The following is a 56778-nucleotide window of genomic DNA, read 5'->3' on the forward strand; positions in this document are numbered from 1 at the left end:
TGCTCCTAGAGTTTTTTTTTGGTTGGCACTACAACTTCTCAACCCTGTGCTCAGAGCAAGGGCCGTGCCATAGGTTTTGTCTTCCGGGAAAACACACTGCGCAGGTGCGCTGCAGGCGACCGACGGCCTTTTCTTTATTGAGCGTGCAACCGTCTGCTGCGCGGCAGGCGCCACCACACGTACAGACAAGGAGCAACCGCCATGTGCCATCATTGCAACCCTGGCAAGTGTTTACGTGCAACCGCCCTGTAACAGCGGACGTCACCGAAGTGCACACCGCTGGTGCGCGACTGCTACAGGCGGCACCGTTTGAAGGCTAGCCGGTGCACGGAAAAACACCTCTGTTTTGGCAGATACGCAGCCCTGTGGGAGCGGGTTCACCCGCGAAGAGGCCAGCCCAGACACAACAAGGCCCAAAAGGCTGGCACAATGTCGGCCATTCGCCGCTTCCGGAGCCCCCTTGATGAGCGAGAGCGCATTCGCCGAGCGCATCGTGCACAACCTGCTCGACACTGACTTCTACAAACTCACGATGATGCAGGGCGTGTTGCACAACTACCCGGACGCCGACGTCGAATGGGAATTCCGCTGCCGTAACGGCGAGGACCTGCGCCCATACCTGGGCGAGATCCGCCACCAGCTCGAACTGCTCAGCGACCTCACCCTGGATGATGGCCAGCTGGCCTTCCTCGAACGCATCAGCTTCCTCAAGCCCGACTTCCTGCGCTTTCTGCGCCTGTTCCGCTTCAACCTTCGCTACGTGCGTATCGGCATTGAAAACGACCAGCTGTTCCTGCGCCTGAAAGGCCCGTGGCTGCATGTGATCCTGTTCGAAGTGCCACTGCTGGCCATCATCAGCGAAGTGCGCAACCGCCATCTGCACCCGCACATGCGCCTGGCCGAGGCTCGCGACCAGCTGTACCGCAAGTTCGACTGGCTGCGCGCGCATGCCAGCGATGACGAACTGGCCAACCTGCAGGTAGCCGACTTCGGCACCCGCCGGCGCTTTTCCAGCCGGGTGCAGGAAGACGTGGTGCGGGTGCTGCGCGACGACTTCCCGGCCCGCTTCGTCGGCACCAGCAACGTCGACCTGGCATGGAAACTGGATATCAAGCCGCTGGGCACCATGGCCCATGAGTGGATCATGGCTCACCAGCAACTCGGCCCGCGCCTGATCGACAGCCAGATCGCCGCGCTGGACTGCTGGGTACGCGAGTACCGCGGCCTGCTCGGCATCGCCCTGACCGACTGCATCACCATGGATGCCTTCCTCGGCGATTTCGACCTGTACTTCGCCAAGCTGTTCGACGGCCTGCGCCACGACTCGGGCGAGCCGGTGGCCTGGGCGGAGAAGGCCATTGCCCATTACCAGAAACTGGGTATCGACCCGATGACCAAGACCCTGGTGTTTTCCGACGGCCTCAACCTGACCCGCTCACTGGAGATCTTCCGTGCCCTGCGCGGTCGCATCAACGTCAGCTTTGGCATCGGCACCAACCTGACCTGCGACATACCGGGTGTGGCGCCGATGAACATCGTGCTTAAAATGACCGACTGCAACGGCGCGCCAGTGGCCAAGATCTCGGATGAGGCCGCCAAGACCCAATGCCGTGACGAGAACTTCGTCGCCTACATGCGCCACGTATTCAAAGTCCCCAGCAAGGAGTAACCCATGCAAGCGGTTCAGCAAGAGATTGCCCAGGCGCTGAAGGTACAGCCGCCGTTCGCCGACGCTGCAGCGCTCGAGGCCGAAGTCGCCCGGCGTGTGGCGTTCATCAAGGATTGCCTGGCCAACGCCCGGCTCAAGACCCTGGTGCTGGGCATCAGCGGCGGTGTCGACTCGCTGACTGCCGCCTTGCTCGCCCAGCGCGCCGTGAATGAACTGCGGGCCGAAACCGGCGACAAGGCATACACCTTCATTGCCGTGCGCCTGCCCTACCAGGTGCAACATGACGAGCATGACGCCCAGGCCTGCCTGGACGTGATCAAGGCCGATGAAGTGCACACGGTGGATATCGCCCCGGCGGTGCGGGCATTGGCCGCTGAAGTGGTGGAATTGAAGAACGGCTCGCCAACGCTGGTGGACTTTGTGGTGGGCAACGTCAAGGCACGTACCCGCATGGTTGCCCAGTACACCATCGCCGGGGCCCGCGCGGGCCTGGTGATCGGTACCGACCACGCCGCCGAGGCGGTAATGGGCTTCTTTACCAAGTTTGGTGATGGTGCCTGCGACCTGGCGCCCCTGAGCGGGCTGGTGAAGAACCAGGTACGGGCGATTGCGCGCAGCTTTGGCGCACCGGAGTCACTGGTGGAGAAGGTGCCGACGGCGGACCTTGAAGACCTGGAGCCGGGCAAGCCGGACGAAGCATCCCATGGCGTGACCTACCAGCAGATCGACGCCTTCCTGCATGGGTTGCCGGTTGATCAGGCGGCGTTCGACATCATCGTCGCCACCTACCGCAAGACCCAGCACAAGCGCGAACTGCCGTTCGCCCCATAAAAGCTTCGCGGGCACGCCCGCTCCCACAGGATTTTCACTGCCCTTGAAAACAGTGCTTACCTGTGGGAGCGGACGTGCCCGCGAATAGGCCCGAGAGGCCTACACAGCTGTCATTACTTGACTACAACCTTGCCTTTCATCATCGAGATGTGGCCCGGGAAGGTGCAGAAGAAGCTGTAGTCACCACCGGCTTCCAGCTTGGAAGTGTCGAACTTCACTTCGGTCTCTTTTTCCGGTGCGCCGATCATCGCGGTGTGGGCGATGATGTTGGCGTTATCTTCCTTCAGGTAGCCCTTGTCGATGCCCTGGGTCATGCCTTCAGTGGCAATGCCCTGCATGTCGGCAGTCTTGCTGATCACCAGGTTGTGGCCCATGACGTTCTTCGGCAGGTTGCCGGAGTGGGTCAGTTTGACGGTGAATTCCTTGCAGCTCTTGTCGACGGTGAATTCTTTGGTGGTGTAGGACATCTGGTCCGTCGATTCAACAGTCACCGAGCATTCGGCTGCAAAGACAGAGGCGCTGGCGAGGGTCAGCAGGGATACCGCTACAGCTTTCGCAAACATCATGAATCTCCTTGGCAGGGTTTTATCAATTGCGAGACTGCCTGAAACCGTTCAGCCCCTTGCTGATATGGGTCAAGGGGGTGTCAACAGGCCAGCCAGTAGAATTGTTCAATGGATTGTATACAACCAATCTAAGAGCACATCATGCCCTTTTAATAGACGATGGGACAACCTCTCATTTAGGAGCAATACCAAATGCCCATCTCTGCATTTATCAACAGCCTGCTCGCCGCCTATGCCCACGGGGCAACGGGCGCCATCTGCGAATTCTCCCGCCCGGAATGAACGTGGCCTTGGAAGCGACGGGCATGCGCCGTACCCTGTCCACCTGAGTGACAGGAGATGAGCAATGCCCGTACGTTCCGTTTGTGTGTTCTGCGGCGCCAGCATCGGCGCCACCCCTGCCTACCGTGAAGCAGCCATCGCACTTGGCCAGGCCATTGCGCGCCGCGGTCTGACCCTGGTCTATGGCGGCGGCGCTGTCGGCCTGATGGGCACTGTTGCCGACGCGGCCATGGCGGCCGGTGGCGAAGTGATCGGGATCATTCCCGAAAGCCTGATGAACGCCGAAATCGGCCACAAGGGCCTCAGCCGCCTGGAAGTGGTCGACGGCATGCATGCCCGCAAGGCACGCATGGCCGAGCTTAGCGATGCCTTCATCGCCCTGCCGGGTGGGCTGGGTACGCTGGAAGAATTGTTCGAGGTATGGACCTGGGGGCAACTGGGCTATCACGCCAAGCCGCTGGGGCTGCTGGATGTGAGCGGCTTCTACGAGAAACTGGGCGGGTTCCTCGACCATATCGTCGAAGAAGGCTTTGTGCGGCCGCAACATCGGGCGATGTTGCTGCTGGGGCAGCAGCCGGACGCGCTGCTGGACGGGATGGACAGCTTTGTGGCGCCGGTGGTGCCGAAGTGGGTCGACAAGCAGCCTGACTAAATCCGATACGGAGGGCTGCTTTGCAGCCCAATCGCCGGCAAGCCAGCTCCCACAGAGATTGCACAAAGCCCAAAGCTTGCACTGTACCTGTGGGAGCTGGCTTGCCGGCGATTGGGCCGCAAAGCGGCCCCCCGACATTAGCGTGGGATAACTGGCTGGCGCGGCTTCTTGTTGCCCTTGCCGCCCTTGGCTGCTTCCTTGCGCTCCTTGGCCGCCTGCTGGTTACGCGCAAACGCCTCGGCCTTGGCCTTCTCACGCTTGTCCCACGGCTTGCTGCCATCGCTGCCACGCGGTGGCAGGCCGGTGTGCTGGGTCAGGATCTTCTGCTCCTTGCCCACCTTGTGGCTGCCCGCTGGCGTCGAGTTCTTGCGGCGCGCACTCTGGTACGTGTCGGATTGCGGCTGGTGCAGCGGGATCAGCTGGTGCTTGCCCGGCCCAATCAGGTCGGCGCGGCCCATACGCTCCAGCGCTTCACGCAGCATCGGCCAGCCCTTCGGGTCGTGGTAGCGCAAGAACGCCTTGTGCAGGCGGCGTTGCTCGTCGCTCTTGACGATCTCCACCCCTTCACTCTTGTAGGTCACTTTGCGCAGCGGGTTCTTGCCCGAGTGGTACATGGCCGTGGCCGAGGCCATCGGCGACGGGTAGAACGCCTGCACCTGGTCAGCGCGGAAGCCGTTACCCTTCAGCCACAGGGCCAGGTTCATCATGTCTTCGTCGGTGGTGCCCGGGTGCGCGGCGATGAAGTACGGGATCAGGTACTGCTCCTTGCCCGCCTCTTTCGAGTACTTCTCGAACATACGCTTGAAGCGGTCGTACGAGCCGATACCCGGCTTCATCATCTTGTCCAGCGGGCCACGCTCGGTGTGCTCCGGGGCAATCTTCAGGTAGCCGCCCACGTGGTGGGTAACCAGCTCCTTGACGTACTCCGGCGACTCCACGGCCAGGTCGTAGCGCAGGCCCGAGGCGATCAGGATCTTCTTCACACCTGGCAGGGCACGGGCCTTGCGGTACAGCTCGATCAGCGAGCTGTGGTCGGTGTTGAGGTTTTCGCAGATACCCGGGAACACGCACGACGGCTTGCGGCAGTGCTTCTCGATTTCATGGCTCTTGCAGGCGATGCGGTACATGTTGGCGGTCGGCCCGCCAAGGTCGGAGACCACGCCGGTGAAGCCCGGCACCTTGTCGCGCATCTCTTCGATCTCGTGCAGGATCGACTCGTGCGAGCGGTTCTGGATGATGCGGCCTTCGTGCTCGGTGATCGAGCAGAAGGTGCAGCCACCAAAGCAGCCACGCATGATGTTCACCGAGAAACGGATCATCTCGTAGGCCGGGATGCGCTCCTTGCCATAGGCCGGGTGTGGCACACGGGCGTAGGGCATGCCGAACACGTAGTCCATTTCTTCGGTGGTCATGGGGATGGGTGGCGGGTTGAACCACACATCCACTTCGCCATGCTTCTGCACCAGGGCGCGGGCGTTACCCGGATTGGTCTCCAGGTGCAGCACGCGGTTGGCGTGGGCATAGAGTACCGGGTCGTTACGTACTTTTTCGAACGACGGCAGGCGGATTACCGACTTTTCCCGGGTCACGCTCGGGCTGTCGAGAATCTGCACGACCTTGGCTTCGTTCGGGTCTTCCTGGTCGCCCTTGGCCTGCTCGATGGCGCAGGCCTGGGTGTCCTGGGTGTTTACGTACGGGTTGATGATCTTGTCGACGCGGCCCGGGCGGTCGATGCGGGTGGAGTCGATCTCGAACCAGCCCTGCGGGGTATCACGGCGCACGAACGCGGTGCCGCGGATGTCAGTGATGCTCTCGATCGTCTCGCCACTGGCCAGGCGCTGGGCCACTTCCACCACCGCACGCTCGGCGTTGCCGAACAGCAGGATGTCGGCGCTGGCGTCGATCAGGATCGAGTGACGCACCTTGTCCTGCCAGTAGTCGTAGTGGGCGATGCGGCGCAGCGAAGCCTCGATGCCGCCGAGTACGATCGGCACATGCTTGTAGGCTTCCTTGCAGCGCTGGCTGTACACCAGGCTGGCGCGGTCCGGACGGCTGCCGGCCAGGCCACCTGGGGTGTAGGCGTCGTCAGAACGGATCTTCTTGTCTGCGGTGTAGCGGTTGATCATCGAATCCATGTTGCCTGCGGCCACGCCGAAGAACAGGTTCGGCTCGCCAAGCTTCATGAAGTCGTCTTTCGACTGCCAGTTCGGCTGGGCGATGATGCCCACGCGGAAGCCCTGGGCTTCCAGGAGGCGGCCGATGATGGCCATGCCGAACGACGGATGGTCGACGTAGGCATCACCGGTCACGATGATGATGTCGCAGGAATCCCAGCCGAGCAGATCCATCTCCTGCCTGCTCATTGGCAGGAAAGGTGCTGGCCCGAAGCATTCGGCCCAGTACTTGGGATAGTCGTAGAGTGGTTTGGCTGCTTGCATGTCAGTGACCGGTTCTGGTGTGCAGGGAAATCGCGGGCGCGGAATATAGCACAAATTTTGACCAAATCCGACTGGATTCGTGGGGATTGGTGGGTGGGGCGACGGTTGGGTGGGCGGGGGTTCCGGATGGCTGGCTTGGGGGTTGTGGTGGTAGGGTTGTGGTGGGGTTGCCAGGTGTTCATGCATCCTGAAGCCAACACCTCACTGCTTCATCCCCAACTCAGCATCATCCATCAGCGCCTTGGCCATCGCACTCAGGTAATGGGCAGCCCAGATCATCATCGGCTTCTCATCCATCAACCCGGTGATGGTCAGTTCGCGCAAATACCCCATCAACTCCGAAGACTGCTCGCGGGCGTTTCGGCACGGGATACCCGGCTCAATGCGGAACAACGGGTGGGTGCCATTTTCGCCTTGATAGAACGTGGTCTTACCGACGGTGAATTGGGTGTCTTCTGTTGTCATTGTTCAATCCCCTCGGAATTCTCGACCGACTGGGCGGGCCTCTTCGCGGGCACGCCCGCTCCCACAAGGTCACCACAATCTTCGCGACGTGCACCGTACCTGTGGGAGCGGGCATGCCCGCGAAAGGGCACATCCAGGCGACAACCAGGTCAAGAATCGTAGCGCGCTCCGCAAGACTTTCGTCTTGAGGCCTGCCAAGAGCTGTCGGGCGTACGCCGGCAGGTTTGCTGCGCCTGTCAGATTGAGTGCCGCCTTTGCGGAGCTTCGCAAGCGGAGCTCTCTATTTATCGGCATTTACGACGACATGTCCCCTGAGCGCACATCCAGAATTGATAGACAATTCTGCCTAGCATTTTTGTCAGTACCGCGAAGCCAACTCAAGAAGTACAGTAAAATTTTAAAGCTACTAGCAGCGAGGATGAAATATGCGATACTTTTATTGTGAAGATACATTGTCACATATTGCGCATGCCTCCACGAGCGAATCATTTTTCAGGTACGGTAGATACAACCTCTCGCTTAAAGTTCAGCAGAACACCCAGCGACTTCTGAGCGTTGATCTTTTTAACACTCCACTCCTCGCCACCGCTCCAAACCAAGTTGTGTCTTACCGCTACAGCGCTTTTGGATTCAGCAGCCCCTCTAACAACGAATGGGGCTTCAAAGGTGAGCGAAAAGACCCTATCAGCAGCGGCTACCTACTCGGAAATGGTCGCAGACTCTACAACCCGTCCATCATGCGATTTACCAGCCCAGACCCCTTAAGCCCATTCTCCAAAGGTGGCCTTAACTACTACGCATTCACCCTGAACGACCCTATTAACGGCAGTGACCCCACCGGATTGGTTACTCAATCTATAATTAACTTTAATGCCAAGCTTCACCCGAAGAAAACGTATCGTGGCGATATACTGTGGCAACATGATGGGATAACTGCTTTCGCTGAAAAGCGTCGAACAGATGGCAATCTCGACACCCTTTACATCCTGAGTCACGGCGAAAAAGGTGTGTTATCGGGAAATGAACTCAACTATTCAGCTTTGGATATTTTCATCAGACTTAACCAAAAGGGTATTAAAATGCAGGGTAGACAAACACATTTTTTAGCTTGCTACTCTGCTACACCTGAGTATTACGGGGGCTATTCAGTCGCTGATGAAATGGCCAAACTAACCGGGGTACAATCCTCAGGTTACGATGGCCCCGTCTCCGTTGCCGATGAAATCGACAAGAGCGGAAAGTTTGTCGCTCACCGCATCAGCAATCCAATTAATAATTTTCTTTTCGGGTTTACCGCAACCAAAGTCAGGGGGGGCAACATTCGAAACCCCCACAAAACACAAAATACAGGGCCTGGCGGCAGACACTGGTAGCGGCAGACTCAGCACCTGTAATGTATTCGTAGTCTCCCACCAACTGGCCGACCACTTTGATTAACCTCAGCAGTCGTCACTCATCATCATCAAAGTTGTACATCCCCGGCGCCAAGTTTTCGAAGCGGGTGTACTTACCAATAAACGCCAGGCGTACAAAGCCGATGGGGCCGTTACGCTGTTTGCCGATGATGATTTCGGCAATGCCCTTGTGCTCGGTCTCCGGGTGATACACCTCGTCACGGTAGACGAACATGATCACGTCGGCGTCCTGCTCGATTGCACCGGACTCACGCAAGTCGGAGTTGATCGGGCGCTTGTTTGGCCGTTGCTCAAGGGAGCGGTTCAGCTGGGACAGTGCTACGACCGGGCAGTTGAACTCTTTGGCAAGGGCCTTGAGGGAGCGAGAAATCTCGGAAATTTCGTTGGTCCGATTATCACCACCGGAACCTGGAATCTGCATCAACTGCAGGTAGTCGACCATGATCAGGCCGATTTCGCCGTGCTCACGCGCCAGGCGGCGAGTCCGCGAACGCATTTCCGAAGGGCTGATGCCCGCTGTATCGTCGATGAACAGCTTGCGGTCGTTGAGCAGGTTGACTGCCGAAGTCAGGCGCGGCCAGTCGTCGTCGTCCAGCTGGCCAGAACGCACCTTGGTCTGGTCAATACGGCCCAAGGACGAGAGCATACGCATGATCAGCGATTCACCTGGCATCTCGAGGGAGAACACCAGCACAGCCTTGTCGCTGCGCAGCACGGCATTCTCGACCAGGTTCATGGCAAACGTGGTCTTACCCATCGAGGGTCGGCCGGCGACAATGATCAAGTCCGCCGGCTGCAGGCCGCTGGTCTTCTCGTCCAGGTCGGTGTAACCGGTGGAAACACCGGTAATTTCGCTGTCAGAGTTGAACAGCGTATCGATGCGGTCGATGGCCTTGGTCAACAGCTCGTTGACGCCTACCGGGCCGCCGGTCTTTGGCCGCGCCTCGGCAATCTGGAAAATCTGCCGTTCGGCGTCGTCGAGAATTTCCTCGGCGTTGCGACCTTGGGGGTTGAAGGCGTTGTCGGCAATATCGGTGCTGATGCTGATCAGCTGACGCAGCGTGGCGCGCTCGCGAATGATCGCGGCGTAGGCCTTGATGTTGGCCACCGATGGCGTGTTCTTGGCCAGCTCCGCCAAGTAAGCCAGGCCGCCGACCTGCGACGAAACGCCTTCCTTGTCCAACTGCTCGTGCAACGTGACCACGTCGAACGGGTGGTTAAGGTCCACCAGCTTATGGATGGCACGGTAGATCAGGCGATGGTCATGCCGGTAGAAATCGCCATCCGAAACCTGATCCAGCACCCGCTCCCAGGCGTTGTTGTCCAGCATCAGGCCACCGAGCACGGCCTGTTCGGCCTCGATGGAATGCGGCGGCACCTTCAGGGCGGCGGTTTGCAGGTCAAGCTGTTCGGAGGTTGTGATCTCGTTCATGGCCACGAAAGAATTCTGGAGGATGAAAAAGACAAAGGGCACGGCCTGTATAAAACAGGACCGTGCCCGATGTTAACCGCCTGACCCGCAAGGAGCCAGCCAGTTAGCGCAGCTTAGGCAGCTACGACAACCACGCGTACGGTGGCTTCAACGTCGCTGTGCAGGTGCACGGCTACGTCGTATTCGCCAACCTGACGGATGGTGCCGTTCGGCAGACGAACTTCAGCCTTGGCCACTTCAACGCCGGAGGCGGTCAGGGCGTCAGCGATGTCGTGGGTGCCGATCGAACCGAACAGCTTGCCTTCGTCGCCAGCGGTGGCAGTGATGGTCACTTCCAGCTCGGCCAGTTGGGCAGCGCGGCTTTCAGCCGACGATTTACGGTCAGCAGCTGCTTTTTCCAGCTCGGCGCGACGCTCTTCGAACGCAGCCAGGTTGGCGGCGTTGGCAACGGTGGCCTTGCCGAATGGCAGCAGGAAGTTACGGCCGTAACCAGCCTTAACTTTTACTTTGTCGCCCAGGTTGCCCAGGTTAGCGACTTTTTCCAGCAGGATCAGTTCCATTTGGTAAAACCTCTTAACTTTTAACCTTCACCGTTCGCGGAGTCATTCCCCTTGGGGGACTTGCGACCGCGAAAATCAATCAGGCTGTCGACAATGGCCAAAACCACCAGCAACGGATAAATCAGCTGCATGATCAGCGGTAGCGTCACGTACATGCCCACCAGCCAGAAACCGGCCAGTCGGCCCTGTGCCACCAGCCCATGCATCAAAGCGATGCCGGCCAGTACCAGTACCAGGCTCGAAGCCGATGCCAGGATGATGAACTGCGGTCCGATGAACGGAGCCACCACCATCACTGCCACCAAGACCGCCATGGTCTGTTTTGGCAACTTCAGGGCGCGAAACTCGCGACCGAAGCCTCCAGGGTTGTACAACGCTGCCTGCCAGTAGCGCGCCAGCACCAAGGCCAGCACACTGAACAATTGCACCGTCACTGCTGTGGAAGCGACCAGCACAGGGCGGATCAGCTCACCGGAGAGCACGGGTTGCCCCTCGATTTTCGGCATGGCTTCGGCAAACGCCTTGGCCAGCACATCGAAGGTTTGCGCCAGCGCCAGATCGAGCACGAGGCTGAAAGCCACGGCGAACACGGCACTGACCACCAACACCCGGCTCCAGGGATGCTCGGCTCGCAACAGGGCGGCCAGGCTCAGGGCTCCTGCAATCACCAGAAAGGTGATGGGATCGCCCATGACCCACACGGCCAACCCGGCCAGCAGGCCGCCGGCGATGACCGTTGTAGCATCCTTGAAACCACGCCGCAGCAGCACAAAGCTGCATGCAGCGGCACTCAACCAGAACAGCAGCGGCAGTACCGCGCTGATGACCACCACGAGGGTGGCCTGCACACGACCGCGCATGATGAAACTTGCTAACGCTCGCATGCTAATCCCTTACTGCTTGTCGACGACCCGGTCTCAGCGGCCGTGGCTGTCGGTGTAGGGCAGCAGGGCCAGGAAGCGGGCGCGCTTGATAGCGGTAGCCAGCTGACGCTGATAACGAGCTTTGGTACCGGTGATGCGGCTTGGAACGATCTTGCCGGTTTCGGATACGTAAGCTTTCAGGGTGTTGAGATCTTTGAAGTCGATCTCTTTCACGTCTTCAGCAGTGAAGCGGCAGAATTTACGACGACGGAAGAAACGTGCCATTTAATAGGCTCCTCTAAAGGTCCGTGGATTACTCGTCAGCGTTATCGCTGGAGTCGCTGTCATTGCTGTCGTCGCCTTCGGCGGAGTCAGCATGCTCAGGACGCTCACGACGCTCACGGCGCTCGCTGCGGTTTTCTTCAGCCTTCAGCATCTCGGACTGGCCGGTAACGGCTTCGTCGCGACGGATGACCAGGTTACGGATAACGGCATCGTTGTAGCGGAAGTTGTCTTCCAGCTCGGCCAGGGCCTTGCCGGTGCACTCAACGTTCAGCATCACGTAGTGAGCCTTGTGAACATTGTTGATTGCGTAGGCCAGTTGACGACGGCCCCAGTCTTCCAGGCGGTGGATTTTGCCACCGTCTTCTTCGATCAGCTTGGTGTAACGCTCAACCATGCCGCCGACTTGCTCGCTCTGGTCCGGGTGAACCAGGAAGATGATTTCGTAATGACGCATGAATGCTCCTTACGGGTTAGTAGTCTGCCAGCGTATCTGGTCAGACAAGGAGTGAATGACACTGTATGTCTTGCACGGAGGGGAGGCACATGAGCGCCTGCCAGCTCGGCAAGGGGCGCAATTGTAGAGAAGGCGTGGCGCACAAGCAAGGCAATTGGCGAATATTTGAACAGCCTGAAACATATTCACAGGCTACCGGCCCTTTCGCGGGCAAACCCGCTCCCACAGGGACCCCACTGCTTGAAAGCCAGTGAAAAACCTGTGGGAGCGGGCGCGCCCGCGAATGGGCCGGAACAGGCTGAAGATCAGCGCTTGGCCTGACGCTGGCGTACGGCTTCGAACAGGCAAACCCCGGTCGCCACCGAAACGTTCAGGCTGCTGACGCTACCGCCCATCGGCAACTTCACCAGGAAGTCGCAGTGCTCGCGGGTCAACCGGCGCATGCCTTTGCCTTCGGCGCCCATGATCATGACCAGAGGCCCGGTCAGGTCCTGTTGGTAAATCTCCTGCTCGGCCTCGCCGGCGGTACCAACCACCCACAAGCCACGCTGCTGCAGCTTCTCCAGCGTACGCGCCAGGTTGGTCACCGCTACCAGCGGAATCACCTCTGCCGCGCCGCATGCCACCTTGCGCACCACAGGCGTCAGGGTCGCCGACTTGTCCTTGGGCACCAGCACCGCCGTGGCACCGGCCGCATCGGCCGTGCGCAGGCATGCGCCGAGGTTGTGCGGGTCGGTAACACCGTCCAGCACCAGGATCAGCGGCGGCGTTTCGGTGCGCTCGAGCAACTCTTCGAGCATCAATTCGCCCCACACCTGGCTTGGGCTCACCTCGGCGACAACGCCCTGGTGCACACCTTCAACCCAGGCATCCATCTCACGGCGCTCGGCCTGGCCAACCTGCACGCGGTTTTCCGCAGCCAGCGCCAGCAGGGTCTGCAGGCGTGGCTCGCTGCGCCCTTCCGACAGCCAGATCTGCTTGACCCGCTTCGGATGGTGCTTCAGCAGCGCCTGCACGGCATGCACGCCGTAGATCTTTTCCAGCTGACTCATGACTTGCTCTTGCTCTTGCGTGGCGCGCCGGACTTCGGCGGGCCTTTACGGTGCTTGGTCGGTTTGCCGGCGGCCTTGCCGCCTTTGTCCGACTTGCTGCTGGACGAGCTGCCGGTGCGGGCATCGCTCATCAGCGCCTTTTTCATTTCACGGCTTTTGCGCACTTCGGCGTTACGCTGCACGGCGTCTTTCGGGAAATACGCCTCGGAGGTTTCGCTCTTGCGGCTGCGCGGCTTCGGCGTGGCCCTGGCCTCGACCGGTGCTGGCTCGGGCTTGTCGGCTTTGTCGGCAGCCGGCGCGGCGCCGCGCTGCTTGCGGCCAATCGGCGCAGCAAGCGTCTTGTCGGCCACTTCGAAGTCGATCTTGCGCTCGTCCAGGTCAACACGCATGACCTTGACTTCAATCGTGTCGCCCAGGCGGAAGCTGCGCCCGGTGCGCTCACCGGACAGGCGGTGGTGGACCGGGTCGAAGTGGTAATAGTCGCCCGGCAGCGCACTGACGTGCACCAGGCCTTCCACATAGATATCGGTCAGCTCGACGAACAGGCCGAAGCCGGTCACCGCGGTGATCACACCCGGGAAGGTTTCGCCCACGCGATCCTTCATGTACTCGCACTTGAGCCAGTTGACCACGTCACGGGTGGCTTCATCAGCCCGGCGCTCGGTCATCGAGCACTGCTCGCCAAGCTGCTCGAGGGTGTTTTCGTCGTACGGGTAGATGCGCGCCTTGGGGATGCTCATGGCGCCGGCACGCTTCACGTGCGGGGTGTCGACCTTGGAACGGATGATGCTGCGGATGGCGCGGTGCACCAGCAGGTCCGGGTAACGGCGGATCGGCGAGGTGAAGTGGGTGTACGCCTCGTAATTCAAGCCGAAGTGGCCGTTGTTTTCGGTGCTGTACACCGCCTGGCTCAGCGAGCGCAGCATTACAGTCTGGATCAGGTGGAAATCCGGGCGCCCGGCGATGCTCGCCAGCAGGGCCTGGTAGTCCTTCGGCGACGGGTCTTTGCCCTTGTGCAGGCTCAAGCCCAGCTCGCCGAGGAAGGCACGGAGTTTTTCCAGGCGCTCCGGCGGCGGGCCGTCGTGCACCCGGTAGAGTGCCGGCACGCCGTGCTTCTGCAGGAACTCGGCGGTGGCCACGTTGGCCGCCAGCATGCATTCCTCGATCAGCTTGTGTGCGTCGTTACGAACAGTTGGGCGAATTTCCGCGATCTTGCGCTGATCGCCGAAGATGATGCGGGTTTCCTGGGTCTCGAAATCGATGGCACCCCGGGCGTGACGGGCATCCAGCAGCACCTTGTACAGGTTGTACAGGTTCTTCAGGTCCGGCACGACTTCCTTGTACTCTTCGCGCAGCGCCTTGCCCTCACGGGTGCGGGCGTGCTCGAGCATGCTGCTGACCTTGTTGTAGGTCAGGCGGGCGTGGGAGTGGATGACGCCTTCGTAGAACTGGTAGTCGACCATCTGGCCGGCTTTGTTCATGGTCATTTCACAGACCATGGCCAAGCGGTCGACGTGCGGGTTCAGCGAGCACAGGCCGTTGGACAGCTCTTCGGGGAGCATCGGCACCACGCGCTCGGGGAAGTACACCGAGTTACCGCGTTGCTGGGCCTCGACGTCCAGGGCCGAGCCCAGGCGCACATAGCTGGACACGTCGGCGATGGCCACATACAGGCGCCAGCCACCGGAGAACAGGCGCAGCTTGCCCAGCGGTTCGCAATAGACAGCGTCATCGAAGTCGCGGGCGTCTTCACCGTCGATGGTGACGAACGGCAAATGACGCAGGTCGACGCGCTTCTCTTTGTCCTTCTCTTCGACTTCGGAGCGGAACTTGCGCGCTTCCTTGACCACATCTTCGGGCCAGACGTGCGGGATGTCGTAGCTGCGCAGGGCAACGTCGATTTCCATGCCCGGCGCCATGTAGTTGCCGATGACCTCTACCACATCGCCTTGCGGCTGGAAGCGCGGGGTTGGCCAGTGGGTGATCTTGATTTCGACAAACTGGCCGATCTTGGCACCACCATTACGCCCGGCGGTCACCAGCACTTCCTGCTGAATCTTCGGGTTGTCCGGGGTTACGTAGCCAATGCCGCCTTCCTCGAAGTAGCGGCCGACCACGCTTTCGTGGGCACGGGAGATGACCTCGACGATCACGCCTTCACGGCGCCCACGGCGGTCGGTACCGGACACCCGCGCCAATGCACGGTCGCCATCGAAGGCCAGGCGCATCTGCGACGGGCTGAGGAACAGGTCATCGCTGCCATCATCGGGGATGAGGAAACCAAACCCATCGCGGTGGCCGGAGATACGGCCGCAGATCAGGTCGAGCTTGTCCACCGGGGCATAAGTGCCGCGCCGGGTATAGATAAGCTGGCCGTCGCGCTCCATGGCACGCAGACGGCGGCGCAGGGCTTCGATCTGGTCTTCTTCATACAGACCAAACTCTTTCGCCAGCTCCTCGCGCGCAGCGGGCTCGCCACGGTCAGCAAGGCGCTGCAGGATCAGCTCACGGCTGGGAATGGGGTTGTCGTATTTTTCCGCTTCGCGAGCGGCCTCGGGATCGAGGGATTGCCAATCGGCCATCAGAAGGGGTTCACCTTGGGGTATATAGATAGGAATTCTGGCATAGGCCTATTGAAACCGGAAATGTCTGGCTTGGACAGCCCCCACTGCTGTGCTTCCAAAGCAGTAATAGGCCTGTGGAATCAACAAGTTGAATTTTTTGAAATTTTTTTTGTTTGGGGGGTTTACAGCCTTGGGGAGCGTCCGTATAGTGCGCACCACAACGACGGACAACCCCGACGTTGTAGTAGAGATGAACGGCGCTGTAAAGCATCTTGTAATCTCGAATGTGTGCCCAGGTGGCGGAATTGGTAGACGCGCTGGTTTCAGGTATCAGTGACCGCAAGGTCGTGGAAGTTCGAGTCTTCTCCTGGGCACCAAATATTTTCAAGTAATAGATGACCAAGGATCTGTTACTACTGTGTGAAAGCGAACAATAGTCGCCTTCATCAGATGATGCAAAGCTTTGCCCAGGTGGCGGAATTGGTAGACGCGCTGGTTTCAGGTATCAGTGACCGCAAGGTCGTGGAAGTTCGAGTCTTCTCCTGGGCACCATACAAAAACCCACTAGCTTGCTAGTGGGTTTTTTCTTGCCTGCGTTTTTTGCCCCCGCCCTTCCCGCGCGCTCCCAGTGCCTACACCATGGTCTGCCCATGAATTTCTCGTCATACGGCCACTTGAGAAACAATTTCGTTTACCATTGTTTCCAAATATGTAGCCGTAAGCGAGGAAGTACCCGCATGACGATCCGCCCGCAACCGCTGATGCGCACCTTGGCCGCCGCCGTGCTGAGCCTGGTCATCGGCGCTCCGGCCGCCATGGCAGACGCACCGGTCACCCTGACCATGTACAACGGTCAGCACAAGGAAATCGGCGAAGCCATCGCCAAGGCCTACGAGGCCAAGACCGGTATTCACATCGACATTCGCAAGGGCAGCAGCAACCAGCTGGCCAGCCAGATCATCGAAGAAGGCGACCGGTCGCCGGCCGACATCATCTACACCGAAGAGTCCCCGCCCCTGAACAACCTGGGCGAGCTGGGCCTGCTGGCGAAGATCGACGACGCCACCTCGAACATGGTGCCCAAGGAGTACGTTGGCGCCAACGGCACCTGGATGGGCATCACGGCCCGTACCCGCATCGTGGTGTACAACCCGAAAAAGGTCGACGAAAAAGACCTGCCAACCACGGTGATGGACTTCGCCAACCCCGAGTGGGAAGGCCGCGTCGGCTATGTACCCACCAGTGGTGCGTTCCAGGAGCAGGCCGTGGCCATCCTGAAAATGCACGGTCGAGAAGCCACCGAAGAATGGCTGACCGGCCTGAAAGCCTTCGGCAAGACCTACACCAACAACATGGTCGCCCTCAAAGCCGTGGAAAAAGGCGAAGTGGCTGCGGTACTGGTGAACAACTACTACTGGTACGCGCTTGAACGCGAACGCGGCAAGCTGGACACCAAACTGTACTACCTGGCCGACGGCGATGCCGGCAACCTGGTCACCATCTCCGGCGCAGCCGTGGTCAAGGCCAGCAAGCACCCGAAAGAAGCCCAGGCCCTGCTCAACTGGATGGCCAGCGAAGAAGGCCAGCGCGTGATCACCCAGACCACCGCCGAGTACCCGCTGCACAAGGGCATGGTTTCTGACCGTGGCCTGAAGCCGTTCGATGAGCTGCGCCCGCCGAAGATCTCGCCGGCCGACCTGGGTAACGCCGAAGAAGCCATCGAGCTTGAACGCGAGGTCGGTCTGCTCTGATGACTGCCGCCCTGTCCGCACCGGCGCCGGTGCGCTTCGTACCGCGCCGCAAGCGCCCCTCCATCTGGGTGGTGCTGCCTGTGCTGTTCCTGGTGGCGATGAGCCTGCTGCCACTGGCCTATGTCGCCATCAAAGCCTGGGAAGCCGGCTGGCGCGAGGCCTTGCACCTGCTGTGGCGTCCCTTTGTCTGGGGGCTGATGCGCAACACCCTGTTGCTGATGGTCGGGGTGACGCTGACGTGCATGGTGGTGGGCCTGGCGCTGGCCTGGCTGCTGGAGCGCAGCAACCTGGCCGGCCGCCGGCTGTGGGGCGTGGTGCTATGCCTGCCGTTCGCAGTGCCGTCGTTCGTCAGCAGCTTCACCTGGGTATCGTTGAGTTCGGACTTCGAAGGCCTCGGCGGGGCGATCATGGTCATGGCCCTGTCCAAATACCCCTTGGTGTTCCTGCCCGTTGCCGCAACCCTGCGCAACCTCGACACCTCGCTGGAGGAGTCGGCGCGCACCTTGGGGTGCAGCCGCTGGGGCGTGTTCAGCAAGGTCACCCTGCCGCTGCTGTGGCCATCGATGCTCGGCGGTGCGCTGCTGATTGCCCTGCACATGCTGGTGGAGTTCGGCGCCTTGTCGATCCTCGGCCTGCAAACCTTCACCACCGCCATCTACCAACAGTTCGAACTGGAGTTCAGCAACGCCAACGCGGCCATGCTGTCTGCCGTGTTGCTGGCGATGTGCCTGGTGATGCTGTGGCTGGAACTGCGCGTACGCGGCAAAGCCCGCCATGTGCGCATCGGCCAGGGCGTAGCCCGGCGTGCGCAACCGGTACGGCTGCGTGGCTGGTCGGCGCTGGCGCAGCTGTTCTGCGTGGGCCTGGCGGTGCTGGGCAGCGGTATTCCGCTGGCCATGCTCGGCTACTGGCTGAGCGTGGGTTCGTCGGCAGCGTTCCCGGTAGCGGCCATCTCCAAGGCGCTGTTCACCTCGCTGTCGGTGTCGCTTGGCGGTGCTGGCTTCTGCGTGTTGTTGGCCCTGCCGATCAGCTTCCTGGTGGTACGCTACAAGGGTCGCCTGGCGATCTGGGCCGAGCGCCTGCCTTACCTGCTACACGCCCTGCCCGGCCTGGTGATTGCCCTGACCCTGGTGTTCTTCGCCCTGCACTACGTGCCGGCGCTGTACCAGACCACGGCACTGCTGCTGCTGGCCTATGCGCTGCTGTTTTTGCCACTGGCGCAGTCGCCGGTGCGCACCGCACTGAACAAGGCCTCGCCAACGCTTGAGGAAGCTGCACGCACCCTGGGCGCGAGCAGCTTTACCGCGTTCTGCCGGGTGACCCTGCCGATCATCTTCCCGGCCATGGCGGCGGCTTTTGCGCTGGTGTTCCTGGATGCCATGAAGGAGCTGACTGCCACGCTACTGCTCAGCCCCACGGGCATGACCACACTGGCCACCGAGGTGTGGGCGCATACAGCCAACGTCGAGTTCGCGGCGGCGGCGCCTTATGCGGCCTTGTTGATCTTGGTTTCGGGGTTGCCGGTGTATTTGCTGACTACGCGGATGTATCTAAACAAGGCGTGAGAACCCGTCCAGGCTGCTGAGCAGCCTGGACCGTGAGTTGCACAACTTCCATGGGCACCCCGGCATTGGCGCTTTGGGTATAGTCGGCGATGATCACCTCCTCAAGCACGAGCTGACTGCCACCCTGCTACCCTGCTCCACGGGCATGACCACACTGGCCACCGAGGTGTGGGCGCACGCCGCCAAAGTCGAGTTCGCGGCAGCGGCACCTTATGCCGCCTTGTTGATCTTGGTTTCGGGATGCCGGTGTATCTGCTGACGACGCGGACGTATTTGAACAACGCTTAAAAGCTTGCCCAGGCCGCCATGTGGCCTGGGAACAAGCCTGAGTGCCTGAGACTTCACCACAAGTTCACTTTAAAACTTCCAGTAGCCAGTTGAAAGCAAAGAACAAGGTCGTCGACACTACAAGCCCCACCCAAGACGACAACACAACTCTTTTCATAGACCTTGGGAAACTCTCGAGATCTGAAATATCTGCCACACCTTTTCGAACAAACAACCCTGGAATCATGAGCATATTTGCCGCCAGGCAAGTGCGCATTAATTTTCCAACAAGACCAGCCGCTGAAAAGCTCTCCCTATTACTCTGAATATACTTGCATTTCGCTAAAGATTTTTCGATAGCCTCTATAAATCGACAAGCCAAGTAAATCATCACACACACGCTGATTGCCATACAAGCGAGCAGGATAGACGCGATTATCGTCAAAGCTTCGGTACTCACTCTCGCACTCTCTCATAAATCAACTCCCCCAGACCGCCACCCCACACCCCACCGTAGTCCCCTCCATATTTACCTCCCACCGCCGCACCAATAACGACGCATGAGATCCCTCCAAACCCCGCCGAAGGAACTCCAATCGCTACACACAGAGAGCTTAGCAACGCACCTCCCGCCACCCCACCACCGGCGCTACCAGACATCCTACCGGCCAAGGCGCTGGTCTCTACATATCTGGCTTTTCTGCAATCTTCCTCTCGACCTAAAGTGCAAGCCTTGTGGATGGCGAGACCTGTAGAAGCCACTTCCAATGCAGAGCCAAGATAAGTCCCTTTTTTTATAAAGTTCGCCGCACTCGCAACACCGGTCACTTTATCTGCATACCTAGCAACTTCCCCTGTATGCAGATAGCTTTTGGTGGATATTTCCAGCATCCTCTTGATCGAGCCCCTGTTACGCAAACCTGATCCGAACGCGGCCATTTTTTCGAGTTTGCCCTCCAGCGTCAGGAACAAGGCCGCTCGCTTTGCATAAAACTCATCACGCGCCCTGAGTGATCCTTCACCCAAATATGCTCTATGCAGTTCATCAATTTCCTCTAGCGTCTTCTTGATGGACTCCAGATGTTTGCTCCACCCATCAGTAGCAACCCCCACCCCAGTAGAAACATGCCCAATCAATGTCTGCAACATTTCATAGTTGTCTAGGAAGAAGTCATCCACCCCAGCGCCATTAATCTCAAGCTGCTGGTGAATCCCAAACGCCTTCGCCATCAAGAATGCTTCATGCCCCGTGCACATAGGCGTGCTGGGATCACCAACAATCACAAGCTCCCCGCCGACAACTACTCCATTGGCGATATGTGCATTTAGCACATCAAACTTGGCCCTCTGATTGGCCGACATGGGCGTGCCGGCCTTCAGCGACTCAAACGATTGCGCGTGGGGATTGATAAAGCTGCGTGCCTCGGACATGGTCGTACCTCACGCATACTTCTTGTTGTTGATGCGGTCCCATCCGCCCGTGACGTTGCCGCCAGCGCTGCCGTCGAGGCGTTTCTGCCGCGTGTAGGTTGTCTTGATGCGCCCGTAGTTCAGCTGCACGACTTCCACTGGCACCCCAGCGCTGGCGCTCTGGGCGTAATCGGCAATGATCACTTCTTCCAGGACGACTTCGTAGTACTTGAGCTTGTCGCCACCCGCACGACACAGCACGAGCTTCACTTCCTTCAGGTGCTGCCCGGCACAGCTCGCCTCCAGCAGCTTGCAGCTGGCACTGTCCAGGTACTTAGTGAAGGTGAAGTTGGTGAGTGTGGTGCGGCCTGATGATGCGCCGCCCGCGGAGCTTGCGGTGGCAGAGGTGCTCTGGTTGGCACCGAACTTGTAGCCGATGATTTCGATCCAGTTGGCGTACTGCTCATCCAGTGCTTCGCCAGTGATTTCCGCGATTTGAACATAAGCATCGAAAGCCATGCTTACCTCTCCTTGGTAAAGACTGGGCTGATAACGACGATGTTCGGACATCGTCATCCTGAAGCTGTTCCCGAAGTAAAACGGCGCCTGGCACCGACCGCCTTCAGGCTCACTACGACATTAACCCCTGTGTCAGCCACTGCAACAGCAAACGCCCTATCAAGGAATATTTGGGAAATCTCCTACAGATTCGACGATGATGACGATTTGATCAGTAAAAGAATGTTTCCTGGTCAGGTTCGATGCTGCTTAGAGCTTCTCCAGCATTTTCCTTACGATCAGGCCATGCACCATGCCGACCGGCAGCATGTACAACCGGCCAAAAGTATTGAGGCACAGCACCGATGTGGTCACGCTCAAGCTTTGCCCGTACACATCCATGCAGACCATCACCCCCAAGTGTGTGTCGCGCGAAGCCAGCACCAGTTGCTGGTCGCTGATGGTCTCGACAGTGAAGAAGTCCAGGCGCTCACCGACGGCTGGCACATGCGTTGGATCGGCGCGAGTGAAGCCGTGGATATCGGCGACATTGAAACGGCGTGAGATGAAGTCGCGAATGCGGAAGGCCCGTGCCAGCCAGGCGGGGACGTCCGAGGTCATAGCGCAGTAGGCTTGCAGGGCGGTCATCGGGTCAGTGAGCTGTACGCTGTCGCTGTGCAGGAAATTCAGGTCAGCCGGGGCGGCGATTAGTTGGGCGGGCATGAGCAAGTCCTTTTGTCATGTGTCGCCGACAGCATAGCAACATCGCTCAGGTGTGGGAGCGGCCTTGTGTCTTGCGGTGGGATTAGAATCTGGAGTGAGAGCGGTGAATGGCCAGCTGAATGCCGCAGGTGCCATGAGCACGAGTGGGAGCACAAGCTGCCATTCACCGTTCCACTTTGGCGAGAGCCCGAACAGTTGGATGCGGCTCTGATCTCGAATCACAAGCGTGGGCCAAGCCAAAGTCCTCTCACTGTGTTGAGTTTAGGAGGTTTTGGTGATGGCTTCCTTCTTGGGTATCGATGTTTCCAAACTTTCTCTGAATGGCTGGGTGCGGCCGCAGGGCGTCAAGATTGCTGTGAACAATGATCCGGCTGGATTGGAGGCGCTGGAAAAGATCCTGCGCAAGTTCAGTATCAAGCGCGTCTTGCTAGAAGCTACAGGTGGCTACGAGCGTGGTGTTCTGCGTTTTTTGCAGGACGCTGGCTACAAGGTCATACGCGTCAATCCCTTGCGAGCCAGGAAATTCGCTGACTCGATGGGCGTCAAGGCCAAGACCGATGCTCTCGACGCTGAAGTGCTGGCTCACTTCGCTGAGGTCATTAAGGACCAGCCTACCCTGCGAATCAGCCCTGACAGGGTGTTGTTACGAGAGCTGCTGCAGCAACGTGATCGTCTGGTTCAGCAGCGAGACGATGATCGGCGACGCCTGAAACAAGCCCAGTCCGTTGTCGTGGCTAATTTCCTGAAAACCAACCTTGAATATTTCCGGTCGCAGATCAGGTTGGTCGAGCAAGAAATCAAACAACAGGCCGCAAAACTGAACGATGAGCGGATTGCTCAACTGACCCGGGTCAAGGGCACTGGGATGGTGACAGCGGGCAAGCTTGTAACGTTGCTGCCGGAGCTAGGCCGTGTGGAGTCCAAGGAAATAGCGTCCCTGGTTGGTGTTGCGCCGTTTAACCACGACAGTGGAAAGTCGGTTGGCAAGCGTTCAATCTCAGGAGGCCGGTTTGAGATCAGACGGACGCTGTACATGGCGGTCCTTGTGGCTGTGAAGTACAACCCAGCGCTCAAGGCCCGGTATGAGGCGCTTCGCGATCAAGGCAAAGTAGCCAAAGTCGCGCTCGTGGCATGCATGAGGACCTTTATCGTACGGCTCAATGCGATGCTCAAAATGGGTACGCCATGGCGAGTTTTGATCCTGCCTCAGCCAGCAGATGCGATGTAGATCAGAAAGGCAGCGTTGGTGTGGGAGCGGGCATGCCCGCGAAGAACCCAGCGCGGTGGATGGCACCGGCTTCGCCGGTGTTCGCGGGCACGCCCGCTCCCACAGTGATCGCGCAATCTTTCAGGTTTTGAGCAAGACAGTTGCTCCCACAAGGGACCGCGCAGGATTCAGGCCCGGAACTGGCCCAGGCTGGCCCGCAGCTGAGCCGCCAGATCATCCAGCACCTTGCTGCTGGCCGTGGTCTGCATCACCACCTCAGCCGAGCGTTCGGCCTGGGCATGGATGTTCTCCACCCGCCCCCGCACCGCCTGTGCGCCATAGGCCTGTTGTTCGGCAGCGCGAGTCGCCAAACCAATGGCCGCGTGCACCTGCTCCACCGCAGCCTGCACCGACTGCTGGCGACGCTCGTTGTCACGCAGTACCAGCAGCCCTTCGCTGGCCTTGAGCCCGGCCTGACTGATGGTCGCCACGGCTTCCTTGGCACCCTTCTGCAGCGCCGCGATGTGTGACTGGATATCCCCCGTGGAGCTTTGCGTCTTGCTCGCCAGCGCCCGCACCTCATCGGCCACTACGGCAAACCCGCGCCCGGTCTCGCCTGCCCGGGCGGCTTCGATGGCCGCGTTCAGCGCCAGCAGGTTGGTCTGCTCGGCAATGCCATGGATGACGGTCAGCACCACTTCAATCTGTTCGCTCTGCTTGGCCAGGCGCTCGATCACCTGAGAGCCCGTTTCGACCTGCCCGGCAAGGTTCTCGATCAGGCTCGCCAGTTGCGTCGAGGAACGGCTGTTTTCGTCGGTAGCCTGGCGGATATCCACCACCTGCTTCAAGGCCGCCTGCATCGCATGGCTTTCGGCCTGGGCTTCGTCCGCCATGCTCGAAAGGTCGCGCAGGCTGGCTGCCACTTCATCGCGTTGCAATGCGGCAGCAGCATCCGCGCCGGCGTTGCGCTGGGCCATCGCGCCAATCTCGACACCGGTACGCTGTGCCACCTCGCCCGCCTCGCGCACGATCGGTTGCAGCTTGTCGACAAAGCGGTTCACCGCCGAAGCCATGTCGCCAATTTCGTCGCGGCTGTCGAGCGGCACGCGCTTGGTCAGGTCGCCTTCGCCCGCCGCCAGGTCGTCCAGGGCAGCAATCAGCAGGCGCAGCTTGCTCAGCACTCGGCGGCCAAGCACCACAGCCACCACCAGCAGCACACCCAGACCGACCAGCACCAGGCCCAGGCCAATGCGCCAGCGCAGTTCGGTAGCGGCCTCGCGCACAGTCTGTGCGGTATTGGCCTGCATCGCTGCAGCACTGCCCTGCGCCTTCTCCAGGCGCTGACGCAGGGTTTTGCCGCTGTCGGCTGCGGCACCCACCAGGCTGTCGCCAACCAGTTGCTCACCGCTGGCAATCAGCGCCGCGAAGCGCTGGTCCAGGGCCTTGAGCTCCTGGTCGATGCCCGCCGTGGAAACCCCCATCACCACCTTGCCGATTTCTGCGCCATTGGGGTTGATCGAAGCTTCGACAAAGTACACCGCCGGGTCGTGTCGGGCGGCATTGATCACCTTGTCCAGCGCACGCTCGCCCTGGCCCTTGTCCATCAACGCCTGGTTGATCGGGTTTTGCCGGTTCAGGTAACGGGTCAGGTGCTGGCCCTGTGCATCGTCGTAAACCACGAACAACACGTTGGGGTTGCGCTGGGCACGCCGGGCAAAGTCGGAGAGCACTGGCACATCGTTGTCCCAGATCGCCCGCGGGGCAACCGAAGCCAGCAGCTCGGCCATGTCGTTGGCGGAGTCCTTCAGGTTCTTTTCCAAGGTGCTGCGCAGTTGTTGCTGTTCGCTTTGCAGGCGCTCCGACAACCCGGCGCTCAGGCGCTGGCGGGTGCTGCTGGACAGGCCGTCGAGGCCCGAGCGCACATCTTGCCCGGCTTGCTCCAGGTCATTGGCCAGCTGGCGGCTGTCGTTACCCAGGCGTTCGCCAAGGTCGGCCTCCAGGGCGGTGACCGTGCTTCGGGTAAGCGCAACTGCAACCAGCACCTGCACCAAAAGAGCGATACCAAGGGCAACAAACACAGGCCGCAAAAGGCGGCTTCGTAACAGTGAGAGGATGGCAGACACGGTGTAACCCTCGTGTTTTCTGGCGCCACTATTTTGATGGCATCTTCAGAAACTTCTTACAGCAAGGGTTGTGCCGGAGGCAGCAGGGATATGCGCCAAGGTTCAGCAAGGGGGTTGCCTGCACCGGCCCTATCGCCGGCAAGCCAGCTCCCACAGGAGCTTCACACATCTCGAGATCCATGAAGATGCTGTGGGAGCTGGCTTGCCGGCGATAGGGCCAATGCAGGCATACCCCACAAATGAAAACGCCGCGGCCCTTTTCAGGGCCACGGCGTCAGATCAGCCTGGAGGGCGGATCAGGCGAACGGGTGACGCAGCACGATGGTCTCGTTGCGGTCCGGGCCGGTCGAAATGATGTCGATCGGCGCGCCGACCAGCTCTTCGATGCGCTTGATGTAGTCACGCGCAGCTTGCGGCAGCTCTTCCAGGGTTTTTGCACCCAGGGTCGACTCGCTCCAGCCTGGCATCTCTTCGTACACCGGCTCCAGGCCGATGTAGCTGTCGGCATCGGAAGGCGCGTCGATGACAGCACCGTTCTCGTTCTTGTAGCCAACGCAGATGTTGATGGTTTCCAGGCCGTCCAGCACGTCCAGCTTGGTCAGGCAGATGCCCGAGATGCTGTTGACGTCGATGGCGCGACGCAGGATGACGGCATCGAACCAGCCGCAACGACGGGCACGGCCAGTGGTGGAGCCGAACTCGTGGCCACGCTTGGCCAGGGTAGCGCCGGTCTCGTCGAACAGTTCGGTCGGGAACGGACCGGAACCCACGCGAGTGGTGTAGGCCTTGGTGATACCCAAGATGTAGTCCAGGTACATCGGGCCAACGCCGGAACCGGTGGAGATACCGCCAGCAGTAGTGTTGGAGCTGGTGACGTACGGGTAGGTACCGTGGTCGATGTCCAGCAGCGAGCCCTGGGCACCTTCGAACATGATGTCCTTGCCGGCGCGACGCAGGTTGTGCAGCTCGGCGGTGACGTCGAGCATCATCGGCTTGAGCTGTTCAGCGTAGGCCATGCACTCGTCCAGGGTTTGCTGGAAGTCGATGGCCGGCTCTTTGTAGTAGTTCACCAGCTGGAAGTTGTGGTAGTCCAGCAGCTCACCCAGCTTGGCAGCGAAACGCTCGCGGTGGAACAGGTCGCCCACACGCAGGCCGCGGCGCGCGACCTTGTCTTCATAGGCTGGGCCGATACCACGGCCGGTGGTGCCGATCTTGGCTTCGCCACGGGCTTTTTCGCGGGCCTGGTCCAGGGCCACGTGGTACGACAGGATCAGCGGCGCAGCCGGGGAGATGCGCAGGCGCTCGCGCACCGGTACGCCCTTCTCTTCCAGCTTGGTGATTTCGCGCATCAGGGCGTCCGGGGCAACGACCACGCCGTTACCGATCAGGCACTGTACGCCTTCACGCAGGATGCCGGACGGAATCAGGTGCAGAACGGTCTTTTCACCGTTGATCACCAGGGTGTGACCCGCGTTGTGGCCCCCCTGGTAGCGCACTACGGCGGCAGCATGTTCGGTCAGCAGATCGACGATCTTGCCTTTGCCCTCATCACCCCACTGGGTGCCCAGGACGACGACATTCTTACCCATTACATTGGTCCTCATTCACGCAAACTTGGTTGCCGGCCTGTTGCCGACGCAGAAACTCACTGGGCCAGCGGCAGAACCTGCCAGCGCCCGTCTTGCTGAATCAATTGCCGATCACAATCCGCCTCGAGAGCAGCACTCAACGGCTGGCCAGGCAGGGCCTGGACCACACGCTGGCCCTCGTTGCGCAACTGGCAGACTTGCTGCCAGAGGGCCGCGTCGCCACTGTCCGGCATCCAGATGCCGCCCGTTGGCAATACGACCTCCGCTCGCCCCAGTGTGACCAGGGTCTTCAAATCCGTGGAGAAACCGGTGGCCGGGCGTGCCCGGCCAAAGTCGGCGCCGATGTCGTCGTAGCGCCCGCCCTGGGCGATCGATTGACCCTCGCCCGGTACGAACACGGCGAACACCACGCCGGTGTGATAGTTGTAGCCGCGCAGCTCGCCGAGGTCGAAGTACAGCGGCAGGTCCGGGAAGCGCGACGCCAGGCGATCGGCGATCGACAACAGGTCGTCCAGCGCCGCCAGCACGCCGGCCGGAGCACGGCCCAGGCGCACCCGGGCTTCGGCCAGCACTTCACGGCCACCGCACAGTTCGACCAGTGCGCGCAGCATGTTGCCCAGGTCCTTCGGCAGGTCGGCGGTCAGCGCCTGCACCTCATCGACGGCCTTGCGCTGCAGGGCGTCGAACAGCTGTTGCTCGACCGCACCGGACAGGCCGGCAGCACGGGCCAGGCCGCGGTAGATACCGACGTGGCCCAGGTCCATGTGTACGTCCGGCACATCGGCCAGTTGCAGCGTGGCCAGCATCAGGCTGATGACTTCCACGTCGCTGGTCGGGCTGGCATCGCCATACAGCTCGGCGCCCAGCTGGATCGGGCTGCGCGAGGTGGACAGTGCACGCGGCTGGGCGTGCAGCACGCTGCCGGCGTAGCACAGGCGGCTCGGGCCTTCACGGCGCAGGGTGTGGGCGTCGATGCGCGCCACCTGCGGGGTGAAGTCGGCGCGGAAGCCCATCAGGCGGCCGGACTGCGGGTCCACTACCTTGAAGGTACGCTGATCCAGGTCCTGGCCGGCGCCGGTGAGCAGCGACTCCAGGTACTCGATATGCGGGGTGACGACCAGCTCGTAGCCCCAACTCTGGAACAGGTCCAACACCTGACGGCGCGCGATCTCGATGCGCGCAGCCTCAGGTGGCAGTACTTCCTCGATGCCATCTGGCAGCAGCCAGCGGTCTACCGTTGCCATTACGCCTTTTCCCCTCTGGTCCGGGCGGCTTGCCAGCAGGCGAGCCGTCAGTAAAGCCGGTATCGCGCACAGCAGCGGGCAGCACTGATCCCAGCGCAGCCACCGTACCCGATACCCTCGAATTGCCTTGCGAGCTGACCAAACCGTCAACTGGCGCTTTGCCAATCAACCTTTCAGACGCAAAAAAGCCGGGAAATTTCCCGGCTGCCTCATCATACACCCCTTTTCATTCAGGATGCACCCCGCCTGGTGTTTTAGCTGCCAGGCGGGGCGCCGCTGCATGAAAATCAGGGCCTGAGCATCACGGCTTGCTCTTGTCCAGGTAACGGAAGAACTCGTTCTTCGGGTCCAGGACCAGCACGTCGCTCTTGCTCGAGAAGCTCTCGCGGTATGCCTGCAGGCTACGGTGGAACGCATAGAAATCAGCGTCCTGGCTGTAGGCCTTGGCATAGATGGCAGCCGCCTGGGCGTCGCCGTCACCACGGGTTTCTTCTGCTTCGCGGTAGGCCTCGGCCAGCAGCACACGGCGCTGGCGGTCAGCATCGGCACGAATACCTTCAGCCAGCTCGTTACCCTTGGCACGGTGCTCGCGAGCTTCACGCTCACGCTCGGTGCTCATACGGTCGAACACACTGCGGTTGACTTCCTTCGGCAGGTCGATGGCCTTGACGCGCACGTCGACCACCTCGATGCCCAGCTCCTTGTTGGCCATGCGGTTCAGCGATGCAGTGATGTCAGCCATCAGTGCGTCACGTTCACCGGAAACCACCTCGTGCAGGGTACGTTTACCGAACTGGTCGCGCAGGCCGCTTTCCAGACGACGCGACAGACGCTCGTCAGCGATCTGCTTCATGCCGGACGTGGCGGTGTAGAAGCGCTCGGCATCCTTGACGCGCCACTTGGCGTAGGCGTCGACCATCACCGCTTTCTTCTCCAGGGTCAGGAACCGCTGGGTCGGGGCGTCGAGGGTCATGAGGCGGGCGTCGAACTTGCGCACCTGGTTCACGTACGGAATCTTCACGTGCAGGCCTGGCTGAACGTCCGCCTGGACCACCTTACCGAAGCGCAGCAGTACCGCACGCTCTGTCTGGGACACGATATAGAAGCTGTTCCAGGCCACGATGGCCAGAACGACGGCGGCGATCAGGGCGATCAGCGATCTATTGCTCATCAGCGGCTCTCCCTAGTACGCAGCGGCTGCTGTTGCTGTTGCAGGTCCTGCGCCGCACGGGCGGCCGCATCGTTGACCGATGGCGACACGCTGGTGGTTGGCGTGGACGGGTTGCGGCTGCCTTCGACCATCTTGTCCAGTGGCAGGTAGAGCAGGTTGTTCTGCCCGTCCTTGGTCGCCACCATGACCTTGCTCGAATTGCTGTAGACCTCTTGCATGGTCTCCAGGTACAGACGCTGACGGGTCACGTCAGGTGCCTTGTGGTACTCGGTGACCAGCTTGGTAAAGCGGTCGGCCTCACCCTTGGCCCGGGCGATGACTTCGTCGCGGTAACCGTTGGCGTCCTCGATGATGCGCTGGGCCTGACCACGGGCTTCCGGCACCACGCCATTGGCGTAGGACTCGGCCTGGTTGCGGGCACGCTGCTCGTCTTCGCGGGCACGGATCACGTCGTCGAAGGCTTCCTGCACTTCACGCGGGGCTGCCGCGCTCTGTACGTTGACCTGGGTAACGGTGATACCGGTACGGTAGTTGTCGAGGAAGCGCTGCAGGCGTTCGCGGATATCCACGGCCATCTGCTCACGGCCTTCGGTGAGTACCTGGTCCATCGAGGTGGAACCCACCACGTGGCGCAGGGCACTGTCGGTCGCGTGCTGCAGGCTTACCTCAGGCTGGTCGACGTTAAGCACGAAGTCCTGCAGGTTGCTGATCTTGTACTGGACGGTCAGCGGCACCTCGACGATGTTCTCGTCTTCGGTCAGCATCTGGCCCTGTTTGGTATAGGCACGCTCACGCGTGACGTTTTCCATGTACTTGCGATCAATCGGCGGGAAGTAGATGTTCAGGCCGGGACCGACCGTCTCATGGTACTTGCCGAAGCGCAGCACCACAGCCTGCTCCTGCTCGTCGACCACGTACACGGCACTGTACAGCCAGATGGCAGCCAGTACCGCCAGGCCGATGCCCAGCAGGCCCAGGCCACCGCCCTTGCCGACATTGCGGTCACCGCCGCCACGTTTCTTGTTACCGCCGAACATGCCGTTCAGGCTGTCCTGCAGTTTGCGGAAGGCCTCGTCCAGATCCGGCGGACCTTTCTTGTCACCACCACCGCCACCGCCACCACGGCGGCCGCCCCAGGGATCCTGATTGTTCGAGTTGCCACCCGGCTCGTTCCAAGCCATAGCGCTCTCCATCTGATAAAGCAAAGACGCGCCCACGGCGCGCCGTCCAATGCTACAGAATGCCTGTCACTGCTGCCCGGCGACCTCGACGAGCATTTATTGCAAAGTGTGTTGCTCGACAAACACTTGCGGCTCCATGCCTTCGCGGCTGACCAGGCGATTCAATTCGACCATGGGCAGTCGCACGCTCAGCAGGCTGCGCCCTTCTTCATCATGCTCTTCACTCTGCACGGCCCCCAGAGCAAAGAATTGCGCGCGCAAGCGGGCAAAACGCTGCTCCAGACACAGGGTACCGACAAACAGATCATCCCCCAGCAACTCGGCAATCGCCTGGCCAACCAGCTCCAGACCACGCCCATCGCGTGCCGATACCCAGACCCGCTCCGGCTTGCCATCGGCATTGCGCTGGATCTGCGGCTCGACATCTTCGAGCAGGTCGAGTTTGTTATACACCTCGAGGATGGGCAAGCCTTCAGCACCAATCTCGCCCAACACGGCCAGCACCTGCTCGATCTGTTCCATGCGCTCTGGCTCATGGGCGTCGATCACGTGCAGCAGCAGGTCGGAGTTGCTCGACTCTTCGAGCGTAGCCCGAAATGCCTCGACCAGCTTGTGCGGCAGGTGGCGAATGAAGCCCACGGTGTCGGCCAGCACGATCGGCCCCAGGTCGTTGAGCTCGAGCCGGCGCAGGGTCGGGTCGAGGGTGGCGAACAGCTGATCCGCGGCGTACACCTCGGATTCGGTCAGGGCGTTGAACAGCGTGGACTTGCCGGCGTTGGTGTAACCCACCAGCGACACTGAAGGGATATCCGCGCGCTTGCGCCCGCGACGCGCCTGCTCACGCTGGCTGCGTACCTTCTCGAGGCGTGACTTGATCTGGCGAATGCGCACCCGCAACAGGCGGCGGTCGGTTTCGAGCTGGGTTTCACCCGGGCCACGCAGGCCGATACCCCCTTTTTGTCGCTCAAGGTGGGTCCAGCCGCGCACCAGCCGCGTGCTCATGTGATCAAGCTGGGCCAGTTCGACCTGCAGCTTGCCTTCATGGGTACGCGCCCGTTGGGCGAAAATATCGAGGATCAGCCCGGTACGATCGAGCACACGGCACTCGAACACACGTTCAAGGTTGCGCTCCTGACTGGGCGTGAGGGTGTGATTGAAAATCACAAGGTCTACCTGTTCGGCATGGACCAGGTCGTGCAATTCCTCGACCTTGCCGCTGCCAATCAGGTATTTGGCCGTTGGCTGATGCCGTGTCACGGTCACCAGCGAGACGATATCCGCCCCGGCCGACAGTGCCAGCTCCCGAAACTCCTGCGGATCTTCGCGCGCCTCAGGGTTCTGACCTTCCAAGTGAACGAGCAACGCCCGTTCACCACCACCGTGGCGCTCAAAGAACAATGCAGGCTCCTATCAGGCGTTGCCTGGCTCGCTGTCGCCGAGGTCGGAATCGGACGGGCTTGGCAGGCGAACCGGACGGGCAGGCACCACGGTCGAAATGGCGTGCTTGTAAACCATTTGGCTGACGGTGTTCTTCAGCAGTACCACGAACTGGTCGAACGATTCGATCGAGCCCTGCAGTTTGATGCCGTTGACCAGATAGATCGATACCGGAACCTTTTCTTTTCTCAAGGTATTCAAGTAAGGGTCTTGTAGCGAATGCCCTTTTGACATATGCCGCACTCCTGTAAGGATAAATAATAGAAAATCAAGAAAATCGATAAATTAGGCCGCCCAGTCGCAAGAATAGACGGCAATCAGCAGGGACTCAGCTCAATATGGAGATGGCCCCAAGGTATTTCAAGGTGCGGGACAGATTGTCGCAGGCCATGCTGTCAAGCCAGTGCACATCAGGCCAGCCACGCAACCAGGTGAACTGCCGCTTGGCCAGCTGCCGGGTCGCAATGATACCGCGTTCTCGCATCTCATTCTCAGTCAGCGTGCCATCCAGGTAATCCCAGACCTGCCGATACCCCACAGCCCGTATAGACGGCAGCCCGGTGTGCAAGTCACTTCTGGCTCGCAGCGATCGGACCTCGTCGATGAAGCCCTGTTCCAGCATCTGCGAAAATCGTAACGCAATTCGCTGATGCAAAATGTGACGATCTGTAGGAGCAATCGCTAAACTCGCGACAGTATAGGGCAAATGTCCGCCAGCGCCTGCGTCTGCGCCGCGACTTTCCGCGAATTGACGCTGGCGATGAGCCGTCATGCTCTCACCGCTCACGCGGTACACCTCCAGCGCGCGAATCAACCGTTGCGGGTCGTTGGGGTGGATGCGCGCCGCCGATTCCGGGTCGATCTCAGCCAACTGGCGGTGCAGCTCGGCCAGCCCCAGCGCCTCGGCCTGGGCTTCAAGGTCGGCTCGCACCGCGGCGTCAGCTGCCGGCATGTCGGCCAGGCCATCGATCAACGCCTTGTAATAGAGCATGGTGCCGCCCACCAGCAGCGGGATTTTCCCGCGCGCGGTGATGTCGGCCATGGCTTCCAGGGCATCGGCGCGAAATTGCGCGGCCGAATAGCTCTCGGCCGGGTCACGGATGTCGATCAGCCGGTGCGGGTGGGCGGCGAGAATTTCTTTCGACGGCTTGGCCGAACCAATATCCATGCCCCGATAGACCAGCGCCGAGTCGACGCTGATCAGCTCGCACGGCAGCACTTTGGTCAGTTCGATAGCCAGGTCGGTCTTGCCAGCCGCCGTCGGGCCCATCAGGAATATTGCAGGGGGCTTGCCGCTCATTTTATCGACCGCGCAGGAAAAGTTTGTCCAGATCGTCCAGGCCCATCTGGGTCCAGGTGGGACGGCCATGGTTGCACTGGCCACTGCGTTCGGTGTTTTCCATGTCGCGCAGCAGGGCATTCATTTCGGGGATTGCCAGGCGCCGGTTCGCGCGCACGGCGCCGTGGCAGGCCATGGTGCCGAGCAGTTCGTTGAGGTGCGCCTGGATACGGTCGCTGGTGCCGTACTCCATCAGGTCGGCGAGCACATCCTGAACAAGGCGGTTGGCCTCGGCCTGCTTGAGCAAGGCCGGAATCTGGCGAATCGCCAAGGTCTCGGGGCCCAGGCGCTGCAGTTCGAACCCCAGGCGCTGGAACCACTGCGCATGTTCTTCGGCGCAATCAGCTTCACGCTGGCTCAGGGCCAGGGTTTCGGGCACCAGCAGCGGCTGGCCGCTAAGGCCTTCACTGGCCATGGCCACCTTGAGGCGCTCGTACATGATGCGCTCATGGGCAGCGTGCATGTCCACCAGCACCAGGCCAACGGCGTTCTCGGCCAGGATGTAGATACCCTTGAGCTGCGCCAGTGCGTAGCCCAACGGGGGAATGTCACCCTGGCTTTCGGGCAGCGTTGTTACCGGTGCCGCTCCCTCTTCCAGCGGTTTGTAGAACTCGCGATACACCGCCTGCGCCTCGGCGGCCGGCACGGGCTGCGAGGGGCGCGGGGTGTATTGATACTGGTAACCGGCGCCACTGCCGCCATTGGAAATCGCGTGCTGCGGCGCCTGGGGCCGTTCAAGCACTGGCGAGGCCAGGCGCATTTCGCCCTGCGGGCCGAATTCACCAGCCTGCTGGCCAGTAGGGCGGACCATCTCAGGTACTGCGGCAGGCGCGGCCACGTGGTCTTCCGGGCGCACATCAGCCAGCGCGCGGTGCAGCGTGCCATACAGAAAATCGTGCACCGAGCGCCCCTCGCGGAAGCGCACTTCGTGCTTGGTCGGGTGCACATTGACGTCAACGCCGTTGGGCTCCAGTTCCAGGAACAACACGAATGTCGGGTGCCGGCCATTGAACAGCACGTCCCGGTAGGCCTGGCGCACAGCGTGGGCGACCAGCTTGTCGCGCACCGCACGGCCATTGACGAAGAAGTACTGCAGGTCTGCCTGGCTGCGCGAGAAGGTCGGCAGGCCGACCCAGCCCCACAGGCGCAGGCCGTTGCGTTCGACGTCAATCGGCAGCGCCTGCTCCATGAAGCCCGGACCGCAGATGGCGCCCACCCGCCGCGCCCGAGCGGTTTCATCATGGGCCTCGTGCAGGCTGAGGATGCTCTTGCCGTTATGACGCAGGTGAAAGCCGACATCGAATCGCGCCAGCGCCAGCCGGCGGATGACTTCCTGCAGGTGATCGAATTCGGTTTTCTCGGCCTTGAGAAACTTGCGCCGGGCCGGGGTATTGAAGAACAGGTCGCGCACTTCCACCGAGGTGCCCACCGGATGCGCCGCTGGCTGCACCCGCGGGGTCATGTCACGGCCTTCGGTTTCCACCTGCCAGGCTTCGCTGGCACTGGCAGTGCGTGACGTCATGGTCAAGCGCGCCACCGAGCTGATCGAAGCCAGCGCCTCGCCCCGGAAGCCCAGGCTCATCACGCCTTCAAGGTCTTCCAGCTCGCGGATCTTGCTGGTGGCGTGACGCGCCAGGGCCAAAGGCAGATCGTCAGCAGAAATACCACTGCCGTCGTCCCGCACTTTCAGCAGCTTGATGCCGCCCTGTTCCACTTCCACGTCAATGCGCCGGGCACCGGAGTCCAGGCTGTTTTCCAGCAACTCCTTGGCCACGGAGGCCGGCCGCTCGACGACCTCGCCGGCGGCGATCTGGTTAGCCAATCGCGGGCTGAGCAGCTGAATGCGCGAACCACCACTCATTATTGCGCGGCCAACGTTGTAGCAGGCACATCAAGGCGCTGGCCAACCTTCAGCTCATCGGTCTTGAGGCTGTTGGTGCTGCGCAAGCTGGCCACGCTGACCTGGTAGCGCACGGCGAGCATCGCCAGTGTTTCGCCTGGGCGCACCGTGTGTTCACGTGGGCCGGCGGCAATCTTGCCGGTGTCGCGCAGCCAGGCAATGTAGGTACCCGGCGGCGGGTTCTGCTGGAAGTACTGGCGCACACCGGTATGGATCGAACGGGCCAAGGCCTGCTGATGGCTGGCGGTGGCCAGCTTGGCGGCTTCGTTGTTGTTCGAGATGAACCCGGTTTCAACGAGGATCGACGGGATGTCCGGCGACTTCAGCACCATGAAGCCGGCTTGTTCCACACGCTGTTTGTGCAGCGAAGTGACACGGCCCATGTTGCCGAGCACTTTCTGCCCCACGTTGAGGCTGGAGCTGAGCGTGGCGGTCATCGACAGGTCCAGCAGCACGCCGGCCAGCATACGGTCTTTGTCATCGAGGCTGACGTTACCGGCACCGCCGATCAGGTCAGAACGGTTTTCCGTGTCGGCCAGCCAGCGCGCGGTCTCGGAGGTGGCGCCGCGATCAGACAGTGCGAACACCGACGCGCCAAAGGCAGCCCGCGACGGTGCGGCGTCGGCGTGGATCGAGATGAACAGGTCAGCCCCCTTCTTGCGGGCGATTTCCGTGCGTTTGCGCAGTGGAATGAAGTAGTCGCCCGTACGGGTCAGCTCGGCACGGAAGCCCCTTTCGCTGTTGATCTGGCGCTGCAGCTCTTTGGCAATCTGCAGCACGATGTCCTTTTCATGCTGGCCGCGCGAACCGGAGGCACCCGGGTCTTCGCCACCGTGGCCGGCGTCGATGGCCACCACGATTTCACGCTTGCCGCTTGGTACCGGCGGCAACTTGATCGCCGGTTGCGCCGGGGACACCGGCACCGCTGGCGTGGTCGCCGGCGTCTGTACCGGCGCCGGGGCCGGCGGTGGCGCGCTGGCCGCAATGGCGTCGGCTTCCTGGTCGTACAAGTCGACCACCAGGCGATTGCCGTATTGCGCATTCGGTGCCAGCGTGAAGCTTTTCGGGGTGACCGACTTTTTCAGGTCGACCACCACCCGCAGGTCGGTCGGGGTGCGCTGGGCCGAACGCACGCTACTGATCGGCGTGTTGGAGGTGGCCACCTTCAATGGCGCGGCCAGGGTTGCGCCATTGATGTCGATAACCAGGCGATCAGGCGCGCTCAAGGTGAAGACGCTGTGCTGCACGGGGCCAGACAGGTCGAAGACCAGCCGCGTGTTGTCTGGCGCGCGCCACAGGCGCACGCTCTTGACTTGAGTGACGGCCAGAGCCTCAACGGTCACCGTTGTCAGCAGCAGCCCAACGATGGCGACCAGTGCGCGTATGCGCATACCTACCCCACTTACTGTTTATAGTGTTTGGCCAGTGCCATGCACCAGGCCTCGCCGCGAGCCCCCTGCGGCGAAAGGATCAGCGAGCGTCCGCCCGCTTGGGGGCTTATGGTAATGGTCAGGTCAGGCTTTGGCAAAACGCCCGCACCCTTTTGTGGCCACTCGAACAGGCACAGCGGGTCGCCCTCGAAATAGTCACGAATACCCATGAACTCCAACTCCTCCGGATCGACCAGGCGATACAAGTCGAAATGGAAGGCTCGCACCTCACCGATTTCGTAGGGTTCGACCACGGTGAAGGTCGGGCTTTTCACTGCACCCGTATGGCCCAGGCCACGGATCAGCCCTCGGGAAAGCGTAGTCTTGCCCGCACCCAGGTCGCCCTCGAGAAAGATCACGCCGCGACCGCCGGTCACCTCGGCCAGTGCTGCGCCAAACTTGACCGTGGCGTCTTCATCGGCCAGAAACAGGGTTATGCCAGACACGCAGAATGCTCCTCCAGTAACTCACGAATGACCGGCGCCAGATCACTGGCCGCCAGGCCTCTACCTTTTACACCCAGCCGCTCGCCTGCACAGGCATGCAACCACACCCCCAGGCCAGCGGCCTGCCAGGCATCCAGCCCTTGGGCCAACAACGCCGCCAGCACACCGGTCAGCACATCGCCAAAGCCGGCGCCGGCCATGGCGGGGTGGCCCCGTTCGCACAGCATCAGTTGCCCGGCCGGGTCGGCCACCAGGGTGCCGGCGCCCTTGAGCACGCAAACGCTGTTGTAACGGCGCGCGAGCTTGCGCGCCGCGCCCTGGCGGTCGGCCTGTACCGCTTCGGTGGAAATACCCAGCAGCCGCGCCGCCTCCCCCGGATGCGGGGTGAGGATGCTGCCACTGGGCAGGGCCAGGGGGGTACGCGCCAGCAAATTCAGGGCATCGGCGTCCCACACCTGCGGCTGTTCGGCGTTGGCCACTGCCGAGAGCAGGCTACGCCCCCACGCCGCCTGCCCCAACCCCGGGCCCACCACCAGCACGGAGGCGCGCTCCAGCACGCCCATCAACTGGTTGGCCGAGCTGACGCCCAGGCACATGGTTTCGGGCAGACGCGCCAGGCTCGCGCTCACATGCTCAGGGCGCGTCGCCACGCTGACCAGCCCGGCGCCGCAGCGCAGGGCGGCTTCAGCACTCAACAGCACAGCGCCGCCTGTGCCCAGGTCGCCACCGACCACCAGCACATGGCCGAAGTCGCCTTTATGGGCATTCACAGGTCGCGCCGGCAGGTGCGCGACAGTCACGCTGCTGAGCAGTTGCGGGGCATGGCTGGGGTGTTTGGTCTGCGGCATGGGGTCAAAGGCTCCAATGTCTGGCAGAATTATACGCACCTGAGCCCGTATTGCCTTGCCCATCCATGTCCAGCTGCACACCTGACCTCGCCCAACTGGCCCAATCGATCAAGATTTGGGGCCAGGAACTCGGTTTTGCCCATGTCGGCATCGCCGGGGTCGACCTTGGCGAACACGAACACCACCTGCAGCGCTGGCTCGATGCCGGCTACCAGGGCGAAATGGAGTACCTGGGCGCGCACGGCAGCAAGCGCTCGCACCCCGACCAACTGATTCCCGGCACGGTGCGGGTGGTCTCGCTGCGCATGGACTACCTGTCCGGCGACACACAGATGGCGCAGCGCCTGGCACAGCCAGAAAAGGCCTACATATCGCGCTATGCACTGGGCCGGGACTACCACAAGCTGGTGCGCAAGCGCGTGCAATTCCTGGCCGATCGCATCCAGGAAGCCATCGGCCCGTTCGGCTACCGCGCATTCGTCGACAGCGCGCCGGTACTGGAGAAGGCCCTGGCCGAACAGGCCGGGTTGGGCTGGATCGGCAAGAACACCCTGCTGCTCAACCGCAAGGCGGGCAGTTACTTCTTTCTTGCCGAGCTGTTTGTCGATTTGCCGCTACCGGTGGACGAAGCGACTACCAGCGAGCACTGCGGGCGCTGCCAGGCCTGCCTGGACATCTGCCCGACCCAGGCGTTTGTCGGGCCCTATGTGCTGGATGCGCGGCGTTGCATCTCGTACCTGACCATCGAGCTGAGAGGCGCGATCCCTGTCGAGCTGCGCGCAAAGATGGGCAACCGGGTGTTCGGCTGCGATGACTGCCAGATCGTCTGCCCGTGGAACCGCTTTGCCAAGCACAGCCAGGAACAGGACTTCCAGCCGCGGCACGGGCTGGAGAATGCCGAGTTGGCGCAGATGTTCCTGTGGGATGAGCGCACCTTCCTGCGCAAGACCGAGGGCGGGCCGTTGCGGCGGGCGGGGTATGAGCGATTCTTGCGCAACCTGGCGGTGGGGTTGGGCAATGCGCCTTCCACCATTCCTGTGATCGAGGCGCTGAAGGCCCGGCGCGAGGACGAATCAGAACTGGTGCGCGAGCATGTGGAGTGGGCTTTGGCCCGGCACGAAGCTCAATAGCGACTAGCCACAGCACTTGCGCCATCCTGTGGGAGCGGGCGGTGTCGCGCCCACAGCTGTGTCACTGCTGGTCGTTGTAGTGGAACTTGGGCATTTCCCAGTGGAAGCGGATCGCCAGCAACCGCACCAGGAACCCGCCAAACAAGGTCAGCAGCATCGCCTGCTCTGCCGGCACCTTGAAATACACGCACCCCAGGTAGAACCATGCCGCCGCAAACGACACGCTGGCATACAGCTCGCGGCGGAACACCAGTGGAATGTCGTTGCAGAAGATATCCCGCAAGATCCCGCCAAATACCCCAGTGATCACCCCACTGATCGACGCCACCAGCATGCCCTGCCCCATCTCCAGCGCGGTCATGCAGCCGATCAGGGTAAAGGCCACCAGCCCCAGGGCATCGAGCACCAGGAACAGCGAGCGCAGGCGGCGCATCATCGGGGCAATGAAAATGGTCAGCAACGCCGCAAAGCTGGTCAGCACCAGGTACTCCGGGTGCTTCACCCAGGTCAGTGGGTAATGCCCGAGCAGCACGTCGCGCACCGAGCCGCCACCCAGCGCGGTGACGCAGGCGATCAGTACCACGCCAAACCAGTCCATGCCGCGGCGCCCGGCAGACAACGCGCCGGTCATGGCTTCGGCGGTGATAGCAATGAGGTAGAGCATCAACAACATGGCGCGGGTCCGTGCGAGAAAGGCGCGCAGTCTAACCAGTTGCCCAGGGCACCAAAAGGGGGCGCAGATACAATATCTGCGCCTTTTCGGCTCACACCTTGATGAAATGCTCGCGATAGTGGCGCAGTTCGGCGATCGATTCGCGGATATCGTCCAGCGCCAGGTGGGTGTTGCCCTTCTTGAAGCTGTCACGCACGTCCGGCGCCCAGCGCGCGGCCAGTTCTTTCAGGGTGGAAACATCCAGGTTGCGGTAGTGGAAGTAGTTTTCCAGGTTGCGCATGTGGCGATAGAGGAAGCGGCGGTCCTGGCAGATGCTGTTGCCGCAGATTGGCGACTTGCCTTTCGGCACCCACTGCTCGAGGAAGGCGATGGTCTGCGCCTCGGCTTCAGCCATGCTGACCTTGCTCTCGCGCACGCGCTGGGTCAGGCCCGAAGCACCGTGGGTGCGGGTGTTCCATTCGTCCATGCGCGCCAGCACTTCGTCACTGTGGTGGATGGCGATCACCGGCCCTTCCGCCAGGGTGTTCAGCTGGCTGTCGGTGACGATGGTGGCCATCTCGATGATGACATCGCTGTCCGGATCCAGGCCGGTCATTTCCAGGTCGATCCAGATCAGGTTCTGTGGGTTTTGCATGCAGGGCTCCTCATATAGGCCGTCATATTAGCCTAGTGGCCAAAAGCACGCCCATTCGCCGCTTCAAAGGTAAGCGCAATGGTCCAGCGCCTGGCGTGCTAAACTGCCAGCCGTTTTCAATGCCCTGCCCGGGCCTTTCACACGGTACCTTCATGGCCAAACGCCAGCTCAATCGCCGCCAGAACTGGCGGATCGAAAAAATCCAGGGCGAGCGCGCCGCTCGCGCCGCCAAACGCGAGCAGCATGCGCTGCAGGAACTGGAAGGCGGCGACCTGGGGCCCGAGCAACTGGGCCTGGTGATCGCGCACTTTGGCGTGCAGGTAGAAGTTGAAGCCCAGGATGGCGAAACCGCAGGCCAGGTGTTCCGCTGCCATTTGCGCGCCAACCTGCCGGCGCTGGTCACTGGCGACCGTGTCGTGTGGCGTGCGGGTAACCAGGGCATCGGCGTAATCGTGGCGCAGATGCCGCGCAGCACCGAGTTGTGCCGGCCGAACAACCACGGTCAACTCAAGCCGGTGGCCGCCAACGTCGACCTGATCGTGATTGTGTTCGCCCCTGCTCCCGAGCCGCACCCGAACCTGATCGACCGCTACCTGGTAGCTGCCGAGCACGCTGGCCTGCGCCCGCTGCTGCTGCTGAACAAGGCCGACCTGATCAACGACGAGAATGGCCCCGGCCTGCATGCGCTGCTGGAAGTCTACCGTGAACTTGGCTACCCGCTGCTGGAAGTATCGGCACACCAGGGTGACGGCATGCAGCGCCTGCAACAGCAACTCGACGGCCACATCAGTGTGTTCGTCGGCCAGTCGGGGGTGGGCAAGTCATCGCTGGTCAACAGCCTGCTGCCAGATGCCGGCACCCGTGTCGGCGACCTGTCGGAATGGTCGGGCCAAGGTACTCACACCACCACCACGGCGCGGCTATACCACTTCCCTAACGGCGGCGACCTGATCGACTCGCCGGGCATCCGCGAGTTCGGCCTCGGCCATGTCAGCCGCGACGACGTGGAAGATGGCTTCATCGAGTTCCGCGACCTGTTCGGCACCTGCCGCTTCCGCGACTGCAAGCATGACCGCGAACCGGGCTGCGCGCTACTCAAGGCACTGGACGAGGGGCGCATCAAGCCGCAACGCATGAACAGCTACCGCTCGATCATCGCCAGCCTGACAGAAGACAGCTACTGAAACGCTTGAAATGAAATTTGCCGCGATCCCCTGTGGGAGCGGCTTTAGCCGCGAACACCGGCAACGCCGGTGCCATCCACCGCGCTGGATGCTTCGCGGGTAAACCCGCTCCCACAGTGATCGCGCCAGCGTTCGGGTTTTGTGTAGAACAGTCGCCCGCACAAAAAAGCCGTTTACTGCTCCTTGGCCTCATCCATCTTCAGCGTGCCATCTTCAAAGATGTTCAGCTTCTGGCGCAGCTCACGCGGTTGCATCGGTGCTTGCTCCGTTGCCCCTGGGGCTTCCGGTGCGGCAGCCCCCGGCACAGGGCCGCTAGCCGGCGGTGCAGCAGGCTCGGCGGCCGGCGCTTCGGGCGCGCCCTGCTCACCCTCGATATTGCGCTGGGCCTTCTTGGTCAGCACGATGATATCGATACGGCGGTTGACCGGGTTGAACGGGTCCTTGCGGTCGAACAGCGACGACGAGGCGTAACCCACCACCCGCGCCACCTGCCCGTCCGGGTAACCACCGGCCACCAGCGCACGGCGCGCCGCGTTGGCACGGTTGGCCGACAGTTCCCAGTTGCCGAACTCGCCACTGCCGGCATACGGCTTGGCGTCGGTGTGGCCGCTGATGCTGATCTTGTTCGGCACCGCCTTGATGGTGTCGGCCATGGCCAGCAGGATGTCTTCAAAGTAGGGCTGCAAGCGGGCGCTGCCGATGTCGAACATCGGCCGGTTCTCGGCATCCATGATCTGGATGCGCAGCCCGTCCTGGGTAATTTCGAACAGGATCTGGTCCTTGAACTTCTGCAGCTGCGGGTTCTCTTCCACCTTGTTCTGCAGTTCCTGCAGCAGCAACTCCAGGCGCTCGCGCTCTACCTGCTCGGCCATGGTCTCGACCTGGTCCTTGCTCAGCTGGGTCGTGCTCTCGGGCATCGGCTCGGATTTCACTTCCGGGTTGATGGTTTTCTCCGGCGCCAGTTCAGGCGAGCCGCCCAGGTCGATGACATAAGGCGTACCGCTTTCCGAGAAGCCGATCGGGTCCTTGAAGTAGCCAGCAATGGCAATCTTCTGCTCCGGCGTGGCCGTGGACATCAGCCACAGCACCAGGAAGAACGCCATCATTGCCGTAGCAAAGTCGGCAAACGCGATTTTCCAGGCGCCGCCGTGGTGGCCGCCGCCAAAGCGCTTGACGCGCTTTACGATGATGGGCTGATTGTTTTCCATGACTCAGCGACCGCGAACCGCTTGTTCCAGCTCGGCGAAACTTGGGCGATGCATGGGGTACAGCACCTTGCGCCCGAACTCCACGGCCAGCGAAGGTGGCATGCCCGAGGCCGAGGCAACCAGCGAAGCCTTGATCGATTCGTAGAGGTTCAGCTCTTCCTTGGCATCGTGCTCCAGGCACTTGGCCAACGGGCCGAAGAAGCCGTAGGCAGCGAGAATACCGAAGAAGGTACCCACCAGCGCCGCACCCACGTGCATGCCGATGGCCGCCTGGTCACCCTCGCCCAGCGAGGCCATGGTCACCACGATCCCCAGTACCGCCGCGACGATACCGAAACCAGGCATGCCGTCAGCGATGCCGGTCACTGCATGGGACGGGTGCTCCAGCTCTTCCTTCATGCTCAGCAGCTCCATGTCGAACAGGCCCTCGAGTTCGTGCGGGGCCATGTTGCCGGTGGACATGATGCGCAGGTAGTCGCAGACAAACGCGGTCATGCGCTCATCGGCCAGTACCGTCGGGTACTTGGCGAAGATCGGGCTGGCGGCGGCGTCTTCGATGTCAGCCTCGATGGCCATCATGCCTTCGCGACGGCTCTTGTTGAGGATCTCGTACACCAGGCCCAGTACCTCCAGGTAGTAGGCATGGGTGAAGCGCGAGCCGAACATCTTCATCGACTTCTTGATGACGTGCATGGTCATGTGGCCAGGGTTGGCCTGCAGGAATGCACCAAAGGCTGCACCGCCGATGATCAGTACTTCGAACGGCTGGATCAGCGCTGCGATCTTGCCGTGGGAGAGCACGTAGCCGCCGAGCACGCTCGCGAATACGACGATGATGCCGATAATTTTAGCCATAGGTTCAAAGCACTTGCTGTCGTGGTCAGGGGAAGAGACGGGAGCTTTAAAACTCTTCTTCTACTTATCGGCAGAACTGCGCCAGACTATAGCCACTCAATGCGAAAAGCCAGTTCGGACTGATGTCAAAATGCCAATTGAAACCAAGGTGCCCGCTCAGGCTCCGCGTACGCTAGAAGCCTGGGTAAAGCTGCTGGAGAGTGTTCGCATCCCCGTGCCGAAGCACAGCTACGACCGGGTCATGGCTGCAATCAACGATAGCCGCCGCTCGCTGCGCGACATCGCCGAACTGATGCAGGATAGCCCGGCACTGGTGCTATCGGTGATGCGCGAAGCCAATCACCCCACCAACGCCAGCCAGGCCGAGCCAGCCGAAAGCCTGGAGGTCGCCCTCAACCGCCTGGGCCTGGAGCGCAGTGAGCAACTGCTCAAGCGCCTGCCCTCGCTGCCGGTCGAAGAAATCCCGCCCGTGCTCAGCCAGTTCCAGCTGATCAGCCAGCACGCCTCGCAGCAGGCCAGCGGCCTGTTCGCCAGCCGCCTGGCGCGGCTGTGGCAGGAAATCCACTGGGGCAGCCTGCTGTTCCTGTCACCCCTGTGGCCGCTGGCACTGGCCTACCCCAAGCTGCTCGACACCTGGGAGCTGCGGGTTATCCACAAGGGCGAGGACGCCGCCCAGGTAGAGGAAGAGCTGTTTGGCGTGCGCATCATGGCGCTGTGCCAGACCATGGCGGAGTACTGGCGCCTGCCGCAGTGGGTAACCCAGGGTTACCGCCTGCTGCTGGAAGAACGCGAACAACTGGCCCAGGTGCTGAGCATCGCCCGCGACGAAGACCTGCTCAGCCAGCAACACCGCCTGGATGCCGAGCCCGGCCTGCGCCGCTGGTTCAACCAGCCGGCCAACACCGTGCTGCTGGCCAACAACCTTGCGCTGGCGGCGCAGGTGGGCTGGGACAACCCGCACCTGCTGCGCTGGCAACTGCTGACAGCGCTGTACCTGCAGACCTCGCTGGAAGACGTGCAGCAGCAAGTGCACCAACAAGCTGCCGCCAGTGCCCGCCGCCACGCCAGGCATGCCCTGTTCCACCCGGCTGAAGCACTGATCTGGCCCTGGCACCAGCGCCGTCCGCACCCGGACATGCTGGCCCCGCCACCGCCCAGCAGCGACGACCTGGCGCGTTGGCGCAAGCTGTGCCAGGACCTGCTGGCCCAGCCCAGCCCGTTCACCAACACCGTGCACCTGGCCACCCAGGCCCGCGAAGCCCTGCTGGCCTGCGGCATGCAACGCATTATGCTGCTGAGCCTGGACAAGGCCAGCGACTACCTGCGCGTGCAGCAGACCGCCGGCTTGCCCAAAGAGGCCGCGGCCCTGGCCCTGCAGGTGTCGCAAAACAAGCTGCTGCAAAAGCTGATGGCCCAGGCCGGGCAACTGCGCATTACCCCGGAAAACCACAGCCAGTTTTCGGCCCTGCTGCCTGCCCCGCTTCGTGCGCTGTTCCGCAGCGAGCACGTGCTGCTGCGCTCGCTGGCGGTGAACGATCAGGTGCTGATGCTGATGGTGGCCGACCAGGGCTGCCGGCCCTTGGCCGATATCAGCGTGCAGGCCTTCGGCAAGACCGCGCAATGCACCGAGCGGGCACTGTCGGTGTTTGCCAACCGCAAGGGCTGAGCCTTGCGCTACAATCGCCCCTCTTTCCACACTGGAGACCGTGGATGACTGACTTTTCCGGCCTGCCCCTGGTGATCGAAGCCGCGGACCTGCTGCCACGCCTGGGTTCGCCACAGTTGATCCTGGTCGACCTGAGCAGTGCCAACCGCTATGTCAGCGGGCATATCCCCGGCGCACGCTTTGTCGAAGGCAAGCGCACCCAGCTTGGCCAGCCTCCAGCGCCCGGCCTGCTGCCGTCCCTGGGCGAGCTGGAAAAACTGTTCAGCGAACTCGGCCACCGCGACGACGCCGTCTATGTGGTGTATGACGATGAAGGCGGGGGCTGGGCCGGGCGCTTCATCTGGCTGCTCGACGTGATTGGTCACAAGGCCTATCACTACCTCAATGGCGGTATCCAGGCCTGGCCGGCTGACACGCTGTCCACCGACGTGCCCGCCAGCGTCAACAGCCCGGTGCACCTGCGTATCGACAACGCCCCCACCGCCACCCGCGAGTACCTGCAAAGCCGCCTGGGCGCCGATGACCTGGTCATCTGGGACGCCCGCGGCCCGCAGGAATTCAGCGGCGAGAAGGTATTGGCTGCCAAGGGCGGGCACATTCCCGGCGCGATCAACTTCGAGTGGACCGCCGGCATGGACCTCAACGACCACTTGCGCATTCGCCATGACATCCAAAATGTCCTCGAGCAACTGGGCATCACCCCTGACAAGGAAGTGATCACCCACTGCCAGACCCACCGCCGCTCCGGCTTCACTTATCTGGTGGCCAAGGCCCTCGGCTACCCACGCGTCAAGGCTTACGCCGGCTCGTGGAGCGAATGGGGCAACCACCCGGACACGCCTGTAGAAGTTTAAGGAACCTGCATGAAATCCCGTTTGTTCATCATCAGCCAGTACCTGCTGCCGCACCACCTGCTGTCGCGGCTGGCCGGCTGCATCGCCGAGTGCCGCGCGCGCTGGTTCAAGAATGCCTTCACCGCCTGGTTTGCCAAGCGCTACCAGGTCAACATGTCCGAAGCGCTGGTCGAGGACTTGAGCGCCTACGAGCACTTCAATGCGTTCTTCACCCGCGCCCTGAAGCCGGGTGCCCGCCCGCTGGACGAAACCCCGGGCGCCATCCTGTGCCCGGCCGACGGCGCCGTCAGCCAGCTCGGCCCGATCGAGCACGGCCGCATCTTCCAGGCCAAGGGCCACGGCTTCAGCGCGCAAGAGCTGCTGGGCGGTGACCCGGCCATGGCAGCGCCGTTCATGGGCGGCGAGTTTGCCACCATCTACCTGTCGCCCAAGGACTACCACCGCGTGCACATGCCGCTGGCCGGCACCCTGCGCGAAATGGTCTATGTGCCGGGGCGTCTGTTCTCGGTCAACCAGACCACCGCAGAGAACGTTCCCGAGCTGTTCGCCCGCAACGAGCGCGTGGTCTGCCTGTTCGACACCGAGCGTGGGCCGATGGCCGTGGTGCTGGTGGGTGCGATGATCGTCGCCTCGATCGAAACCGTGTGGGCCGGGCTGGTGACGCCACCCAAGCGTGAGCTGAAGACCTTCCGTTACGACGAAGCCAGCCGCGCGCCGATCCACCTGGAGAAAGGTGCCGAGCTGGGCCGCTTCAAGCTGGGTTCGACCGCCATCGTGCTGTTCGGGCCGGAGCAGGTGAAGTGGGCTGAAAACCTGGGCGCTGGTTCTGCTGTAAGCATGGGGCAATTGTTGGCAGAACCCGCCCAGGCTTGATTCAAGCTGGATGAAAAAGGCCCTGCTCATGCGGGGCCTTTTCATTGGGGCCGCTGTGCGGCCCTTCGCGGGCACGCCCGCTCCCACAAAGCGCGATCACTGTGGGAGCGGGCATGCCCGCGAAGGGCTGCGAAGCAGCCCCAGGTTCCCGGGTCAGCCGCGAGCGTCGCGGTCGCGCAGGCCCAACAGGTACAGCACGCCATCCAGCCCCAGGGTGGAAATGGCTTGCTTGGCCGACTGGCGCACCAGCGGCTTGGCGCGGAACGCTACGCCCAGGCCGGCCAGCGACAGCATCGGCAGGTCGTTGGCGCCATCACCTACGGCGATGGTCTGCTCCAGCTGCAAGCCTTCTTCACTGGCCAACTGTTGGAGCAGCTCGGCCTTGCGCTGGGCATCGACGATCGGCTCGACCGCCACACCGGTCACCTTGCCGTCGACCACTTCCAGCTCGTTGGCGAACACATAGTCGATACCCAGGCGCGCCTGCACCTGGCGGGCAAAGTAGGTAAAGCCACCGGACAGGATCGCGGTCTTGTAACCCAAGCGCTTGAGCTCGGCGAACAGGTTTTCGGCACCCTCGGTCAGGCGCAGCGAGGCACCGATTTCGTCCAGCACACCCACATCCAGGCCCTTGAGCAGCGCCATGCGCTCCTTGAAGCTGGCGCGGAAGTCCAGCTCACCGCGCATGGCGCGCTCGGTGATGGCCGCCACCTGCTCACCCACGCCGGCCGCCTTGGCCAGTTCGTCGATGACTTCGGCTTCGATCAGCGTCGAGTCCATGTCGAACACGGCCAGGCGGCGGTTGCGGCGGAACAGGTCGTCCTTCTGGAAGGCGATGTCGATGCTCAGCGCTTCGGCCAGGGCAAAGAAGTCGGCACGCAGGGCCTGGGCATCGCTCGGCGCGCCGCGCACGGAGATTTCGATGGCCGCTTTGCCCTTGTCGGTTTCGGCATCCAGCGCCACACGCGCCGACAGACGCTCGATACGCTCGATAGTCAGGCCATACTGGCTTATCACCGCACTCACCCGCTGCAGTTGCTCGGGGGTGATCTTGCGACTGAGCAGGGTGACGATGTGGCGCGCCTCGCCCTGGCCGTCAGCCCAGTGCTGGTAGTCCGCCTCGGAAATCGGTGTGTAGCGGGCCTGCAGGTTCAGTTCATGGGCCTTGGCCTGCACGCTTTGCAGCAGGGCGGTAGCCACTTCGTTGTCCGGGATGTCGACCAGGATACCGAACGACAAAGTGCCGTGCATGACCGCCAGGCCGATGTCGAGGATGCTCACACCGCCCTGCAGCAGGACGCCGGTGATAGCCGCAGTGAGACCGGGACGGTCCTCACCGGTGATGTTGATCAGGACGATTTCGCGCACAACCTGGCTCCGACTTCGATGAAAAATGCGCATTCTACCGATTTTCCGTGACCATCGGGCGCCAACGATACTTTGCCGACAAAACCCGGGTCGCTATACTGCCCCACACTTTCTGCCATTAAGAGCCGAGCTCAGTGAACCGGCCCACGCCCGTCAAACCAGACAATTTCTTCCTGATGATCTATCGTGCCCTGAGTCAACGTCGCGTGCCGCTGGCATTGCGCATCGCTTGCACCAACATCTTCCTGGTCACGCTGGCGCTGGTGATCTATGCCTGCGTGATGGGCCTGCAGTTCAAGCAGGCCATGCACGAGCAGGCTGATGCCCTTGGCCAGAGCCTGACCACCCAGACCGCCACCTCGGCGACCGAGCTGCTGGTGTCTAACGACATCCTCAGTCTCAACGTGCTGCTGGGCAACCTGGTGAAAAACCCGCTGGTGGCCCACGCGGCCATCTACAGCGTGGACAACCGCATCCTCGCCGAGGCCGGCCAGCGCCCGCGCAACAGCCTGCTGGGCGAGGCAGAGGGCCTGTACCAGACCAAGATCACCTTCCAGGACGTGACGGCCGGGCAACTGCGCATCAGCCTGGACATGAGCCAGTTCCAGCAGCCGATGCTCATCAGCCTGCAGAGCATGGGCATCATGGCGGCCATCCTGCTGGCCCTGGCCCTCAGCCTGAGCCTGCGACAGGGCCGCTATATCACCCTGCCGCTGCTGCAGTTACGGGTGTGGCTGCGAGACCCGCAGCCCTATACCCCGGCCACCGACCGCCAGGACGAGATCGGCGACATCGCCCGCCAGCTGCACGCGCGCCTGGCCCCGCCGCCGCCACCGGAGCCAGAGCTGGAGGAAGAGGACGACGAGCATTTTGACGACTTCCACGACGTAGCACCGGCCCCCAAGGCAGCCCCGCGCCCCAAGGTTGCCACATTGGCCGAGGACGATGACGACGCAGCCTTTGCCGGCCTGCTGGACGACGACAGTGCGCCCAAAGCCGCCCCGGTCGAATCTGACGAGCCGCAGTACAGCGCCGTACTTGCCGTGCAACTGGGCTCACAGGAACAACTGCGCCGCCTGCCGCGTACACGCCTGACCGAGCTGACTGACCGCTACCGCGATTGCCTGGAGCATGCTGCCTCGCTCTACGACGGTGAAACCCACACGCTCAACGACGGCAGCACCCTGGTGCTTTTCCACAGCCGCGACTGTGGCGAGGACTACCTGACCAACGCCATCTGCTGCGGCGAGCTGCTGCGCGCCCTGGGCCATGCCCTGCAGATCGAAGTGGCCGACAGCGGCATCACCCTTCAGCTGCAACTGGGCCTGGTCCTGGGCAACGACCTGCAAGGGCTGGAGCTGGTGGACCTGCTGATGGCCGAAAAGGCCCAGGATGCCCTGGCGCTGTCGCAGCACAGCCGCAATCTGTTACTGGTGGAGCGGCAGATCAGCGATGACGCGCTGATTCGCCAGCGTGCCCGCATTCGCCCGATTGCCAGCCCTGAGGGTGCCTGCTGTGTGGAGCGTTTGATGGAGCCTTACCCGTCGATGCTGGAGCGCCAGCTGGCCCGCATGCACGAGCGCCGCGCCTGATAGTTTCCCCCTGTGGGAGCGGGCGCGCCCGCTCCCACAAAGGCCGCATCTATCCTTCAGGTACAAAAAAGCCCGCAACAAATGCGGGCTTTTTTGTGGGTGGCAGTTCGATCAGAAACGATAAACTTCCATATCGGTGCGAATCGGCGAGGCCATAGGGATCCTGGATTTCTCCGGCCCCTTCTTGACCTGCACCGGTGCAGCGGGCTTTTTCGGTGCTTCTTCGGCAATCGCCGGCTGGTTGGCCAGCGGCTTGACCGCAGTGCTCAGCTGTTCGGCCAGCTTCTGCAGCAGTTGACCCTGGGCCTGAACCTGCGACGACTCGCTGCCCTCGTGCGGCTGCTCGAGGTGAACGATACGGTTGTCACGCACATGGCCACGGCGATCCAGCAGACGCCACTGGGCATCCAGGATGGCCGGCTGGTTTTTGCCTGAGTCCAGGCGTGTGATCGACAACAGCACCTGCACGTCCGGGCTGAAGCCAGCGGTCGCCGGCGCCAGCACCACGCGCTGGCTGTCGAGGCGCCAGGCAAGTTGACGCACCAGCAGCTGGTCGATATCCGACGAAAGGCTACCCGCCCAGCGGCCGTCAGTCGCCGCGCTCAGGCTGCCGTCGGCTTGACGCTGCAGGAACGTTTCACGCTGAAGGTAATCGGCTACCGATACCGGGCCGAGTACCACGGCCATGCCCGCACTCTGCGACGGCTGGCCAGGATCACCACTGTCGAGCTGATACAGGGCAACCGGCTGATGCATGGTGCACCCGCCAAGGCCCAGCAGGCCAGTCATCAACAGCGCAAATGGAAGGCGCAGAAATTTCATCATCCCATCCAGGCGGCCGCCATAAGGCACACCGCAGTGATACATGTAGATTCAAACGGGCACACGGCCACGCCGGCACCGCAAGGGCCATATCATCCGCGAAATAACCGTCCGACTCCAGCATTTCTGCCCGGAACGGCGCTGAAATTGCCGTTCCAGACATTTCTGCCCGTTACGCCGGCACTTCCACCTGCAACCCATCGACGCGCTGGAAGCCGCGTGGCAGCTTGCTGCCTCGCCGTCCGCGCTCGCCCTTGTAGTGCTCAAGATCGTCCGCTTTCAGAGACAGGGTACGCTTGCCGGCTTGCAATACAAGGGTCGCGCCGTCGGGAATCACGGCCAGATCGGTGACAAATTCTTCACGGCTGGCTACCCGGTCGCCCGGCACGCCAATGATCTTGTTGCCCTTGCCCTTGCCCAGCTGCGGCAAATCGCTGACCTTGAACACCAGCAGGCGGCCTTCGGTGGTCACCGCTGCCAGCCAGTCCTGCTCGCGATTGGCCACCGGGCGTGGGGTCATGACCTTGGCACCGTTGGGCAGGCTGAGCAAACCCTTGCCGGCCTTGTTCTTGGCCTGCAAGTCTTCACCCTTGACCACGAAGCCGTAGCCCGCATCCGAGGCAACCACGTACAGCGCGTCGTCCTCCGGCAACAGCACACACTCGAAGGTGGCGCCTGGCGGTGGCGTCAGGCGGCCGGTCAGCGGTTCGCCCTGACCACGTGCCGAGGGCAAGCTGTGAGCCGCCACCGAATAACTGCGCCCCGTGGAGTCGATGAGCACGGCAAACTGGTTGGAACGCCCGGCTGCGGCGGCCTTGAAGCCATCGCCGGCCTTGTACGACAAGCCGGTGGCGTCGATGTCGTGGCCTTTGGCGCAACGCACCCAGCCCTTCTCCGACAGCACCACGGTGACCGGCTCGGTCGGCATCAGCTCGTTTTCAGACAGGGCCTTGGCTTCGACGCGCTCGACGATTGGCGAACGGCGCGCGTCGCCGTAGGTTTCGGCATCCTTGATCAGTTCGCTGCGCACCAGCTTGCGCAGCTTGGCCTCGCTGCCCAGCAGCGCCTGCAGCTTGGCCTGTTCCTTGAGCAGTTCGTCCTGCTCGCCGCGGATTTTCATCTCTTCCAGGCGCGCCAGCTGACGCAGACGGGTCTCGAGGATGTACTCGGCCTGGATTTCGCTCAGTTCGAACCGGGCAATCAGGGCCTGCTTGGGGTGCTCCTCGGTACGGATGATGTGGATCACTTCATCCAGGTTGAGGAATGCGGTGAGCAAACCATCCAGCAGGTGCAGGCGCCGCTCCACCTTGTCCAGGCGATGCTGCAGCCGGCGGCGAACAGTGTTGGTGCGAAACTCCAGCCACTCCACCAATATCGCACGCAGGTTCTTCAACTGCGGGCGGCCGTCCAGGCCAATGATATTGACGTTGACCCGGTAACTGCTCTCCAGGTCGGTGGTGGCGAACAGGTGCTGCATCAGTTCGTCGGCATCCACACGGTTGGAGCGCGGGATGATGACGATGCGGCACGGGTTCTCATGGTCGGATTCGTCACGCAGGTCGGCAACCATCGGCAGCTTCTTGGCCTGCATCTGTGCGGCGATCTGCTCCAGCACCTTGGCACCGGAGACCTGGTGCGGCAGCGCAGTCACTACGATGTCGCCATCCTCGACGCGGTAAACGGCACGCATGCGGATCGAACCGCGACCGCTTTCGTACATCTTGAGGATTTCTGCCCGTGGCGTGATGATTTCCGCCTCGGTCGGGTAATCCGGCCCCTGAATGTGCTCGCACAATTGCTCGATGGTGGCCTTGGGCTCGTCGAGCAGGCGCACGCAGGCGCTCGCCACTTCACGCAGGTTGTGCGGCGGCACGTCGGTCGCCATGCCCACGGCGATACCGGTGGTCCCGTTGAGCAGGATGTTGGGCAGGCGCGCCGGCAGTACGGCCGGCTCCTGCAGGGTACCGTCAAAGTTCGGTACCCAGTCCACGGTGCCTTGGCCAACTTCGCTGAGCAGCACTTCGGCGTAGCGCGACAAACGCGCCTCGGTATAACGCATGGCAGCGAACGACTTCGGATCGTCCGGCGCACCCCAGTTACCCTGGCCGTCGACCAGGGTATAGCGGTAGCTGAACGGCTGCGCCATCAGCACCATGGCCTCGTAGCAGGCCGAGTCGCCATGGGGGTGGAACTTGCCGAGCACGTCACCGACGGTACGCGCCGACTTCTTGTGCTTGGCATCGGCATCGAGCCCCAACTCGCTCATGGCATAGACGATGCGTCGCTGCACCGGCTTCAGGCCGTCGCCGATGTGCGGCAAGGCGCGGTCCATGATCACGTACATGGAATAGTTGAGGTAGGCCTGTTCGGTGAAGTCAGCCAGCGAGCGGCGTTCGACGCCGTCCAGGCTGAGTTCCAGTGAGTCGCTCATGCGGGCCTCGTCATTTCAGGTTCTGGCGCAACAGCATGGTGCCGCCGCGCTGGGTAAATTCAAGTTGTTTCAGGGCACTCATGCCCAGCAGTACGATGGGCCCGTCCAGGCCCGGCACCACGGTGGCGCGTACGTCCTGCAGCCGGATATCGCCCAGTTGCAGGCTGGCCAGGCGCGTGCGGTAGCCTTCGGCGCGGCCATTGGCGGTGCTGAGCAGCACCGGGCTGCCGCGCTCAAGGTTCAGGTCACGGGCCAACGCCTCGGGGATCGCCACATCGGTGGCGCCGGTGTCGAGCATGAAATGCACCGCCTGGCCGTTGATGGCGCCATCCACCATGAAGTGGCCCTGGCCGTTGCCCAGCAGGCGCACTTCGACAAAGCCCTCGCCGTGTTCGGATTGCACCTGGGCATTGGGGTTGCGCTTGCTGTCTTCCCACTGGCCGAAAAAGCGCGTGGCAAGGAACATCGCGGCCGCCCACGCGAGGACCATCAGCACCCTGCCCGCCCGTTTGCCCGGCGCCTGGCTCATGACTTGGCGCTCCAGCCACCTTCCGGTGCATCAAAGCGCCAGACGATCGGGCGCGTTTCGCCATCGGCGCGGGCGCCGTTGTTGTTGTCCAGGCCGATCCAGGCGCCCTTGGCATCGATCACAAGGGCTTCGGCCAGGCCGAACGGTTGCGGGTAACGGCGGGCCTCGACCAAGGCGTCGGCAGCAAACGACCAGCAGCGTTCTACCTTGCCGCTGTCGGTATCACGCCGGCAGACCCGGTAGGCATTGCGTTCGAGTGTGAACAGCTTGCCCTCGAACCAGGCCAGGTCGGCAAAATCGCGCGACAGTGCCCGGGCATTGGGCATTTGCGCCGGCTGCATCTCCACCCCGGCCTCGCTCAGCAGCACACAGCTGCGCCCGCAAGTCCACACCGATTGCTGGCGCTCGATGACCACCAGGCCACGGCGCTCGCGTTCTGCGGCCAGCCACAGGCGATCGCCCGCCGGGTTGATCGCCAAGCCCTCGAACAGCGCATTGAAGTTCAGCAGCATGCCGCTGGCACGGGCCTGGCGCACCATGGCCGGGTCGATCTTCAGCCAGTCCGGCTCGCCATCCAGCGGTAACTGCAACACGGCGGCATGGGCTTCGCTGGCCAGGTACAGGTTACCCGCCTGGTCACAGGTGATGCCTTCGAAATCCAGCTCGCCCCCGCGAATGTACGACGCCGCCCAATTGCGCGACTTTAGGCCCCACGGCAGGCCGCTTTCCGGCGGCGGTGGCGGGGTAAAGGTCAGCGGTTGCGCGCGCCAGGTCGGTTTTTGCTGGTCGAAGCGGTAGATGCGGTCGTCGTCGCGGTCGGACACGCCCCACAGCCCGCCCCGGCATTCCACCAGGCCAGACAGGTTGCCACCACGCATGCCGTCGATCGGGTGCTCGGCACTGAGCTTCAGCTCCGGCCAGTTACCCGCCAGGGCAGGCAAGGTAACCAGCGCAAGGCAAACGGCAAGTACTTGCCGAATCAAACCATGACCTCGGCCAGGTTGCCTTTGGTCTCCAGCCAGCTCTTGCGGTCACCGGCGCGCTTCTTGGCCAGCAGCTTGTCCATCAGCTCGCAGGTGGCCTCAACGTCGTCCAGGGTCAGTTGCACCAGGCGCCGGGTGTTCGGATCCATGGTGGTTTCACGCAGCTGTGGCGGGTTCATCTCGCCCAAACCCTTGAAGCGGGTGACCTGTGGCTTGCCGCGCTTCTTCTCGGCCACCAGGCGGTCGAGGATACCGTCACGTTCGGCTTCGTCGAGGGCGTAGTAGATTTCCTTGCCCAGGTCGATGCGGTACAGCGGCGGCATGGCCACGTACACATGCCCGGCCTCGACCAGCGCCCGGAAGTGCTGGACGAACAGCGCGCACAGCAACGTGGCAATGTGCAGGCCGTCGGAGTCGGCGTCGGCGAGGATGCAGACTTTGCCGTAGCGCAGTTGCGCCAGGTCTGTGGCACCCGGGTCGACGCCGATGGCCACGGCGATGTTGTGCACTTCCTGGCTGGCCAGGACTTCGCCACCGTCCACTTCCCAAGTGTTGAGGATCTTGCCGCGCAGCGGCAGGATCGCCTGGTACTCCTTGTCCCGTGCCTGCTTGGCCGAGCCACCCGCCGAGTCACCCTCGACCAGGAACAGCTCGGCACGCATCGGGTCCTGGCCGGCGCAATCGGCCAGCTTGCCAGGCAGCGCCGGGCCTTGGGTAATGCGCTTGCGCTCGACCTTCTTGCTGGCCTTGAGGCGGCGCCCGGCGTTGCTGATAGCCAGCTCGGCCAGTTGCATGCCCAGCTCGGGGTGGGCGTTCAGCCACAGGCTGAAGGCGTCCTTGACCACGCCGGAAACAAAAGCAGCCGCCTCGCGCGAGGACAAGCGCTCTTTGGTCTGCCCGGAGAACTGCGGCTCCTGCATTTTCATCGAGAGCACGAAAGAGATGCGCTCCCAGATGTCCTCAGGCGCCAGCTTCACGCCGCGCGGCAGCAGATTGCGGAACTCGCAGAACTCGCGCATGGCATCCAGCAGGCCCTGACGCAGGCCGTTGACATGAGTGCCGCCCTGAGCGGTGGGGATCAGGTTGACGTAGCTTTCCTGGACGCTGTCGCCACCTTCTGGCAACCACAGCAAGGCCCAGTCTGCGGCCTCCTTGTTGCCCGCCAGGCTGCCGCAGAACGGTTCGTCAGGCAGGCGCTGGAACTCGCTGACCGCATCGACCAGGTAGGAACGCAGGCCGTCTTCGTAGTGCCACTCGACCTTCTCGCCACTGGCCTTGTCCTCGAAGCTGACCAGCAGGCCCGGGCACAGCACGGCCTTGGCCTTGAGCACATGCTTGAGGCGGCTGATGGAGAACTTGGGCGAGTCGAAGTACTTGGGGTCTGGGCTGAAGTAGACGCTGGTGCCGGTGTTGCGCTTGCCGACCGAGCCGACCACTTCCAGCTCGCTGGCCTTGAAGCCATCGGCGAAGGTCATCTGGTATTCGTTGCCGTCACGCTTGACGCGCACGCGCACCTGAGTCGACAGGGCGTTGACCACCGAGATACCCACACCGTGCAAACCACCGGAGAACTGGTAGTTCTTGTTGGAGAACTTGCCGCCGGCGTGCAGCTTGGTAAGGATCAGCTCGACCCCGGACACGCCTTCTTCCGGGTGGATGTCCACTGGCATGCCACGGCCATCGTCGCTGACTTCCAGCGAGTGGTCGGCATGCAGGATGACCTGCACCGAGCGGGCGTGGCCGGCCAGGGCTTCGTCGACACTGTTGTCGATGACTTCCTGGGCCAGGTGGTTGGGGCGGCTGGTATCGGTGTACATGCCCGGCCGCTTGCGGACCGGGTCAAGGCCCGAGAGGACTTCGATGGCGTCTGCGTTATAGGCGCTAGCGCTGGGATTGGCCATAGGGTCTCTTCGTCAGTCTGGTGAGTGCAAAAAAGTCAAAATACAGAAAAATCGAGCGCCGCATACTGCCCGCGAGCAATGCCGGCAAAAGCCAGCAGAGCCGGCAGGCGCTCGGCGAAGCCCTGGAAACTGTGGTCGCCGCCAGCCTGTATACGCAGGGCACATGCACGGTAATAGCGCTCGGCGTGGCGATAGTCCAGGGTTTCATCGGCCGTCTGCAGCCACACTTGATAGCGGCTGGCATCTACCGGGGCCGGCACTTCCAGCTCGGCCAGGGCCTGTACGTGATCGTGGGTCAGTTCCCAGGTTTCACCGCTGTAGTGATTGCGCTGAGTGCCCAGGTACCCGTCAAAATGCTTGTGTGGCGTTACCGCCGGGTTCACCAGCAGGGCCTTGAGGCCATGGCGCTCGGCCAGAT

General features: G+C 62.1%; 50 protein-coding genes, 2 tRNA genes and 2 pseudogenes (1 of these 54 cut by a window edge). 15 read left to right on the plus strand and 39 right to left on the minus strand.

All coding sequences use genetic code 11. From position 1 onward, the window contains the following. Positions 1-463: 463 nt before the first annotated feature. Both pncB and nadE read left to right on the plus strand, forming a co-directional pair. A complete protein-coding gene (pncB, locus tag WF331_RS02535) occupies positions 464-1669 on the plus strand; it encodes a nicotinate phosphoribosyltransferase (RefSeq protein ID WP_016501865.1) in 1206 nt (401 codons plus the stop codon). 3 nt (positions 1670-1672) lie between these two features. After that, complete coding sequence (gene nadE, locus WF331_RS02540; protein WP_016501866.1) at positions 1673-2500, plus strand: ammonia-dependent NAD(+) synthetase; 828 nt, start codon at positions 1673-1675, stop codon at positions 2498-2500. A gap of 113 nt (positions 2501-2613) precedes the next feature. Here nadE and azu read toward each other — a convergent pair whose 3' ends face one another. Further along, positions 2614-3063, minus strand: a complete 450-nt coding sequence (azu, locus tag WF331_RS02545) for an azurin (RefSeq protein ID WP_016501867.1) — start codon at positions 3061-3063, stop codon at positions 2614-2616. Between the two features lie 349 nt (positions 3064-3412). Here azu and WF331_RS02550 point away from each other — a divergent pair, with 349 nt between their 5' ends. Beyond that, positions 3413-4000 carry an LOG family protein gene (locus tag WF331_RS02550; RefSeq protein ID WP_241800751.1) on the plus strand — a complete coding sequence of 196 codons (588 nt, stop codon included), beginning with the start codon at positions 3413-3415 and terminating at the stop codon, positions 3998-4000. Between the two features lie 137 nt (positions 4001-4137). On the opposite strand, the gene WF331_RS02555 is transcribed toward WF331_RS02550, so the two are convergent. Both WF331_RS02555 and WF331_RS02560 read right to left on the minus strand, forming a co-directional pair. Continuing rightward, entirely contained in the window at positions 4138-6438 is a 2301-nt protein-coding gene (locus tag WF331_RS02555; protein ID WP_041167906.1) for a YgiQ family radical SAM protein, read from the minus strand. 201 nt (positions 6439-6639) lie between these two features. Beyond that, positions 6640-6903, minus strand: a complete 264-nt coding sequence (locus tag WF331_RS02560) for a DUF3077 domain-containing protein (protein WP_016501870.1) — start codon at positions 6901-6903, stop codon at positions 6640-6642. Between the two features lie 425 nt (positions 6904-7328). On the opposite strand from WF331_RS02560, the gene WF331_RS02565 reads away from it, so the two are divergent. Then, positions 7329-8276: an RHS repeat-associated core domain-containing protein gene (locus WF331_RS02565; RefSeq protein ID WP_197898562.1), complete on the plus strand. Its 948-nt coding sequence runs from the start codon at positions 7329-7331 to the stop codon at positions 8274-8276. A 76-nt stretch (positions 8277-8352) separates the two neighbouring features. Here WF331_RS02565 and dnaB read toward each other — a convergent pair whose 3' ends face one another. The 7 genes from dnaB to rnr form a co-directional block, all read right to left on the minus strand. Next, positions 8353-9750, minus strand: a complete 1398-nt coding sequence (gene dnaB, locus WF331_RS02570; RefSeq protein WP_016501872.1) for a replicative DNA helicase — start codon at positions 9748-9750, stop codon at positions 8353-8355. Positions 9751-9863: 113 nt separating this feature from the next. After that, a complete protein-coding gene (rplI, locus tag WF331_RS02575; RefSeq protein ID WP_012316464.1) occupies positions 9864-10310 on the minus strand; it encodes a 50S ribosomal protein L9 in 447 nt (148 codons plus the stop codon). A 20-nt stretch (positions 10311-10330) separates the two neighbouring features. Continuing rightward, on the minus strand, positions 10331-11194 hold the full coding sequence (locus WF331_RS02580) for a hypothetical protein (protein WP_043198105.1): 864 nt from the start codon (positions 11192-11194) through the stop codon (positions 10331-10333). 33 nt (positions 11195-11227) lie between these two features. Further along, positions 11228-11458, minus strand: coding sequence for a 30S ribosomal protein S18 (gene rpsR, locus WF331_RS02585; RefSeq protein WP_003249563.1), 231 nt, complete (start codon positions 11456-11458; stop codon positions 11228-11230). A 28-nt stretch (positions 11459-11486) separates the two neighbouring features. Then, positions 11487-11912, minus strand: a complete 426-nt coding sequence (gene rpsF, locus WF331_RS02590; RefSeq protein ID WP_003249557.1) for a 30S ribosomal protein S6 — start codon at positions 11910-11912, stop codon at positions 11487-11489. Between the two features lie 305 nt (positions 11913-12217). Continuing rightward, the gene (rlmB, locus tag WF331_RS02595; RefSeq protein ID WP_016501874.1) at positions 12218-12964 is read right to left on the minus strand and encodes a 23S rRNA (guanosine(2251)-2'-O)-methyltransferase RlmB; all 747 of its coding nucleotides are present in this window, start codon (positions 12962-12964) and stop codon (positions 12218-12220) included. Continuing rightward, positions 12961-15546 carry a ribonuclease R gene (gene rnr / locus WF331_RS02600; protein WP_016501875.1) on the minus strand — a complete coding sequence of 862 codons (2586 nt, stop codon included), beginning with the start codon at positions 15544-15546 and terminating at the stop codon, positions 12961-12963. Before rnr ends, rlmB begins: the two co-directional genes overlap by 4 nt. 272 nt (positions 15547-15818) lie before the next feature. On the opposite strand from rnr, the gene WF331_RS02605 reads away from it, so the two are divergent. The 4 genes from WF331_RS02605 (at position 15819) to WF331_RS02620 (ending at position 18844) form a co-directional block, all read left to right on the plus strand. After that, positions 15819-15905: transfer RNA gene (locus WF331_RS02605), tRNA-Leu, on the plus strand. An 88-nt stretch (positions 15906-15993) separates the two neighbouring features. Continuing rightward, a tRNA-Leu gene (locus WF331_RS02610) sits at positions 15994-16080 on the plus strand. A 185-nt stretch (positions 16081-16265) separates the two neighbouring features. Further along, on the plus strand, positions 16266-17279 hold the full coding sequence (locus tag WF331_RS02615; RefSeq protein WP_016501876.1) for an extracellular solute-binding protein: 1014 nt from the start codon (positions 16266-16268) through the stop codon (positions 17277-17279). After that, complete coding sequence (locus tag WF331_RS02620) at positions 17279-18844, plus strand: ABC transporter permease (protein WP_340622632.1); 1566 nt, start codon at positions 17279-17281, stop codon at positions 18842-18844. Before WF331_RS02615 ends, WF331_RS02620 begins: the two co-directional genes overlap by 1 nt. Positions 18845-18878: 34 nt before the next feature. Here WF331_RS02620 and WF331_RS02625 read toward each other — a convergent pair. The 5 genes and pseudogenes from WF331_RS02625 to WF331_RS02650 all read right to left on the minus strand — a co-directional run. Next, positions 18879-18959, minus strand: a pseudogene (locus WF331_RS02625) (Hcp1 family type VI secretion system effector); the annotation flags it as partial. Between the two features lie 237 nt (positions 18960-19196). Beyond that, positions 19197-19571: a hypothetical protein gene (locus WF331_RS02635; RefSeq protein ID WP_340622633.1), complete on the minus strand. Its 375-nt coding sequence runs from the start codon at positions 19569-19571 to the stop codon at positions 19197-19199. Then, complete coding sequence (locus WF331_RS02640) at positions 19568-20542, minus strand: hypothetical protein (RefSeq protein WP_340622634.1); 975 nt, start codon at positions 20540-20542, stop codon at positions 19568-19570. The genes WF331_RS02635 and WF331_RS02640 overlap by 4 nt, the downstream gene beginning before the upstream one ends. A gap of 9 nt (positions 20543-20551) precedes the next feature. Next, positions 20552-21040, minus strand: a complete 489-nt coding sequence (locus tag WF331_RS02645) for an Hcp family type VI secretion system effector (protein ID WP_138736291.1) — start codon at positions 21038-21040, stop codon at positions 20552-20554. A 249-nt stretch (positions 21041-21289) separates the two neighbouring features. Beyond that, complete coding sequence (locus WF331_RS02650) at positions 21290-21742, minus strand: DUF2867 domain-containing protein (RefSeq protein ID WP_340622635.1); 453 nt, start codon at positions 21740-21742, stop codon at positions 21290-21292. Between the two features lie 277 nt (positions 21743-22019). On the opposite strand from WF331_RS02650, the gene WF331_RS02655 reads away from it, so the two are divergent. Continuing rightward, positions 22020-22970 (plus strand): transposase, encoded by a 951-nt coding sequence (locus WF331_RS02655; RefSeq protein WP_340622636.1) that lies wholly within the window; start codon positions 22020-22022, stop codon positions 22968-22970. Between the two features lie 167 nt (positions 22971-23137). On the opposite strand, the gene WF331_RS29200 is transcribed toward WF331_RS02655, so the two are convergent. From WF331_RS29200 to WF331_RS02715, 13 genes and pseudogenes are all read right to left on the minus strand, one after another. Then, positions 23138-24022: a methyl-accepting chemotaxis protein gene (locus WF331_RS29200; protein WP_445324370.1), complete on the minus strand. Its 885-nt coding sequence runs from the start codon at positions 24020-24022 to the stop codon at positions 23138-23140. A gap of 21 nt (positions 24023-24043) precedes the next feature. Next, positions 24044-24736: pseudogene (locus WF331_RS29205) on the minus strand (methyl-accepting chemotaxis protein); the annotation flags it as partial. 632 nt (positions 24737-25368) lie between these two features. Continuing rightward, entirely contained in the window at positions 25369-26661 is a 1293-nt protein-coding gene (locus WF331_RS02665) for an adenylosuccinate synthase (RefSeq protein WP_016489441.1), read from the minus strand. A 56-nt stretch (positions 26662-26717) separates the two neighbouring features. Continuing rightward, on the minus strand, positions 26718-27905 hold the full coding sequence (locus WF331_RS02670; RefSeq protein ID WP_016501880.1) for an ATP phosphoribosyltransferase regulatory subunit: 1188 nt from the start codon (positions 27903-27905) through the stop codon (positions 26718-26720). Positions 27906-28206: 301 nt separating this feature from the next. After that, positions 28207-29076: a protease modulator HflC gene (gene hflC, locus WF331_RS02675; RefSeq protein WP_012274454.1), complete on the minus strand. Its 870-nt coding sequence runs from the start codon at positions 29074-29076 to the stop codon at positions 28207-28209. Then, positions 29076-30257, minus strand: a complete 1182-nt coding sequence (hflK, locus tag WF331_RS02680; protein WP_016501881.1) for an FtsH protease activity modulator HflK — start codon at positions 30255-30257, stop codon at positions 29076-29078. Before hflK ends, hflC begins: the two co-directional genes overlap by 1 nt. Positions 30258-30353: 96 nt before the next feature. Then, positions 30354-31655 (minus strand): ribosome rescue GTPase HflX, encoded by a 1302-nt coding sequence (gene hflX, locus WF331_RS02685; protein WP_016501882.1) that lies wholly within the window; start codon positions 31653-31655, stop codon positions 30354-30356. 12 nt (positions 31656-31667) lie between these two features. Then, complete coding sequence (hfq, locus tag WF331_RS02690; RefSeq protein ID WP_016489445.1) at positions 31668-31928, minus strand: RNA chaperone Hfq; 261 nt, start codon at positions 31926-31928, stop codon at positions 31668-31670. Between the two features lie 94 nt (positions 31929-32022). Next, a complete protein-coding gene (gene miaA / locus WF331_RS02695; protein ID WP_059394430.1) occupies positions 32023-32994 on the minus strand; it encodes a tRNA (adenosine(37)-N6)-dimethylallyltransferase MiaA in 972 nt (323 codons plus the stop codon). Between the two features lies 1 nt (position 32995). Continuing rightward, the gene (gene mutL, locus WF331_RS02700; RefSeq protein ID WP_340622638.1) at positions 32996-34894 is read right to left on the minus strand and encodes a DNA mismatch repair endonuclease MutL; all 1899 of its coding nucleotides are present in this window, start codon (positions 34892-34894) and stop codon (positions 32996-32998) included. After that, complete coding sequence (locus WF331_RS02705; protein WP_016501885.1) at positions 34894-36324, minus strand: N-acetylmuramoyl-L-alanine amidase; 1431 nt, start codon at positions 36322-36324, stop codon at positions 34894-34896. The genes mutL and WF331_RS02705 overlap by 1 nt, the downstream gene beginning before the upstream one ends. Positions 36325-36335: 11 nt before the next feature. Further along, complete coding sequence (gene tsaE / locus WF331_RS02710) at positions 36336-36809, minus strand: tRNA (adenosine(37)-N6)-threonylcarbamoyltransferase complex ATPase subunit type 1 TsaE (RefSeq protein WP_016501886.1); 474 nt, start codon at positions 36807-36809, stop codon at positions 36336-36338. After that, the gene (locus tag WF331_RS02715) at positions 36797-37657 is read right to left on the minus strand and encodes an NAD(P)H-hydrate dehydratase (protein WP_016501887.1); all 861 of its coding nucleotides are present in this window, start codon (positions 37655-37657) and stop codon (positions 36797-36799) included. Before WF331_RS02715 ends, tsaE begins: the two co-directional genes overlap by 13 nt. A 65-nt stretch (positions 37658-37722) precedes the next feature. Between WF331_RS02715 and queG the strand changes: the two genes are divergently transcribed. After that, on the plus strand, positions 37723-38787 hold the full coding sequence (gene queG, locus WF331_RS02720; RefSeq protein WP_041167908.1) for a tRNA epoxyqueuosine(34) reductase QueG: 1065 nt from the start codon (positions 37723-37725) through the stop codon (positions 38785-38787). Positions 38788-38848: 61 nt separating this feature from the next. Here queG and WF331_RS02725 read toward each other — a convergent pair whose 3' ends face one another. Continuing rightward, positions 38849-39460: a trimeric intracellular cation channel family protein gene (locus WF331_RS02725; protein WP_003249516.1), complete on the minus strand. Its 612-nt coding sequence runs from the start codon at positions 39458-39460 to the stop codon at positions 38849-38851. Positions 39461-39551: 91 nt separating this feature from the next. Further along, positions 39552-40094 (minus strand): oligoribonuclease, encoded by a 543-nt coding sequence (orn, locus tag WF331_RS02730; RefSeq protein WP_016501890.1) that lies wholly within the window; start codon positions 40092-40094, stop codon positions 39552-39554. Positions 40095-40246: 152 nt separating this feature from the next. Between orn and rsgA the strand changes: the two genes are divergently transcribed. Beyond that, the gene (rsgA, locus tag WF331_RS02735; RefSeq protein ID WP_016501891.1) at positions 40247-41278 is read left to right on the plus strand and encodes a small ribosomal subunit biogenesis GTPase RsgA; all 1032 of its coding nucleotides are present in this window, start codon (positions 40247-40249) and stop codon (positions 41276-41278) included. Between the two features lie 173 nt (positions 41279-41451). Here rsgA and motB read toward each other — a convergent pair whose 3' ends face one another. Continuing rightward, a complete protein-coding gene (motB, locus tag WF331_RS02740; protein ID WP_016501892.1) occupies positions 41452-42486 on the minus strand; it encodes a flagellar motor protein MotB in 1035 nt (344 codons plus the stop codon). Positions 42487-42489: 3 nt separating this feature from the next. Further along, complete coding sequence (gene motA / locus WF331_RS02745; RefSeq protein WP_016489455.1) at positions 42490-43341, minus strand: flagellar motor stator protein MotA; 852 nt, start codon at positions 43339-43341, stop codon at positions 42490-42492. A gap of 130 nt (positions 43342-43471) precedes the next feature. Here motA and WF331_RS02750 point away from each other — a divergent pair, with 130 nt between their 5' ends. From WF331_RS02750 to asd, 3 genes are read left to right on the plus strand one after another with little or no spacing between them, the layout of a single operon-like run. Next, positions 43472-45007, plus strand: coding sequence for an HDOD domain-containing protein (locus WF331_RS02750; RefSeq protein ID WP_174370315.1), 1536 nt, complete (start codon positions 43472-43474; stop codon positions 45005-45007). 44 nt (positions 45008-45051) lie between these two features. Further along, positions 45052-45861: a rhodanese-like domain-containing protein gene (locus WF331_RS02755; RefSeq protein ID WP_174370316.1), complete on the plus strand. Its 810-nt coding sequence runs from the start codon at positions 45052-45054 to the stop codon at positions 45859-45861. 9 nt (positions 45862-45870) lie between these two features. After that, a complete protein-coding gene (asd, locus tag WF331_RS02760) occupies positions 45871-46734 on the plus strand; it encodes an archaetidylserine decarboxylase (protein WP_049277981.1) in 864 nt (287 codons plus the stop codon). A 153-nt stretch (positions 46735-46887) separates the two neighbouring features. On the opposite strand, the gene serB is transcribed toward asd, so the two are convergent. Further along, the gene (gene serB, locus WF331_RS02765; protein ID WP_016501896.1) at positions 46888-48102 is read right to left on the minus strand and encodes a phosphoserine phosphatase SerB; all 1215 of its coding nucleotides are present in this window, start codon (positions 48100-48102) and stop codon (positions 46888-46890) included. 134 nt (positions 48103-48236) lie between these two features. On the opposite strand from serB, the gene WF331_RS02770 reads away from it, so the two are divergent. Then, positions 48237-49694: a histidine kinase gene (locus WF331_RS02770; protein WP_340622639.1), complete on the plus strand. Its 1458-nt coding sequence runs from the start codon at positions 48237-48239 to the stop codon at positions 49692-49694. A gap of 111 nt (positions 49695-49805) precedes the next feature. On the opposite strand, the gene WF331_RS02775 is transcribed toward WF331_RS02770, so the two are convergent. The 6 genes from WF331_RS02775 to WF331_RS02800 form a co-directional block, all read right to left on the minus strand. Continuing rightward, a complete protein-coding gene (locus tag WF331_RS02775) occupies positions 49806-50516 on the minus strand; it encodes a PqiC family protein (RefSeq protein ID WP_041167910.1) in 711 nt (236 codons plus the stop codon). 172 nt (positions 50517-50688) lie between these two features. After that, the gene (gene parC, locus WF331_RS02780; protein ID WP_049277988.1) at positions 50689-52947 is read right to left on the minus strand and encodes a DNA topoisomerase IV subunit A; all 2259 of its coding nucleotides are present in this window, start codon (positions 52945-52947) and stop codon (positions 50689-50691) included. 10 nt (positions 52948-52957) lie between these two features. Next, positions 52958-53476 carry a retropepsin-like aspartic protease family protein gene (locus tag WF331_RS02785; protein ID WP_016501900.1) on the minus strand — a complete coding sequence of 173 codons (519 nt, stop codon included), beginning with the start codon at positions 53474-53476 and terminating at the stop codon, positions 52958-52960. Then, positions 53473-54459: an esterase-like activity of phytase family protein gene (locus WF331_RS02790; RefSeq protein WP_284358823.1), complete on the minus strand. Its 987-nt coding sequence runs from the start codon at positions 54457-54459 to the stop codon at positions 53473-53475. Before WF331_RS02790 ends, WF331_RS02785 begins: the two co-directional genes overlap by 4 nt. Beyond that, the gene (gene parE, locus WF331_RS02795) at positions 54456-56360 is read right to left on the minus strand and encodes a DNA topoisomerase IV subunit B (protein ID WP_016501902.1); all 1905 of its coding nucleotides are present in this window, start codon (positions 56358-56360) and stop codon (positions 54456-54458) included. Before parE ends, WF331_RS02790 begins: the two co-directional genes overlap by 4 nt. Before the next feature lie 35 nt (positions 56361-56395). Continuing rightward, on the minus strand, positions 56396-56778 hold the 3' portion of the coding sequence (locus WF331_RS02800; RefSeq protein WP_012274480.1) for a YqiA/YcfP family alpha/beta fold hydrolase. It continues 226 nt past the right edge of the window; 383 of the gene's 609 nt are visible here — the last part of the coding sequence; the start codon falls outside the window, past its right edge — the gene reads right to left on this strand; its stop codon occupies positions 56396-56398.

This window comes from Pseudomonas sp. YNh, from assembly GCF_037993085.1.
GTDB lineage: Bacteria > Pseudomonadota > Gammaproteobacteria > Pseudomonadales > Pseudomonadaceae > Aquipseudomonas > Aquipseudomonas putida.

Bases quoted from the DNA above. Each gene is read 5' to 3' on its own strand.
- pncB (WP_016501865.1), top strand. From the start codon at position 464: ATGAGCGAGAGCGCATTCGCCGAGCGCATCGTGCACAACCTGCTCGAC.
- nadE (WP_016501866.1), top strand. From the start codon at position 1,673: ATGCAAGCGGTTCAGCAAGAGATTGCCCAGGCGCTGAAGGTACAGCCG.
- azu (WP_016501867.1), bottom strand. From the start codon at position 3,063: ATGTTTGCGAAAGCTGTAGCGGTATCCCTGCTGACCCTCGCCAGCGCC.
- WF331_RS02550 (WP_241800751.1), top strand. From the start codon at position 3,413: ATGCCCGTACGTTCCGTTTGTGTGTTCTGCGGCGCCAGCATCGGCGCC.
- WF331_RS02555 (WP_041167906.1), bottom strand. From the start codon at position 6,438: ATGCAAGCAGCCAAACCACTCTACGACTATCCCAAGTACTGGGCCGAA.
- WF331_RS02560 (WP_016501870.1), bottom strand. From the start codon at position 6,903: ATGACAACAGAAGACACCCAATTCACCGTCGGTAAGACCACGTTCTAT.
- WF331_RS02565 (WP_197898562.1), top strand. From the start codon at position 7,329: ATGCGATACTTTTATTGTGAAGATACATTGTCACATATTGCGCATGCC.
- dnaB (WP_016501872.1), bottom strand. From the start codon at position 9,750: ATGAACGAGATCACAACCTCCGAACAGCTTGACCTGCAAACCGCCGCC.
- rplI (WP_012316464.1), bottom strand. From the start codon at position 10,310: ATGGAACTGATCCTGCTGGAAAAAGTCGCTAACCTGGGCAACCTGGGC.
- WF331_RS02580 (WP_043198105.1), bottom strand. From the start codon at position 11,194: ATGCGAGCGTTAGCAAGTTTCATCATGCGCGGTCGTGTGCAGGCCACC.
- rpsR (WP_003249563.1), bottom strand. From the start codon at position 11,458: ATGGCACGTTTCTTCCGTCGTCGTAAATTCTGCCGCTTCACTGCTGAA.
- rpsF (WP_003249557.1), bottom strand. From the start codon at position 11,912: ATGCGTCATTACGAAATCATCTTCCTGGTTCACCCGGACCAGAGCGAG.
- rlmB (WP_016501874.1), bottom strand. From the start codon at position 12,964: ATGAGTCAGCTGGAAAAGATCTACGGCGTGCATGCCGTGCAGGCGCTG.
- rnr (WP_016501875.1), bottom strand. From the start codon at position 15,546: ATGGCCGATTGGCAATCCCTCGATCCCGAGGCCGCTCGCGAAGCGGAA.
- WF331_RS02615 (WP_016501876.1), top strand. From the start codon at position 16,266: ATGACGATCCGCCCGCAACCGCTGATGCGCACCTTGGCCGCCGCCGTG.
- WF331_RS02620 (WP_340622632.1), top strand. From the start codon at position 17,279: ATGACTGCCGCCCTGTCCGCACCGGCGCCGGTGCGCTTCGTACCGCGC.
- WF331_RS02640 (WP_340622634.1), bottom strand. From the start codon at position 20,542: ATGTCCGAGGCACGCAGCTTTATCAATCCCCACGCGCAATCGTTTGAG.
- WF331_RS02645 (WP_138736291.1), bottom strand. From the start codon at position 21,040: ATGGCTTTCGATGCTTATGTTCAAATCGCGGAAATCACTGGCGAAGCA.
- WF331_RS02650 (WP_340622635.1), bottom strand. From the start codon at position 21,742: ATGCCCGCCCAACTAATCGCCGCCCCGGCTGACCTGAATTTCCTGCAC.
- WF331_RS02655 (WP_340622636.1), top strand. From the start codon at position 22,020: ATGGCTTCCTTCTTGGGTATCGATGTTTCCAAACTTTCTCTGAATGGC.
- WF331_RS29200 (WP_445324370.1), bottom strand. From the start codon at position 24,022: ATGGCTTCGGCGGTGAACCGCTTTGTCGACAAGCTGCAACCGATCGTG.
- WF331_RS02665 (WP_016489441.1), bottom strand. From the start codon at position 26,661: ATGGGTAAGAATGTCGTCGTCCTGGGCACCCAGTGGGGTGATGAGGGC.
- WF331_RS02670 (WP_016501880.1), bottom strand. From the start codon at position 27,905: ATGGCAACGGTAGACCGCTGGCTGCTGCCAGATGGCATCGAGGAAGTA.
- hflC (WP_012274454.1), bottom strand. From the start codon at position 29,076: ATGAGCAATAGATCGCTGATCGCCCTGATCGCCGCCGTCGTTCTGGCC.
- hflK (WP_016501881.1), bottom strand. From the start codon at position 30,257: ATGGCTTGGAACGAGCCGGGTGGCAACTCGAACAATCAGGATCCCTGG.
- hfq (WP_016489445.1), bottom strand. From the start codon at position 31,928: ATGTCAAAAGGGCATTCGCTACAAGACCCTTACTTGAATACCTTGAGA.
- miaA (WP_059394430.1), bottom strand. From the start codon at position 32,994: ATGAGCGGCAAGCCCCCTGCAATATTCCTGATGGGCCCGACGGCGGCT.
- mutL (WP_340622638.1), bottom strand. From the start codon at position 34,894: ATGAGTGGTGGTTCGCGCATTCAGCTGCTCAGCCCGCGATTGGCTAAC.
- WF331_RS02705 (WP_016501885.1), bottom strand. From the start codon at position 36,324: ATGCGCATACGCGCACTGGTCGCCATCGTTGGGCTGCTGCTGACAACG.
- WF331_RS02715 (WP_016501887.1), bottom strand. From the start codon at position 37,657: ATGCCGCAGACCAAACACCCCAGCCATGCCCCGCAACTGCTCAGCAGC.
- queG (WP_041167908.1), top strand. From the start codon at position 37,723: ATGTCCAGCTGCACACCTGACCTCGCCCAACTGGCCCAATCGATCAAG.
- WF331_RS02725 (WP_003249516.1), bottom strand. From the start codon at position 39,460: ATGTTGTTGATGCTCTACCTCATTGCTATCACCGCCGAAGCCATGACC.
- orn (WP_016501890.1), bottom strand. From the start codon at position 40,094: ATGCAAAACCCACAGAACCTGATCTGGATCGACCTGGAAATGACCGGC.
- rsgA (WP_016501891.1), top strand. From the start codon at position 40,247: ATGGCCAAACGCCAGCTCAATCGCCGCCAGAACTGGCGGATCGAAAAA.
- motB (WP_016501892.1), bottom strand. From the start codon at position 42,486: ATGGAAAACAATCAGCCCATCATCGTAAAGCGCGTCAAGCGCTTTGGC.
- motA (WP_016489455.1), bottom strand. From the start codon at position 43,341: ATGGCTAAAATTATCGGCATCATCGTCGTATTCGCGAGCGTGCTCGGC.
- WF331_RS02750 (WP_174370315.1), top strand. From the start codon at position 43,472: ATGCCAATTGAAACCAAGGTGCCCGCTCAGGCTCCGCGTACGCTAGAA.
- WF331_RS02755 (WP_174370316.1), top strand. From the start codon at position 45,052: ATGACTGACTTTTCCGGCCTGCCCCTGGTGATCGAAGCCGCGGACCTG.
- asd (WP_049277981.1), top strand. From the start codon at position 45,871: ATGAAATCCCGTTTGTTCATCATCAGCCAGTACCTGCTGCCGCACCAC.
- WF331_RS02775 (WP_041167910.1), bottom strand. From the start codon at position 50,516: ATGAAATTTCTGCGCCTTCCATTTGCGCTGTTGATGACTGGCCTGCTG.
- parC (WP_049277988.1), bottom strand. From the start codon at position 52,947: ATGAGCGACTCACTGGAACTCAGCCTGGACGGCGTCGAACGCCGCTCG.
- WF331_RS02785 (WP_016501900.1), bottom strand. From the start codon at position 53,476: ATGAGCCAGGCGCCGGGCAAACGGGCGGGCAGGGTGCTGATGGTCCTC.
- parE (WP_016501902.1), bottom strand. From the start codon at position 56,360: ATGGCCAATCCCAGCGCTAGCGCCTATAACGCAGACGCCATCGAAGTC.